The organism is Achromobacter arsenitoxydans SY8 (assembly GCF_000236785.1).
Classification (GTDB): domain Bacteria; phylum Pseudomonadota; class Gammaproteobacteria; order Burkholderiales; family Burkholderiaceae_B; genus Achromobacter; species Achromobacter arsenitoxydans.
On the sequence record NZ_AGUF01000059.1, the window covers coordinates 1 to 57,000 of the forward strand.

The window sequence follows — 57,000 nt, forward strand, 5'->3', positions numbered from 1 at the left end:
AGGTTCGCAGCTGTACGCGACCAACCAGAACGTGGCGGGTCACTCGACTGCCATCAGCAACCTGGATGGCCGGGTGACGAGCAATACCTCGGCGATCACGGCGATCGACGGCCGCGTGACGGAGAACGAAGGCGATATCGTCAATCTGACGAATTCGCTGAATAGCGGCGGCGTGGGGCTGGTGCGTCAGGACGCGGTATCGCGCAACATCACGATTGCCAAGAGCCTGGACGGCACGCTGGTGGATCTGAGCGGTACGGCCGGTGCGCGTACGCTGGACGGGGTGAAGGCCGGCGCGCTCAATGCATCCAGCCTGGAGGCGGTGAGCGGTTCGCAGCTGTACGCCACCAACCAGAACGTGCTGGCGAACACGACGGCGTTGAACACGCTGGACGGGCTGGTGGCGCAGAACACCACGAACCTGAACAACCTGACGGCCAGCATCAACATGGGCGCCTTGGGCCTGGTCAAGCAGGATGATGTGTCACGCGTCCTGTCCGTGGGCAAGGAGCAAGATGGCGGTCTGGTGGACTTCACCGGCACGGCGGGCGCCCGTCAGCTCACTGGCGTTGCTGACGGTGTTGTCGCGGCCGGCAGCCTGCATGCGGTGAACGGCGGCCAGCTTCATGCGGCGAGCCGTTCGGTGGCCGACGCGCTGGGCGGCGGATCCTTCGTCAACTTGGATGGCTCGATCTCGGGGCCGTCCTACAGCGTGGGCGGAACGGCCTACCGGACGGTGGGCGAGGCGGTAAGCCGTCTGGACAGCCGTTTCACCGAGATGCAGGCCACAGTCGAAGACATCAGTACGGTTGTGGGAGGCAACGAGCTGGGTTTGGTCAAGTAGGCCGCGATGACGGGCGCCATCACGGTTGCCGCAAATGTGGGCGGCAATCTGGTGGACATGAACGGCACGGACGGCGCGCGCAAGGTGACGGGCGTGGCCGACGGCGTGATCTCGGCGGACAGCACGGACGCGGTGAACGGCAGCCAGATCTATGCGATGGCGCAGCAAGTGGATAGCGTGAGTGCGGTCGGCGCCTATGTCAAATCCGATGGAGCGGGTGATGGCAGTGATTCGGCCATGGTGGGCGCGGGCACCCGTAGCGTGGCGATCGGGTCGAGAGCGTCGGCGACGGCGGGCAACAGCGTTGCGCTGGGCGCGGACTCGGTTGCGGATCGTGCGAATACGGTGTCGGTGGGCGCCCAGGGCGCTGAACGGCAGGTGACGAATGTGGCGGCGGGCACGCAGCAGACCGATGGCGTCAATGTCGGGCAGCTGGCGCCGGTGGTTGCGGGGCTGGGTGGCGGCGCCAGTATGGACGCGGCCACTGGCGTGGTGACGGGCCCGTCGTATCAGGTTGATGGTCAGACGTATGGCAATGTGGGCGATGCGGTGAGTTCGCTGGATCGCAACATGCAAAGCAATCGCGAGGGCCTGAGCCAGCTGGACAACCGTCTGTCGCAGACGAACCGCGTAGTGAACGATGTGGCGCGCAACGCCTATTCGGGTATTGCGGCCACCACGGCGCTGACCATGATTCCGGATGTGGACCTCGGCAAGAGGTTCGCGCTGGGCGCGGGCGTGGCGACGTATCGCGGGTATCAGGCCGTGGCGGTGGGGGCATCGGCCCGTGTGAACGACCGCATCAAGCTGAAGGCCGGCGTGGGCATGAGCGCGACCGGTGCGACGGCAGGCGTGGGCGCTTCGGTGCAGTGGTGAGGCGTCGGGGCGGGGGCCGGATTCCTGCCGGTGCCCCCGCCCCTTGCGTTGCGCATTTGCGCCGTATGGCGGCCGGCAAGCCGGCCTAGACCGTGACCACGTTGAGGCCGCCGTTGGCCAGACTTTCAAGATTGGCGCCCGACACGAACAGGCGGAAATCGTTGTGTGCGAAGTTGCCGATGATCTTGGCCTGGGTGGTGATGAGCGCGCCGGTATCGCCATTGACCGGCAGCCGGTTGCCGGTCAGGGCCGCGTCCAGCGCCGGAAAGTGGCTATAAGCCTCCAGCGCATTGTCCGCAACGTGCAGGCGGCGCCAGGCCGGGAATTCGCCGCCGGTCTGAATGATGGTCAACATGGCGCGTGCCGCTTCGGCGCCCAGCCGAATGCTTGAAAGCTGATTGCATTGCAGCGTCAGCGTGCCGTCTCCTTCGGGCACCATCTTGCCGGTGCGGATGCCTGCGCCCAGCAACTTGAGCTGATCCAGGGTCAGCTCCGGGAATTCTCCCGACTCGGAAAACAGTGTGATGCCGCCGTGCAGGCGGTTGTCGCGCACCGTGGTGTCGGCGTCGTTGTCCAGCAGCGCAAGCGCGCAGGACAAGGGGTCGGCCAACAGGGCGGCCGCCAGCGCGCTGATGGCGACATGCAGCCGTTTGGCTGTAGGCGACTCCTGGCCCAGATGCGTGACCAGTGCGGTCATCGCTGCCTGGATGCGAGGGTTCATAGATAAGGCGTTGCCTGCCGTTCCTGCGCGCAGCAGCGCGGTGATTTCGGCCGCCATGGCCTTGCGCGCCTCCATGGGCTGGCGCGCGAGCGCCAGGGCGGCCTTGTCGCGATCGTCGTCCAGCAGGGATTGCGGCGATAGCGCGGCCTTCAGCACGGCCATGGTCGGGGCGCGGCTGAACAGAGAATCCAGGCGTTGCGGCGTTCCGCGTCCCGCCGCAACCAGGCGGCAGCCGTCGATGTGCACGCGCCGGCTGCCTTCGATGCGCACCAGGCTGGCGCCCGGACCGGCGGGCCCCGCGCAATCGACGCGGGATAGCCGCAGTTCCACGCAACTCGAAAAGTCGATCGGCTCGGGCTGGCCTTGCCGCGAGATCGTCAGATCGGCCACCGACACGGCGGCAAAGCTGTTCAGGCTGAACTTGCGCTCCCCCAGCATCAGGCGGCTGGCTGGCCCGCAGCCATGCAGCATCAGGCGAACACGCGGTCCCTTGATGACAAGATCGTCTTCCAGCTTATGTTCGCCGGGTGTGAGACACAGGCAGATATCGAGCCGATCCTGGCCGATCAGTGTGCGCAGCGCCCGGTCCAGCGTCGGAAAATCGCCGGCCGGGCCGATCGTGAGGCAGCAGCCGCCGCCATGCGTGCGTTTGCACAAGGCGTCCAGGGCCTGTTGCACGGTGTAGGCCTGTTCGGCCAGCAGGTCCGCGCAGCCGCTCGGATCGTAGGCCACCTCGGACGCCAGGGCGAGTGTCGCCGTGTAGCGCAAGGGCAGGTAGCGGTCCGGCGCAGGCTGGCCGGCGACGAGCAACTGGGCCGTGGCGCGCTGCACGGGGCGGGCGGGGTCGCAGGCGAGCGACCAGGAGATCGCCGCCACGCCGTCGGCGCCCGTCGGCACGTCCTGCGTGGCCGTGCCGTTGGGCAGGCGGCCGGCGTCCACGGTGAAGCGCACAATCGCATTGGCCACAGGATGGCTGCCGTTGGCGACGCCCGCGCGCAGTTCCGACGGCAGCGCCACCACGTCGGGCGTCATGGCGGGATTGGGCTTGACGCCCTGGCCGTCGCCGCCCGCGTAGTAGAGCTGGGTCAGGTCGGTCAGCGCGGGAAAGAGCGGCCGGCAGTCGCTGACGGTGCTCCAGGCGCCGCCCTGCCAGCGCAGCAGCGCCAGCCGGGCAAAGGCGCGGAGCACGCCCGCGGGGGCGCTGAAGGCGGGCTTGCCGTCCGGCGCCTGCGGCCACTCGATCGACGCGGTGGCGGTGCGGGCGGGGATCAGCCAGTAGTCGCCCACACGCAGGCGGCCGGGCGAGAACTTGATTTCGACGCCGTCCTGTTCCAGTTCGACCCAGCCCGCGTTGGGACTGTTGACGGGCGCAGGCGTGATTTCGGCCACGCCGTCCCAGCGGCGCACGCGCGGGTTGGCGGGAAAGCGCGGCGCGTCCAGCGGGTGTCCGGTCAGGGTGGCGGGGTCGATCGTGACCGTGTTGCCGTCGGTGCGCACGACCTGCGCCAGCGGACCGGGCTGGCCCAGCAGCTCGTGCGTGTCGTCCAGGAACTCGACCCAGCAGCCGGCGGTGATGGCCAGCACGTCGTCGCGGCCGATGCTGGCGACCTCGAATTCGTTGGCGACCGGATCGTCCAGCCATCGCACCACCCGCGACAGGATGCTGCCGTTTTCGCGCGACCACTTGTAGCGGGCCTTGCCCGCGCCGGCCCCGTCCTGGTGGATTTCGATGCGGTAGAGATGGTTTTCAAGCAGACGGTAGCCGGCGTCGGGCGGGAGCTGGCAGGGCGTCTTGGGCGGCACGCTGGCTTCGGCGCGCGCGGCCATGCGCGCGTCCGGCGGTGTCGTCAGCGCGTCCCACGGGGGTAGGGCCGACAGGCAGGTGAGGGCGGCGTCGGGCGCGCCCACCTGCATGAGCTTCACCTGCCAGACGGTTTTTTCGCGGGTTGCGGTGTCGGGGCCGCCCAGGGCGACTTCGCGCATGCTCGCGTCGCCCGGCGCCAGGTCCAGCGTGCACAGGTGCCGCTGCCATGCCTCCAGGTAGGCCAGGTACATGCCTTCGGGCGGCGGCGCGGCCTGTCCTGTCGAACCGAAGACGACGACGCCGTCGATGTCGGCGGGCGTCAGCGCTGGCGGCGGCAGTGGCAGGGCAGACGCGCCGGCGGGCAGCACGGGCGAGGCGGTCGGCGGCAGGTCGGGCTGGCGTGCCACCGTGGCGGGTTGCGGGTTTTCGCAGAGCAGGCCGTCCACGTACAGGCGGCCGGCGGATAGCGACAGATCCTTGCCGGCGGGCGCCAGGGCGAATCCTGGCGCCTCCAGCGGCACGCCCACGGGGCCGACGGTGTCCGCCGTTTCGGTTTCGATGCGGCGGTTCAGGATGTCCTGCTGCTCGTTCCAGTCCGCGTCCATCTGCACGCGGCCCTGTTGCATGCGAACGGCCCGGTAGCGCCGGGCGGGGTCGAAGGTGAGGCGGCTGAGATCGGCTTTCATGGTGTTGTTCCCGAAGACAGGGGGCTCAGTTCACGGCGATCATTCCCGCTTCGAGTCCGAAGCGCAGATACTCGTCCAGGGCCAGCGCAAGATTGGCCTCGCGCTGGGTTTGCAGCAGAAAGTTCCAGGCGCCGATCTCGGCGCCGTTGTCCGCGCCTTCGCGGATCTCGGCGGCACAACCGCGTGCCAACTGGCCGTAGGCGGGTGTGCCGAACTGCGTGGACGTAAACGTCGGGGCGACGCGCGCGGCGGCCCGTTTGGCGGCCGCCGCGCCGAGGTCCTGCATGACCAGGTCGGGCTGGCAGCGGTAGCGACGCGGCGTGACGGACAGCTGGGGCACATGGCAGTAGCGCACGCAGCCTTCCTGCCGGCGGTTGATGGCTAGCGGCGCGCCGAACAGCGAGTTGGACGCGTCGAGCCGGCCGGCGGCCACTCGTCCGAAAAGCGTGCTGGCCATGACGCGCAGGGCGCTGTCGTCCACGTCCACCGCAGCCTGGGCCGCGCCTTGGGCGTCGATCAGGCATCCGGCGATGTCCACCGAGGCGAGCGGCGATGCGCTGCGCACCGGGCCGCAGATGCAGCGGTGCAGCGTCAGTTCGAGCTCGGGCGCGGCGCCCGTATGGCGCACGCCGCCACGCGCGGGGACGAGCGTGCAATGGCGCAGAGTCGCGGCGCGCAGCGCGCCCTCCAGCCGCAGACGTCCGTCCAGCAGCAGGCCATCGAGCAGCAGGCGGGTGCTGGCGTTTCCGCGCAGCCGCCAGTCGCCCACGACGACCGGCCGCCGCAGCGGCCCGGCCTCGATGGCCAGCAAGGTGTCGGGCAGGTTCAGATCTGGCGTCACGGCTTCGGAGCCGTCGTGATCGACGATGATGCGGGCGCGCTGCCCCGGTAGCACCGCAGCCAGCGCCGAGGCCAGCGTCGGCGTTGTGCCGGAAGGCACGCGCAGCTCGACGTCGAAGGCGTCGGGCGGCGTTGCGGCCGGATCGTCGTCGGCCGTCGCGCTCCGGTCGTACGGGCCCGCGCCGATATCGCCCGGAAATCCGTAGGCGTAGCGGACCTGGACGGACTGCGCCACCGTTCCCTCTGGCAGCGCGATGCGTCCGCGCCGCGGATCCAGGCCCACCAGCAGGCCGCCCACTGCGGGAAAGCCGCGATCCGGCCGTCCGGGCTTGCGGGCCTTGACCAGCAGCGTCGCGTCGGGACGGCGCCACGCTTCGGGCGATACGCCCGGGATCGGCGCCAGGTCGCAGATGACCAGGTGTTCGGCGGGCACGGGCTGGCCGTCGATCCAGACCTGCAGGACTGGCCCCGCGCCGCCGTCCGCGAACCAGCCCTGGGGCGGCGCATCGCCATCGGTCAGGGCCTGGCGGCGCGCCTCCAGTTCCGCATGCAGGTCGCGCCACGACAGGGGTTCCGGGACGTTGATGGGTTCGGCCAGGCGGTCGATGTCGGTCTCGGTGCGCGGCCGGTTGAACAGGGGCTGGTCCTGGCCCAGCGGATCGACGGTGTAGAAGCCGTCCAGCGTCGTGGCGGGCGCGGCGTCGCCGCGCTGCACGGTGTACGACTGCAGCCGCCACAGGAACAGCGCGACGTTCGGCAGGTTGTAGCGTCCGGCGGGCAGCGCGCGCACGTCCGCCGTGTGCAGTTCGGTTCCGAACGGACCGTCCACGCGCTCCATCGCGCGCGCACGGCGCAGGTCGGGTGTGCGCAGCGCATGCGGGCGCGGATGGTTCACATGCTGCGTGGTGGCGACCCGCTCGAAGCACTCGGACACGCGGCTGGGCCAGCCGGTGGCGTTGGCGGCCAGTTCTTCGAGCACCAGCGCCGTGCCCTTGCGGCGGCGCAGCCGCAGCGTGTTGGCCACCAGGGCGCGGGGAGAAAAACCGCCGCCCACCGGATAAAGCGCGCGCACGCCCAGCAGGTCGCCCAGGTAAGGGACGACCCACTCGTCGCAGGTTTCGATGAACCAGTTGTCGTAGAGCCGGTCCACGTCGGCGTCCACCAGCGCGCCCTGGCGCGCCAGCACGTCGAGCAGCGCGCGCAGCGGACCGCCCGCGGCGGCGTCCCGTTCCCGGTAAAAGGCCGGCAGCAGGGCCAGCAGGGCATCGGCGTCCAGGCGTGTGGTCATGTGCGCTCCGACAGCAGGAGGTTGGCCGGGTCAGGGCGCAGCAGTTCGGCCGGCTGCAGGCTGCCTTGCTGCCAGCGGGCGCTGCGCGCGGGCAGCGTGGCGTCGGGCCCGCTGCTGCGCCGCGCCGCTACGCCGTCCAGCCCGGCATTGAACACAAGCGCGTCCAGGTCCACCCACAGCACGCCCGGCACCTCCTGCAGCACCGCCAGCGCTTCGGCGCCGTGCACGGGCTGCCCGAAGGCGCGCGCGGCAAAGCCGAACGCGTCCAAAAGCCGGGCGTGCGCAGCCTGCAGCACCTTGGGCGCTTCGTACCGGGCGTCGATGCCCAGTCCGGCCCGCAGGCCGAAATCCAGGTAGCGGCAGGGCGCGACCCGCAGCGGCTGATACGGCGGACGCGCCGCGTCGATGGCGGCCAGCAGGTTGCGGTAAAGCGCGCCGGCGGGGTCCAGGGCAGCGCCGTCTTCGCCCGCCACGGTCAGGTGCACCAGCCTTTGCTCGCCGTCCCACAGCCACACGGCCTGCGCCTTGCCGATGCCGGTGAACGCGGCGGCGTAGTCTTCGAAGTCGCGCAGCGAGACGATGCGGTCCAGCGTACGCACGCGCAGCGGCGCGTTGCGGCGGGCCATGTCGCCCGCTTCGGGATCCGTGCCGCCGGTGGCGGCAGCCGGGTTGACCACTGCCTTGACCCCTGGGGCGCGCGTCAGCAGCACGCTCAGCTGGCCGGCGGCGACGTTGCCCTGGCGGCCCAGGCCGACGCGGTAGCGCGCCTCGACGTTGCCCGAGCCGGACGGCAGGCGGGCGCCGTGCGCGCCGTCGCCGAACTGCACCGTGGCGCCGCCGCTGTCGTCCAGGCGCAGCAGGTAGGCGCGTTCGTCGGGGGCCAGCGCCGTGATGCGCGGCGCTTCGTTCCACAGCAGCCCGTCCACCCGCAGCTCCAGCGTGCTGGCCGCGCCACTGGCCGTGGGCGCGGGCACGAAGGTCAGGGGCTTTTGCTGCAGCGTGAATCGCTGGAAGGCGCGGTTGCCGGCGCCGCTGCCCAGCACTTCAGGCTGGATGCGCATCTGCCGGCTGTCGCCGTGGCTGGCGGGCGCGACGTTGGCGTTGATGCGCACCGTGGCGGGCAGGTAGGCGTGCGCCAGGTCGGCGTCCAGCAGCAGGGCGGTGCGCCCGCCGGCGCTGTCGTTGCGCTGGATGCGCACGATGTCGCTGGCTTCGGCCAGACTGACCGTGACTCGCGCGCCGTCCTCGAATTCCAGGTCCGCGCTGGCGCGGTCGCGCGCCACGCGCACGCTGGCCAGCGGATCGCCGCGCAACAGCCGCGCGCCCGGCGCGGCATTGGCGGCGTCGTCCTCGGCCAGGACAAGGCCGGTCACCGCGAGCATGCGGCCTTCGGGCAGGTCGGGTTCGTATGCGTCCAGCACTAGCTCATGGCCCTGGGCGAGTCCCGAGGCGGGACGCGCGCCCCAGTCCAGCGGTTCGGATTCTCCGTAGGCGGCGGTTTCGCGCAGGGCGTGGTTGAACTGCTCGCGCACGCGTTCGCCGCGCAGCGTCAGGCGGGTGGTGGCGCCCGCCAGCGCAAAGCCCTCGCGCGCATCGGGCGTCGCGTCGGCAATGCGGTAGAGCTCTTCGTAGCTCGGCATCGACAGCACGGCCCAGCCGCCCGGCATCCATTTCGGATAGGCGGCGTCCAGGTGCACGCCATGGACATCGGCGGGATAGAGGCTGGCTGCGGGGATGGCCTGGCGCGCCTGGCCCGGAACCGTCCAGGCCAGCGAGATCGTGGCGTCGCCGGTGGCCTCGTAGTAGTCGATGCGGATGTCGTGCTTGCGTCCGGCCGTCAGGCGGACGCTGGCGCTGTACTCGGTGGGCGACTGCTCGCGCCATTGGTCGATGAGCAGGTCCCCGTCGACCCACAGCCGCACGCCGTCGTCGGCGGTGACGTGGAAGACATGGCTGCCGCTGACGGACGCCAGCACCCAGCCCGTCCAGCGCACGCTGAAGTTGTCCGCGGGCATGCCGTCGCCCGGGCCGCTCGCGGCCCAGTGAAAGTCGACCTGCGCGTCGGTGCGCGTCATCACGCGCTGGCCGTAGGCCTTGCCGCGGTAGTACTCCCCATAAAGGCCAGTGCCGGGGGCGGCGGTTCCGGGCGGGTCGGAGACATCGGCCAGGGTGAAGCCGGGCCATTGCGGAAACTGGCTGAATGCAGGCTTGGCGTCGTCGGCCATGCCCAGGTAGGCCGCGCGCAGCGTGGCAGGCATGGCGCGCCAATCGGGCGCGTTGTGGCCGAACAGGCGCGCCTGCGCGCGCAGGGCATGGCAGCGCGGATTGCGCTGCGCCGGCTGCACGTGCGGCGCGGCGCTGCCCAGGCCCCGGTCCAGCGAAATCAGCGTGTAGGCCGGCGCGCCGTCTTCGCCCGGGCCGGGCGTGAATTCGCGAACCTGCGTCAGGCGCCGGAAATCCCAGTTCTCGTTGCCGGGGTCGCGCAGGCGCTCGTCGCCCACGATGAGCACGGCGTCGCCGGGCTTCAGGCGGGTGGCGGCGCCCGCCAGGCACAGCGTGCGCGCGCCGAAGCGCGGCGGCACCGGCTCGCGCCAGGCCAGCTGCAGCGCGTTCCAGGCGGCGCGGGCTTCCAGCGCCTGCAGGGTCTCGAAGGTCTGGGCCTGCTCGTCCTGCGCGGGAACGCTCTGCGCGCGCGTCCAAGGCTCGACGCGCGCGCGCAGCGGCGCGCCGGGCGCGGTCTCCAGCGTGAAAGCCAGCCACGTCGTGGCGGCCACGCCCGGCCGAAGTTCGTAGCCGATGGCGCGCGCCAGCGACTGCACCGACCGCCGTTCCGTCGCCGTGCGCAGATAGCCTTCATTGCCGATGCGTTCCTGATAGAACGCCAGCACGTCCAGCACCGCGGCCCAGGCGTCGAACAGCGCCAGCACGGGGTCGTCGCGGTCGCGCGTGGTCAACGCCGACAGCGCCTGCGAGCGCGCCAGATCGGCGGTCAGGCTGGCCAGGAACCGCCCATGGGTGCCGATGCGCAGGCGCAGGGCGGGCTGCCCCGGCGGATTGGCCAGGTCGGACGGGGTCAGTGCGGGCTGTCCGGCGCAGCAGCCGCAGTCGGCGGGTGTCGTCATGAGCCGCCCTCCACGATGAAGTCGATGCGGCCGTTTTCCGGGAAGTTGGGATCGCCGTCGGCGCGCAGCACTTCCAGGGGCGCGGCAAGGAGCTGGCCGCTGTCCAGTTCGCCGGCGGGCTCCCGGCCCCAGCGCTGGAAGCGCTCCGCGCGCGCCGACGCCACGCCGGGCACGGCCATCGCCGCGCTCATCAGCGCCGACAGCGCCAGCGGCGTGCCGAAGGTGTAGCGGTCGGGGTGAAAGAAGCCGGGCCTGCCGCTGCGGTCCAGGCCCGACGTAAAGACATCGCGCAGCGCCGCCTTGACGTCCGCGGCGAAGTGCCCGGGCGCCGCGCAGACCCGCAGCAGGATGACCAGCGGCACGTGGACGGGATCGGAGAACTCCAGATCCTGGCCGGCCAGCCGGAAGCGTTCCATGAAGGCCCGCATCGCGGTGCGGAATGGCGCGTCGACCTCCAGGCCGCCGCGCCGGTCGACGGTCAGGAACACGGTGTGCCAGCTTCCGGTCCAGCGCAGCCGCGCGGCGGCGCGCTGCACTTGAGGATGCCGTTCGGCCAGACGTGCGTAGTCGTCGGCGGTGACCGCGCGTTCCTGGACGCGGAAAGCTTCCGGGGCGTTGAGCCGGATCGCGTCTGCGGGTTCGGGCGCTGCGCCGCCTTGCGCGGGCATGGGGTTGCGCACGCGGGCAACGCCCAGCATCAGGTCCGGATCGTCGCTGACCAGCGCGCCGATGGCGTTGGCGCCTACGTTGCCGCCGGGTCCGCCGCCCAGGCGGTAGCGGGCCAGCAGGCGCTCGCCCGCCGCGGGCGCGGCGCCGTAGCGGTTGTCGCCGAAGCGCAGCCAGGCGGCGCCGTCCGCTTCCGTTTCGACCACGAATTCGCGCGCATCGCGGGCGCTGCCGAGCAGGCTGCGCTGCGGCGCCCAGGGCGCGCTGGCGGGCGCCGGGACGTCGCCGGGCTGGTCGGGGTCGTCGGCCAGCAAGCTCATGCCGGTGGGCAGGGCGCGGCGCGGATCCTGCGCCAGCGCAGCGCCCGCGGACAGCGCGGCGCTGGCCGCCAGTTCATGCCGGTAAGGTTCGGCGCAGGCCAGCCCCGCGTCCGGCAGGCGGGGGCGGTACGGACGGGCGGCCGGATCGTCCCGCGCCGTCGCCGTGTCCGGCAGCAAGGGCGTCCAGTCGCGGCGCAGGCCGTGGTCGGCCAGCACGACGTTGCCCAGCGCCACGGACACCGCCTGCTTGACCAGCGCGCCGCCTTGCTCGAACTCGCGGCTAACGCACAGCGGGAACGGCAGCGCGTCGTCGGTATGCCAGGCGACCAGCAGCAGGTCGGTGCCGGTCAGATCGTCGCGGCCGATGCGCGTCTCGGTCAGCCGCACCGCGTGGCGGTGGGCGCGGTCGGCATCGGCCTGGCGGCCGGTGAGCGGGCCGATCGTCTCTTCGAACACCAGCACGTCGCCGCGCGAGAGCGTGAGCGGCGGGTCGTTCACCAGCGCCGCCTGTGTCTGGCCGCGCGGCAGGCAGTAGGCGGGATCGGCGAAGTCGTGCAGGGCGATGCGGCTGTGCGCGGTGCGCAGCGTCAGGTCGTGCAGCGTTTCGAACACCTCCACGCCCGGCATGGGCAGTCCGTCCAGCGCGTCGCGGCGGCGCACGGGCGCGGCCAGCGCCGCTTCGGCGGAACTGGTCAGCAGGGCCGCGCCGGCAGGCACGACGCGGCCGTCGCCGTGTGCGTTGGCCTCAAAGGCGACATAGACGCGCGCATTGCAGCCGTCGTTCAGCGGATAGTCCAGCAGGCGCGCATGCCGGCGCAGCGAAGTCCGGCGGCGTGCGGTATCCAGGTAGGCCTCGGTGGCGGCCGCGTCCTGCGCGTAGGAAAGATGGTCGGCCGCGTAGGCCAGCGTTTCCACCAGCGCCACAGTGAAGTCGGCGGGATTGCGCTCGGTGAAGTCCGGCATGCTCTGCGACAGCCGGTCGAGCATCAGGCGGCGGAAAATCTCGTAGTCCTTGGCCAGGTAATCCAGCAGCGGCTCGGGCGGCGCGGGCGCATCGCAGGCGTGCACGTCCGCGCAATCGAACTCCGACGGGCAGCCCGCCTTGAAGTTGATTTCGATGGTGGACAGGCACAGGTCGAAGCCCGGCGCCGGCGCGTCTGGATCGGCCGGGTTAACCAAAGCCAGCGTGTACCACGAGAAGTCGCCGGCCTTGTCCACCGTCAGCCGGATCTCGTTGCCCGACAGCACCGGGTCCGCGGCCAGCGCGATGCCGCGGATGCGCGCGCCGCCTTCGATGCGCACATGGGCGCGGCCAATGCCGGAAACCGGGTGCGCACAAATCACGCGCAGCGTGCGCTGGTCGGCCGCGTCGATTTCGACATAGGCGATGCCGTTGTCGCCCGGGGGCTGTTGGGCGCGCAGCAGTTGAAGCCGGCGCGGATGCGCGCTGCGGAACTGGCGGTTCATGGCAGGTCCCGGGTAAAGCGCGCCAGGCGGCGCTGCTGGCCCTGGCGCAGCACGTACTGCACCTCCACCTGCAAGACTGCGTCGCGGCTGGACACGTTGACGGCTTCCACGGCGATCCGTTCGCCCAGCCACTGCTGCAGCGCGCCCTGCACGCTCATCTGCACCGCGGCCGCCAGCGTGTCGCTGTTGGGCGCGAACACCAGTTGCAGCAGCCCGCAGCCGAAATCCGGCCGGTTGACGCGTTCGCCCGGCACGGTGAACAGCACCTGTTCGATCATGTCGCGCACGTGGGTGGCGTCGTCGGCGCCGCGGCTGCGTCCGCGTTCGTCGGGGCCGAAGGGAAAGCGCAGATAGGGCATGGCGGCGGTCCTTACATGCCCACGACGCGCGGCTGCGCCTGCAGCGCCATCAGGGGCGTGCCCGTGGGCATGCAGACCGAGGCGCCGGCCTGCAGGGCGGCGGGCTGCCCGGCGATCAGCACGCGCGTGGCGCCGCTGAGCCACATGCCGGTGACGCAGGGACCGTTGCCCGAGGGCGGCGGCGGAAAGGAGCAGCCGGCGATGGAGTAGGTCGACAGTATCGTCACGGCGGGCTGGCCCGACAGCATCACGCGCGGGTTGGGGGCCACGGGCACGGCCTGGCCGCCGTGCGAGCACAGCACGGTGGCGCCAAGATGCAGCAGGGGTCCGGGCATGGCGCGGTCTCCTCAGGTCACCGTCAGGGCGCCCTGGTTGATGTTGACGACAGGGCCGGCCAGCATCACGGTGGCGCCCTGGCCATTGGACAGGGTGATGCCGATGTCGCTGATCGAAATCATCGCGCCTGTCTTGGTTTTGAGCAGGATGCCGCCCGTGGGGCCGGGCAGGTCGGAAATCATCAGGGTGTTCTGGCCGCCGGTCTGCAGCACGATGCTGGGCGACACCGGCAGGCCCGCCAGCGCCAGCGCGGGAACCTCGGCCGCCGAGCCCCAGAAGCCGCCGACCCAGATGGGGTAGTCGGGCTTGCCCTGTTCGAACTCGACCCACACGCCCGCGCCAATCTGCGGCAGCACGAAGGCGCCGCTTTGCTGGCCCGCGAAGGGCACGCAGGGCATGGCCCAGCTTGAGACGCCCAGGCCCAGCACGTCGGGCACCTGCACCTGCAGGCGGCCCATCTGCATGGGATCTATGTTGCTGATCACCACGCCGCGGAATTTGCCGTAGTGGCGTTGCGGTTCTGTCATGGGGGCACCAGGGGCAAGGTCGAGATCAGGCCGTTGCGGGCCAGCGAGAATTGCTGCCGGAATTCGCCGGCCTTGAGCGTGCTGTCCACGCGCTTGACGTAATACAGGCCATCGAAAGCCAGGCCCGCGCCGCGCACGCCCACCAGCTGGCGCGACTTGAGCACGTGGCCGTAGCGCAGCACATTGAGCGAGCCGTCGGCGGTGACCGCATCCGCGGTCGTGCCCGCGGCCATCGCGAGGCCGCGGCCCAGGGCGGCGGCCGGCGACAGCTTCGCGGTTTCCTTCAGCAGGGTCAGCCCCTTGCTCATCGGCGGCAAAAGACCCAGCGGCGGGCTGGTCAGGCTGATGTCCGGCACGGGCAGGGGAATCGGGAATTTGGTCAGCGGGTTCTGGATGAAGATGACGGGCAGGGACGCGTCAGACTGGTTGACCGAAAACGACAGGGAATCGACGTTGCTGTGCACGTCCATGCCCAGGTTCAGGGCGGGCTGCACCGGCCCCAGGCGGATCTCGGGGCCCCAGTAGGCCACATTGGCGCCGGGCATCGGGCCGGGCTCGATATAGAACACATGGCCGACCTCGGCCGCCAGCTGGCGCACGTAAGCCAGGTCGGTGCCTTCGTGAACGGGGATGCGTTCGACCGGAATGGGCACATCGGTGAACGGCGACGGCACGATCAGCGGCAGCATCCCGTACAGCGCGTAGCGCCCCACGATGGCGGCCACGCGGGCGGGCGGCGGCATGGCGGGATAGGGCAGGCCGCTCATGTCCTGCTTGTCCATCGCGACCGTCAGATCTTCGCCCGTGACGGTCAGGCGCGATTGGCCGGGCGCGTTGCCGTCGGTCAGTTCCTGGCGTGTGACGAGGCCGTCCATCAGCACTGTGGGCAGCCCGTTCAGCGTCGCGATCAGGATGACGCGCAGCCAGGGCACCTGGCCGCCCGCAATCACCAGCAGCGTGTTCAGCGGCGAGCGGTTGCTGATGGAGAACGTCAGCTGGAAGCCGCCGGGGCCGTCGGCGGACGAGGACACCTCGGCGCTTTCCAGCCCGTCCATCAGCGGCCGCGGCGCAGGCACGGGCAGGCCCGGGCCGACCAGCAGCGTCAGGTGCACGCCATTAAGCATCGCCGGCCCCCATGGCCGCACCCAGCGCGGCGGGCAGCGTTACGCGCAGGCTGCGGCCGGGTTGTTCCAGCGCCGCCGGGCGCGGCGCGTCGTTGCCGTCGGCCAGGCGCCAGAACTGCAGCGGATCGCCCAGCGCCGCGGCGGCCAGCCGGTCCAGGCGGTCGCCCGGCGCCACGCTCAGTTCCCCCACCGGCGTCAGCGCGGCGGGGTCGGGCAGGAAGCGGCGGCGCAGGTAGACCAGCGGCCGGCCGTCGGGGCCAGGCATTTCTGCCGTGGGCACATCGTGATAGCGGCTGTTGGCGGGAAAACGCTGGACGCTCATGGCAGGGACTCCAGACCGACAGCGCCCAGGTCGCCCAGGCCGGCCATGGCGGCCAGCCGCTCCTTGCGCTGTTGATACACCAGGTAGAGATGGCCGCCCTTGTCGCCGAATCCCAGGTCGCCCACGTGCAGCACCCGCAGGCCCAGCGACACCTTGGCGCGGATCGGATTGAGCCGGGCGTCGAAGGCCTCTTCCGTGATCGAGAAATCGGTCACGCGCACGGGCACCACGCGTTCCCGGCTCCAGACGAACAGGCTCAGCGGCGCCACGGTGGGCGCGATTTCCAGGGTGCCCAGGTTGGCGATCTGGTTGTTGCGGATGAGCGCGGCGCTGTCCGGATAGACGATCGTCTCCAGCGCGGCGAGCTGAGCGTGGATGCCCGTGTCGCGCGCCTGCGGATGGTCGTCGGGAAATTCGAGCTGGTCGGTGGCGTCCAGCTCGGCGTCCAGCTTGATCGTCTCGGCCGGCGGCCCCTTCAGGCGCAGCGGTTCGGCCGCAGCGCCGCCGTCGTCGACCGTCTGCGGCTGCAGCGACCGGGTCAGCGTCTCGGGGTTGTACTGCAGCGAGATCACGCGCTGCACGGCCCCGCTGGCCGGATCAATGAGGATGATGCCGCCGCGCAGCAGGCGGGGCGAAAGCGGGCCGCTCATGGGTAGGCCTGCGGTTCGGCGGCGTTGCGCACGGCGGTGATCTTCTGCACGCCCACCAGCGATTCGGGCCAGTGGCGCGCGGCGCTGAACAGCTCGGGGCGGTAGTCGAATTCCAGCACGTAGCGCGATGCCGGCATCCGCGCCACGCATTCCAGCTCCACGGCGCGCAGCTTGCCCGGCGGCTCGTCGACCATGACGACGTCCGCGTACCGCGTCTGGCACAGATCGAGCACTTCTCCCACGGTCTTTCCTACCCAGTCTTCCATGGCGGCACCTCGGGTCTAGATCAGATTCATGCTCTTGGGGACGGCGCTGGCCGCGTCCGGACGGCAGGCGCGGTAATAGCAGATGCCGCAGCCGTCGATGGACGCGCGCACGGCGGTTTCGACCTTTTCCTGGAAGGTGCCCGTCGCGGCCGCGAACGCGTCGTTCCAGCGCGTCTTGATGTCGACGTTGCGTTTGCGGCAGTCGTATACGGCTTCGTAGTCCTGGATGTTCAGGGCGTAATTGCAGCTGCCTGCGCCGACGTACTTCACCCAGCCCTGGTTGCCGGCCACGAAGTTGGCCACGTCGGCGCCGGAAAAGCTCACGCCCAGCCTGGACTTCTCGGATTTGCTGTAGGGATGCGTGTGGAACGTGCCCAGCGTGTAGTCGCCTTTCTTCTCCGCGGGCAGGCTGATGCTGCCGCCGCCGCCAGAACCGGTGCGGATGACGCGCTTGCCGTCCTTGTCGGACACGATGCGTCCGCCATGCTCGGTGACGGTGTCTTCGCCGTGGCCGGACTTGGACCACGCTTCGTTGACGGCGTCGAAGACATCGTTGGGCATGGCGTGCGTGGCGGGGCACTTGCGCGCCTCGGCCTCGGCCACGCGCAGGTCGCCCATGCCCGCGCGCTGCACCGTCTGCGACGCCGTGCCGCGCGTGGCGGCGGGGTGGGCAAGCGCATTCGCGGCGCGGTCGGCTTCGGCCTCTTGCGGCGAATGCTCGGGGCCCAGTTCCAGGGGCAGTCCCGGGCGGTAACGCGCTTCTTGCTGCACCACGTGCGCCAGTTCGTGCGCAAGCAGGGCGCGGCCCTGGCGCGTGCCCGGCGCATAGCGTCCGGCGCCGAACGCCACATGCGGACCCACGGTATAGGCCTGCGCGCTCAGGGCGCGCGCCGACGCCGCCGCCCGCGCGTCCGCGTGGATGCGGACGCGGCCGAAGTCATGGCCGTAGCGGTGTTCGAAATCCGCGCGGTCGGCGGGCGCCAGCGGTTCTCCGGTGCTGCGCAAGACCTCTTCAACCTGATCCGGGACTGCCAGTTTGCCGCGGCGCGCACGCCCGGTCAGCGGCGAGGCGGAACACGACGATTTGCCGCCGCAGCCGCAGGCGCAGCGGCGCTGCAGCAGGCGCGAGCGCGGCGGCGAGGCATCGGGCTGGGGCGCGAAGAGCGGGGCGGGGGGTCTCATGTCGATATCCCTGGATGGCGCGAGGCTCAGGCCTTGTTCCGCGCAGCGCTCGCCACCGCCTGGGCGGCGCGGATACCGGCCGCACGGGCGCTGGCGTCGCCCGGCGCCATGTTGTCGGCGACCACTCTCACCCGGCCGGCGCTTGCGTCGGCGGGGGCGCCGCTGTTTTCGGACGCGCGCCGGATCAGTTCATGCACCATGGCGGCGAAGAAGGCATTGCGCTGGGCCGCGTCATGGCTCGGCAGGCTGAGCGCACGGATATGCAGGTGTATTGCGGGCTTCATGGCCATCCCCTGGTTTCGGCGTCGGCCAACGGCCGTTCGCGCTTGGCGGCTTCGGCGTGTGCGGCTTGCAGCACGTGCGCCATGGTGACTTCGGTGCCGGCGTCGGCGGCCAGGAAGGCCGCGTTCAGCGCGACGTTGCGGATGCTGCCGCCCGTCAGGTTCAGGCGCGCCAGTTGGCGCGGGTCCAGGCCGCGGGTCGGCGTGGCGGCCGGGAACACGCCGCCCCAGATGCGGGCGCGCTGCTCCAGGTCGGGAAAGGGAAACTGCACGACAAAGCGCAGGCGCCGCAGAAAGGCGCCGTCCAGGTTCGACTTCAGGTTCGTGGTCAGCACCGCCAGGCCGCGGTAGGACTCCATGCGCTGCAGCAGGTAGCTGATTTCGATGTTGGCGTAGCGGTCATGGCTGTCCTTGACTTCGGAGCGCTTGCCGAAGAGCGCGTCGGCTTCGTCGAACAGCAGGATCGCGCCGCCGTCCTCGGCGGCCTCGAACAGGCGGCGCAGGTTCTTCTCGGTTTCGCCGATGTACTTGCTGATGACCGCCGACAGGTCGATGCGGTACAGGTCCAGCCCGGTTTCACGCGCCAGCGCTTCCGCGGCCATGGTCTTGCCCGTGCCGCTTTCGCCGGTGAATAGCGTGGCCAGCCCCAGCCCGCGCGATTGCGCCGCTGCGAACCCCCAGTCCTGGTGAACCCGGTAGCGCTGGCGCAGATGGGCGGCGATCTGGCGCAGCACCGACAACTGCGGTTCGGGCAGCACCAGGTCGTCCCAGCGGGCCGCGGGGGCCAGGCGCTGGGCCAGGCCATCCAGCCGGCGGCGGCTGGCCTGCGCGCAGGCTTGCCACAGCAAGGCGGCGGAATCGGCCGCTGAATCCTGCAACTGAGGCGCGAGCGCGGCCGCCGTGAGCTGCAGGCTGCGCGAGTCCAGCCCGAACTGGCTGGCGGCCTGTTCCAGCCCGGCGCCGGCGTGCGCGGCGGCTTCGGGTCCGAGCGCCTGCCGCCAGAGGGCCAGGCGGTCGGCCTCCTGCGGGCGGGAGACGGCGCAATGGCGCGACGGCGCGCGCAGGCTGACCGGTTCGCGCACGGCTAGAAAGCACAGGCCGCCTGCCTGCTCCGCGAATTGGCGCGCCGCGGGCGGCAGTGCGTCGGCGGCCTCGATGTGCAGGGCCGCGCCCAGCAGCACGGCGTCGCGCTGCCACAGCGTCAGCAGCGCATCGCGTTCGGCAGCAGCCGTGGGGATGTCTTCGGCCTGCATCGTCAGGCAGGACAGCCCGGCTGCGCGGGCGGCGCGCGCGGCCACGTCTTCCTGTGCGCCGGGATCGTCGCCTTCCAGCACGTACACGGGCAGGGGCCCGCCGTCTTCGGCGGCGATCCAGTCGGCGATGCGCTGCGCGGCAGCCGTGTGCGCGGGCGCGGCATGCGCCAATTGCTGCGTCGGCCGCAACAGGGGGCGCAAGCGCACATCCAGTTCGTTCAGTCCGGCAAGAAAGTGCAGGACACGTTCCTCGATGCGCAGCCGGGCGGTGCTGAGGTCGGCCGTGTCGTCCACGTCCAGCAGCCGCCAGCGGCGCAGCGGGCGCTGCGGCGACAGCGCGCTCCAGTGCGCGCCGTCCAGCGCGCCCAGCGCCAGCGAGAAGCTGGCGTGGCGCAAGCCGCCGCCGCGCCCCTGCGCCTGCGCGCACAGGTCTGCAAGGCCAGCGTCCATTTCCACGCCCGCGCACAACAGCAGCAGGTCGCGCTCGAAGGCGGACAGGCCGAACGCCGCGCTCAGCTGGTCCGCGGCGCCGTCTCCGTCCAGCGCCGCGCGGGCCTGCGCGAGCTGTTGCGCATCCTGGCGCGGCGGCGGTTCGCCGGGCTTTTCCAGGCGCGCGCGCAGCCGCGCGAACTCCGCGGCCAGCAGTTGCTGGTTGGCGTCGGTCCAGGGCAGGGGCGCGCGCGCGTTCATGGCAGCTCGATCAGACGGTTCAGGTAGCGGACCGGGACCGCCTCGCGGTCGACGAGCGGGCTCTCGATGCCGTCCACGCGCAGCCGCGCAAGAAACGTTGTGCCGGCCGCCGGCGCGTCGCGCCAGATGAAGGCGAGCTGGCTGGCGGGCGCCGTGTAGGGTTCGGCCGGCAGCTCGCGGTCGCCCAGCAGCAGGCTGGCGGATTGCCCCGCCAGCAGCGGCGGGGACACGCCCAGTTCAATGCGCACCGCAGCCGCAGCGCGCGTGGCGGAGGCGGGCGGCAGCACGAGGTCGGGCGCAAGCACCAGGGCCAGTTGGTTGCTGTCGCGCTGGCGCCCGGTATCGGCCGCCTGCACGGCAGCATGCACGCGGTAGACGCCCACGGGCAGATCCGCGGGCATGGTGAAGCGCAGCGACGTATCCGTGCCCGCATCGGCGGGCACGCTGCGCTCCGCCTGCAGCGCCGAGTGGCGCAGCGTCACCTGGCGCGCCAGACCGTCCAGGTGATGGCCCAGCAGGGTGACGGCCCCGCCGGCCACCGCCACCGGCTGCTTGCCCGCCGGCTGCACGGACAGCAGGGTGGGCAGCGGCGGCGTCAGCCCGGGGAACACCAGCACGCCGCGGTCGCGCGGACTGCCGGGTATCGCTTCGCCGCGCGTCAGCACCGGCAGCGCGCCGCGGGCTGGCCGCCGCGATTCGATCAGCACCACCGACACCTGGAACGCCGCGGTCGGACGATAGTTGGCCTTCAGCGCGGACCACAGGCGGGACATCTCTTCGGCGCCCAGTGCCGACGGCGTGACCTTCAGCAGCTCGATCTGGCTGGCCAGGTCCGCGCTGCGCAGGCTCTGGTAGACCGTGGGCAGGATGGCCCCGTCGACTACGTCCGGGTCCAGCGCGCGGCGCACGGCTTCGCGCGGCAGCATGGACGATTCGTGCAGCAGCTGCAGCGCATAGCCCAGCAGCACCTCGGCCTGCAGTTCGGCGCGGCCATAGGCGGTCAGCAGATAGTGCAGGTCCAGCGCCAGAGGCGGGTTGGAGATTCGGTCGCCTTCCGCGCTGCGCGACGGCAGGCCCGCGTTGCGCCAGGCGGCATTGTGCGTGACCTGATGCAGGAAAAGGTTGAGCTGCGGATCTTCCTGGTTGTCGAGCGAGACGGCATCCGGCGCCAGCGCCGACACCTTGACCCCGGCGCCCAGCGCATCCGTCACGGCGTGGTCGATCATGCCCGAATCCAGCAGATCCTTGAGCACGGCAGTGACCGCCGCGATGGCCAGTGCGTTGCTCATGGCAGCCCCGTCCGCCTGGCGGCAAGATAGGCGCGCAGCGATAGCGCCGCGGTGCGCGCGGGGGACGCGGCGCGCGGCGCGGGCGCGGGCGGAGCGACTTCGAGGCGGTCGATGGTGATGTGTATGTCGGGCGTTGCCTGGCGGGCCGGGGCGGGCCGGGAGACGGGCGCGTCCCGTTCGGGCGTGCGCGCGCGGACGGGCATGGACACGACGCTCGCTGCGGGCGCGGCGTCTTCCGCGAGTTCGCTGCGATCCGCCAGGGCGGGCGCAGCGTCCGGTCTGGTGGAAACCGGCTCGCCGACGCCTTGGGCTTGAAGCGCGCGCAGGGCGGCTTGCACGCCGCCCGTGGGCGGACCCGCTTTGCGCGCCTGCGAATCCGGCGCATCGGCGCGCGGCATGAACGTGCGGGGCCGCGGATCAGCGCTTTCGGTGGATGGCTCTGGGAAAACCTGCCGGGACGCGGGGCGGGGCGCCGTCGCTCGGGCCAGAGGCGCATCGGCCGCCATGGGCGCATCGCGTCCCGGGCCGCGCGCGCGCAACGCTGTCGTTTGTGCTTGCGGCGCCAGGCTGGGCTGCAAGCGCGCCCACCGGTCCAGCGTTTCCAGGCCCGCTGGCGGCGCCGGGGCATGCACGCTGGCACGCTGCGCAACAACGGCGGGACTGGCGTCCTGCCCAGTGTCTACCACCGCGAAGCCGTCCCGCGCGCGCACCGGCGACAGCGCGGCGGCGCTGCGCATGCGCGGCGCCAGGCCCAGGCTGCGGTCGGCAAGCTGGCGCAGGAATCCGCTCATGGCGCGGGCTCCCTGTCCGCCAGGTCCAGGTAGGCGGCGCGTCTGCCCGGCCCCAGCGCCAGCACCTGCCCTTCGGTCCAGCCGTAGGCGCGGGCCAGGCGATGCACGTCCAGCAGCAGGGCGCGGGCGCAGGCCGTGATGTCCTCCCACAGGCAGGCGTCCGCGTCCAGGGCCAGCGCCCATTCGTGCGCGCAGTCTACGCAGCTCAGCGACAGCTCGATGTTCGCGGCGGGGTCCAGCGCTTCCATGCGCGCTTCGATATCGTCCAGCGCCGCGCCCTGCGGCAAGGCGGTGTCGTCCGCGCCGCCTTGGCGGCAGGCGCGCAGCAGGATGATCAGGGCTTCGGCGCCATCGGCGGCATGCGCCGCCAGCGCCTGGTCGCGGCTGCTGGGCAGGCGCCAGGACGCGCCATGCGCCTCGAACACGGAATCGTCGGGAGGTTCGGACACCGCGTCCAGCAGCGCCGCAAGGTCGACATCGAATTCCATGGCCGAGCCGCAGGCGGGACAATCCGCGCACGCGGCCAGCCGCTGGCCGAAGGTGTCGCGGCGCAGGCGCAGCAGCGCCAGCGTGCGCCATCCCACGGGCCGCGCCGCGAGTTCCTGCAAGGCCGCGCCAGGCATCGCCATGGCCAGCGCCTGCAGGCCGCGGTCTATCGGATGGCGGTCACGGCCCGCTTCCCACAGCGCGAGAATCTGCGATTCGATCAGGGCGTCCATCGAAGCGCTCCATCAGGCCGGCTCGACGAAGCTGGGCTCGGAAGGCTCGGCGACTTCGTAGTCGCGCTCCCAGCCTTCGTTCTCGAGCTTGATGTTCTGGATCGCGACTGCGTTGGCGTTGGCGTCCAGGTCGGGCACGGCCTGGTACTCCGACACCCAGCAGCGGAACACCTTGTAGGCCAGCACCAGTTGGCCCGCCTCGTTGTAGACCTCGATGATGATGTCTTTGCGGAAGTCCTTCAGCGACACCTCGCTGCCCAGGCCCGACCCGAAATTCCACACCTTGTTGGCCCACTGCTCGAATTCGCGGTCGTGCGTGACGCCGCGCTCCAGCGTGACGGCCTCGTACTTGCTGCGGCCGGGCGATTTGCGGCCGCTGGACGGATCGCCGCCTTCGCGATGCTCGACCACTTCCGTGCTGCGCTTGAGCGCGGACACCTTGCTCACGCCGGCTACGTAGCGGCCATCCCATTTCACGCGGAATTTGAAGTTCTTGTACGGATCGAAGCGTTGCGGGTTGACGGTGAACTGCGCCATGGCGATCTCCTGGTAACCGTGGTCGGCGAGTCCCGGGCCGATGCGGCCCGGAACGGTCGCCGGGCTCAAGCCTGAATCTGGCCGGCCAGTTGCTGGATGCTGATGACGACGAACTCGGCGGGCTTGAGCGGCGCGAAGCCCACCAGGATGTTGACGACGCCGCGATTGATGTCGTCCTGCGTGGTGGTTTCGCGGTCGCACTTGACCAGGTAGGCCTCGCGCGGCGAACTGCCCTGGAACGCGCCCTGCCGGAACAGGGTGTTCATGAACGCGCCGATGTTCAGCCGTATCTGCGCCCAGAGCGGCTCGTCGTTGGGCTCGAACACCACCCACTGCGTGCCGCGGTAGAGCGATTCCTCCAGGTAGAGGGCCAGGCGGCGCACGGGCACGTACTTGTATTCCGACGTGAGCTGGTCGGCGCCTCGCAGCGTCCGCGCGCCCCAGCTTACGGCGCCATAGACCGGGAACGTGCGCAGGCAATTGACGCCTAGCGGATTCAGGCTGCCGTTCTCGCCATCGGTGAGCGTGGCGGCCAGCGAGACGACGCCCGTCAGGTTGGCGTCGGTGCCGGCCGGGGCCTTCCAGACGCCGCGATTGCCGTCGGTGCGCGCATACAGGCCCGCCACGGTGCCGCAGGGCGGCGCCAGGCGCGGTTTGCCGTTCTTGAGCGGGTCGGACACGTAGGTCCAGGGGTAGTACACCGCGGCATGGTCGGACTTGGGCAGCGCGGCGCCGGTGGCCACGGCGACCATCGAGGCGGGGTCGGCCGCTGTGGGCGGCGCGTCGACGATCATGAAGGCGCGCCGTTCCTCGCAGTAGGACACGGCGTCGGCCAGCACGCCGCTGTGGGTGATGGCGGGCAGGCACAGCAGGTTGAAGATGTCGGCGTCTTCCAGCGCGTACAGGCCCTGGCGCAGCGCGCGGCTGCCGATAAACGCCGCGTAGATGTCGTCCGGGCCGTAGGCCGTTTCCGTGCCGCCTTCCAGCAGGGCATCGACCGGCGGGGGCGAGGCCACGGCGCCGGCCAGCAGGTGCAGCGAACCGGCCAGGTCATTGGCCGGGGCCGCCGCCACCGCAATGGTGGAACCCAGCCCGCGCGAACCGCTGGCCAGCACCAGCGTGCTGCCTTGCGCACGGGCGGTGAAGTCGCGAAACGCCGGCGTGCCGGGGCGCAGCGCGCGCACGGCCGCTTGCAGGCGCGCGGCCACGTCCTCCAGCTTGGCGGCGGGCGAGCCGCCCGCGGCGGCCGCATCGCCCACACTGACCAGGTCCGGGCCCTGGCCGTCGAGCGTGATGCGCAGGCTGGTGTGCGTCGCATCGGGCAGCGCGTCCAGGTCGGTTGCGCCGAAGGCGTCGCTGGTCAGCGTGGCGGCGTCGGGCGTGGGCGCGGGGCGGATGATGGCCGCGCCGTCGGTTTCCACGCCGCCCGCCAGCGAACCCAGCATCAGCACGCCCGCCGCATTGTTGCGCGCGCCAGGCAGCACGCGCACGCTGGCGTTCTCGCCGCCGGCGCCGGAGGTCAGCACGATGGTGCTGCCGCTGCGCGCCGCCGTGAAATTGGCCAGCGCCGGCCGGCCCAGCGCCTGCGCCCGCACCTTGGCCTGGATTGCCGCGCACAGCGATGTCAGGCGCTGCGTCGGCGTGCCGCCCGAGATGTCGCCGGGCAGCGCGATGCTGACGCCCACAGGTTCCAGCCCGCTTACCGCTACGCGGAAATCGGTGTGGGTCGCGTCCAGCAGGGTCTGCACGTCGCCCAGCACGCCGCTGACGCTGGTGCCGGCGGGCAGCGCGTCCAGCGCGCCCTGGGACAGCGGCCGTTCCAGCTTGACCAGCTGGGAGGCGCCGCGCACCAGGTCCAGCAGGTAGCGAGCGTCCCGCGAATTCATCGACACGTTGGCGTAGCTTTCCGCCCGCCCGTCGCTGCCGCGAATGAACTGGATGTTGAAGGTGCTGGACGGCACGGCGGTCGCGTAGTCGACGCGGACCTGGATGCTGTTCCCGGACAGGCCCGGGTCCAGCGCCGTGATCGCCAGCACGTCCACCGCCGTCGCGCTGCGCAGCGTGCGCTGCGCGGGCGAGGCTTCCTTGACCACCCGCACGACCCAGGCGTCCGTGCCGCCGTTCATGAAGAACTGGCGCACTGCGTAGCCGAGTTCGGAGTCGTCGGCGAGCCCGCCGAACGCGCGCTCGTAGTCTGAAAAGCTGAAGATCCGGACCGCCTTGTTGACGGGGCCGCGAGGGGCCGCTCCCAGGAACGCCGCCACCGACGTCGAGACGCCGGCGATGGTGCGCACGCCGCTGGGAATTTCCTGGATGTACACCCCGGGATGGGTCAGGGTAAGGGCCATGAGCTACTCCTTCACACGACTTCTTGGATGAAGTGTTCTTGCCGTAGGAGATGCTTGGAAGACGCCGGCGCGCCGCCGGAAACAGGCAGGCGGGGCTGGCGATTCGCGCGAGGCTGCGCGTCGTGTGGCGGGCGTTGCGCCGCTCTAGTTGGATTGCAGCGAAAAGGCAATCGGGCAAAAGCAGCAAGCCCTGGTGAGAACGAGTTATAGAAGTTCTGCCGAATGCGAGCAATAGCTTTTTGACGGTGTTAACGTTCTGTTGCTTATTCAGGCCGTGTTCAGAATGCTGGACGTCCCGCCGATTGAAGGCGGTGTCCCGCTGGCGTATAACCCGTAGCGGCGGCGCCCCGAAATGATCCGGATGGCGGAGCCTGCGGCCGGCCTCCCAGACGGCCCGAAGTCTCCAAGGAGCGTGACATGACTGGCTTGTCCCGATTGCTACGTTTGCATGACCTGTCTTCGTGCTTTTGCACGCCTGCGGGGACGTTCCGCTGGACCTCGCGGCTGGCGGGCATGGCCGCGGGAACCTGCCTGGCGGTCGGCGCCGTCGCACAAGTCCAGGCTCAGAGCCAGCCTCCGAATCCGGCCGCGGCGGCCGCGCCCGCCCAGCCCGACGCCACCCCGTCCGATGGCGCCCCATCCGATGGCGCCGTAAGCGCGCTGCAGTGGCCGCGCAGCTTCACCGCCCCGGACGGGACGCGCGTCGAGCTCTACCAGCCGCAGATCGACTCCTGGTCCGCCGATCGCATCACCGGCCGCATGGCGGTGGCGGTCGGCGCAGCCAAGGGCAATCCGACCTACGGCGTGGCGGATTTCTCCGCGCGGGCCGAGGTCAACAAGCCGGCGGGGCTGGTGCACCTGTCGGACATCCGGGTCGAGCGCGTGCAGGTGCCCACCGCGCCGCAGCAGGCCGACAAGCTGCGCAGCCAGCTTGAAGCGCGCCTGCCCGCGAAGGGCGTGGTCACGCCGCTGGACGCGCTGCAGCTCAGCTACACGCTGTCGCAGGACAACCCCGCCACCAAGCCCGTGCCCGTCGATAACGCGCCGCCGCGCATCATCTACCGGACCGTGCCGGCCGTCCTGGTGCTGGTGGACGGCGCGCCCGCATGGGCCGCGCTGCCGCAGCAGCAGGGCTGGCGCCGCGTGGTCAATACGCGCGCGCTGATGCTGGGCGACAGCGCGGGCCGCCTTTACCTGCAGGCGGCGGGACATTGGTACGAGGCTGGCGGCATCGACGGACCGTGGAAGGTCATGGCCCAGCCGACGGCTGCGCTGCTGGCCGCCGCCGACGCGGCGCGGCGGCAGGCCGCGCCCGATCCGCTGATGCCCCATGGCGCCAAGGCGCCGCAGCGGGCGCCCGACATCGAAGTGTCCACGGTCCCGGCCGAGCTGCTCATCACCATCGGACAGGCCGAGCTGCGGCCGGTCCCGGGAACGTCTCTGCTGTCGGTGACCAACGCCGATCACGCGGTGTTCATGAACCCGGGCGACAACCGCTACTACCTGCTCGTGTCCGGGCGCTGGTTCCGCGGGGCCAGGCTGGAGGGGCCGTGGACCTACGTGCCGGGCAAGCAGCTGCCGCGCGACTTCGCAAAAATTTCGCCGCGGGATCCGCAGGGCGGGGTGCTGGTGTCGGTGCCCGGCACGCCCCAGGCCAAGGAGGCCGTCATCGCGTCCACCATCCCGCAGACCGCGACCGTGTCGCGCCAGGGCGCGACGCTGCGCGTCGTGTACGCCGGGGGCGCGCCGATGATGCGGCCCATCGAGGGCACGTCGTTGCGCTACGCCGCCAATTCCCAGGTGCCGGTCATCCAGGCCGACGGCCGCTACTACGCGCTGTCGAACGCCGTGTGGTTCGTGTCGGACTCGCCTACCGGCCCGTGGCGCGTCGCCGACCACGTGCCGGCCGCCATTTACGCGATTCCCGCCAATTCGCCGCTGCACTACGTGACCTATGTACACGTTTACGGCTCGACCCCGCAGAGCGTGGTGTTCGGCTACACGCCCGGCTACATGGGCGTGGTGGTCGCGCCCGACGGCACCGTTGTCTACGGCACAGGCTACGCGTATCCGCCGGTGATCGTGCAGGAGACCTGGGTGGGCTATCCGCCCAGCTATGGCTACAACGCGGCCTTTGACTCCGCGGCGGGCTTTGCATTCGGGTTCGCCGCCGCCGAGACCTGGGGCGGCGCGGCGCCGTACTGGGGACCCTATTGGGGCGCGCCTTACTGGGGCGGCGTCAACGTGAACCAGGTGGACGTCTATGGCGCCTGGGGCGGGTCCGGCGTGGTCACGCACGCAGCCGGCTGGAACGGCTGGACGGGCACGGAATGGCAGGGTACCCATGCCGAAGGCTACAACCCGCAGACCGGCGCCGCATTCGAAGGCACGCGGGGCGCGGCCTACAACGAATACACCGGCAATGCGGCGGCGGGACGGCGCGGCGCCTACACCGATCCGGTGACGGGCGCGTCGGGCGCCGGCCGCGCGGGCGTGGTCGAAAACGACGACGGCCAGTGGGCCGCGGGCCGGCAGGACGTGCGCACCAATCCGAACACGGGCCGCACCACGGCGTCGTCCGCGACGGCCACCGGCACGGCGGGGCAGGGACCGGACAGCGTGGACCGGCGCGGCGCCAGCTACAACCGCAACACGGACAGCGGCGTGGCGTGGAACAACGGCAACGTGTATGCCGACCATAACGGCAACGTCTACGAGCACAACGACAACGGCTGGCAGCAGCATACGTCGTCGGGCTGGCAGCCGGTGCAGCCCAACGCCCAGGCCAACGGAAACTACCTGAACGGCCAGCGCCAGGCGCGCGATTTTTCCGGGCAGGGCACGGGTGCGCAAGGCGGCTGGCAGGGCCGGAACATGGGCGAGGCCGGCGGCTGGCAGGGTCGCGGCGCGGGGGCGATGGAAGGCCGCAGCATGGGCGGCCATGGCTTCGGCGGCGGGGGCTTCGGCGGGTTCAGGGGAGGCGGATTCCGGCGCTGAGCGCCGGTCCCGGCGCGGGCGTCCAGTTATAAAATAATGCCGAGGCCTGCTTCGGGGCCTGCCGCTGGGAATTTCCATGTCCAAAGTCAATCACACGGATACCGTTCGCGAAGTCCTGATCGCCAAGCTCACCTATGGCGAATACATGCCTGGCCACACCTTCAAGCTGCGCGAGCTCATGGAGGACGAGGCTTTCCAGGGCATGAGCCAGACGCCGATCCGCGAAGCGCTGCTGCAGTTGGTGGCCAAAGACATCCTGATCGGCCAGCGCGGCTTCAGCGTACGGGTGCCCATTCCCTCCGTCGAGCACCTGACGGAAGTGCGCGCCATCCGCACCAAGCTAGAGGTCATGGCGGCGTTGAAAACGGTCGACGACTGGACGCCGAAGCAGATCGCCCAGCTTGAAAAACTGCACCAGGCCTTCGTCAAGGCCAAGTCGCGTGGCGACGTGCGCAACCAGCTCAAGCAGAACGCCCTGTTTCACATGGCCCTGTGCCGCATGGAAGAGAAGTCCTACCTGAAGACGATGATCCAGACGCTGTGGGCCATCACGGGTCCCAGCATCGGTTTCCTGTATGAAAAGGGATCGCCTTCCGTCTTCAGTGGCACGCATCCGCACGAAGACATCCTCGAGGCCTTGCGCACCGGAGACGCCCTGTTGCTCGAGACCGCGCTTATCCGGGACCTCTCCAGCTCGGGCACGAAGATCATGGAAGTGCTGCGCCAGAAGCTCAGCCCGGAAGCGCTGACGGTGCAGCCTTTCAAGAAGATGGAACGGGTGCGCGAGCGCCAGCGCGCGGGCCGCCAGCTGCAGCAGGTTGAGTAGCAGCGCGGCCAGCGGCGCGCGAAACCGCCGGCCGCTCGCGCGCTACTGATTGGTGGGGATGTTGGCCGCCTTGATGGCCTGGCCCATGAACTCGCGGCCTTCAATCAGCATCTTGCGATACTCGGCGCCATTGACCGCTACGGGTTCCATGCCGCCCAGCACGAAGACCTTGGACGTCTCGGGCGACTTGAGCGCCTGCATGGCCACAAGCTCAAGCTTGTCGCGCACGCCCTTGTCCACGCCCTTGGGAAAGGCCAGTCCCAGCCACGAGTCCACTTCCACGTCGTAGCCCTGTTCCTTCATGGTCGGGATGTCGGGCATTTCGGTCCAGCGCATGGGGCTGGCGCTGGCCAGCATGCGCATCTTGCCGGCGTTGACGTGCGGGATGATGTCCGACGGGTTCTGCACGATGACATCGACCTGCCCGCCCAGCAGGGCCGACACGGTTTCGGCGCCCGATTTGTAGCTGACCTGCTCGAACTTGCCGCCGGTCTTGCGGCCCAGCTCATACATGGCGATATTGTTGGGCGCCGACGGCGCGCCGAAGAACACGCCCTTGCCTTGCTTGGCGGCTTTCACCAGGTCGTCCAGCGTCTTGTATGGCGAGTCCGCGCGCACGGCCACGCCGTATTTGAAGCGCCCTACGCCGGCAACGAAATCGAAGCTGTCGGCCGTGTAGTCCACCTTCATCAGATGCGGCGTGATGGAAATGGTGGAGTACGTCACGATGCCGAACGTGTAGCCGTCCGCCTTCTGCTTGGCCAATTGCGATACGCCCAGTGTGCCCTGCGCGCCGGCGCGGTTCTGGACGACCACGGGCTTGTTCAGGATGGATTCCATGCCCCTGGCCAAGCCGCGCGCGGCGACATCCGTGTTGCCGCCGGCGCCGTAATTCACGTACATGTTCAGTTCGCGCTCGGGATAGTCAGCTGCCTGCTGCGCGTGGGCGGCCAGCGGCGCAAGGGCGGCGGATGCGGCCAGCGCAAGAATGATGCGTTTCGTAGTCATGATTGTCTCCTATTTTATCGGGGCGCCAGTTCATGCTGACGCCGCCGTCGATTTCCAGGCGCGCGCCCGCTCAGTTCAGCATCGGGATGTTCATTTCCTTGATGAACGCGCCCATGCTCACGTAGCCATCGCGCAGTTTCTGGTGGAAGGCAGGGCCATCGACCAGGTTCACGTACATGTGCTGGGTCTTCATGAATTCCACGTACTGGGGGTTTTGCAGCACTTTCAGGGTTGCGTCCTGCAGCTTCCTGCGCACATCCTCGGGGATGCCCTTGGGCGCAGCCAGCCCCAGGCTGCTGTAGACCTGCACGTCATAACCCTGCTCGCGCGCGGTAGGGACGCTTTCCTGGCCCATGATGCGCTGGCCCGTCATGGATGCGATCAGGCGCACCTGGCCTGACTGCACCAGCGGCAGGATGTCCTGCGGATTCTGCAGCGCCGATTCCACGTGATTGCCCGCCGCCGCGGTGGCGGCCTCCAGGCCGGACTTGTAGTTAACCTCTTCGAACTTGCCGCCGGTGGTCTTTTTCAGCGTGGCGTAGGGGATGTTGTTGGGCGCGCCCGTCACGCCGTAAGTAATGCCCTGGGGCTGCTTGCTGGCGGCGATGTAGTCGTCCATGTTCTTGATGCCGGACTGGCTGGGCACCACCAGGCCGTACGAGAATGTTCCGATCTCGCCGAAATAGGTGAAGTCATCCACCGTGAACGGCGGCTTGGACATGCGCTGCGCGGTGTAAGTCAGGGCGTTGTAGCCGGCGACGCCCAGCGAATAGCCGTCGGGCCTGGCTTTGGCCAATTGGCCCATCTGCAACGTGCCCTGCGCGCCGGGACGGTTCTGCACCACGATGGTCTGGCCCAGCTCCTTTTCCAGGAAGGTCGCGAACTTGCGCGCCATGACGTCCGTCGCGCCGCCCGCGCCATACGGCACGCTCAGTTCGATGGCACGGCTGGGGTAGTTGTCCTGGGCGTACGCCTGCATGGCGGCGCCGGTAAGCATGGCCAGCGCGATGGCTGGGCCCAAGGCTTTGAGTTTCATGCTTGTCTCCTCTTTTTTGTAGTCATGCCGGGTGGCCCCCGACTGCGTCACTGCATGAACAGACCTCCGTTGACGTCCAGCACCGCGCCGGACACGAAATCGCCCGAGGGGGCGCAGAAGAACGCGATGGCGCGGGCGACTTCCTGTGCGGTGCCCATGCGGCGCAGCGGCGTGTTGCCGTTGAGCCGCTCGGTGACGTCCGCTCCCGCCGATGCGGTCATGGGCGACGCGATACGTCCCGGCGTCACCGCGTTGCAGGTGATGCCATAGGGGCCGAGTTCATCGGCCGCGTACCGGGTCAGGCCCAGCACGGCGGTCTTGGTGCAGACATAGGCGACGCCGGGCACGGTGGAGCGGGTGCGGGCGGCCTGCGAGGAAAGATTGACGATCCTGCCCCATTCCTGCGCCATCATGTCCGGCGCGGTTTTCTGGATCAGCGTCAGCAGCGAGGTCAGGTTGATGTCCAGGACCTTGCGCCATTCGTCCGCGGACACCGCCAGGATCCCGCGGCCTTTGCCGTCCGGCGTCTTGGGGGATATCCCGGCGTTGTTGATGAGGACGGATACGCCTCCCCATTTCTCGCGCACGGCCGAGAGCGCGAGGTCGACCTGGGCGGTATCGGCAACGTCCACGGTCTGCGTCAGCACGCGGTCCGTGTCGCCCGCCAGCTCCGCCGGAAAGTTTCCGGCCACGTCCCAAAGCACCAGCCGGAAGCCGGCGGCGTGCAGCTCGCGGGCGGTCGCGGCGCCGATTCCTCCGGCGGCGCCCGTCACCAGCGCAACGTTCAATTTGTCTTGACCCATCATTTCTCCTGGAACCGGCCCGCCAGCGCGCGGGCGGCGGACGTTGGAACGGCGGCTTGCGCACCGGGGCGCCAGACGGCGCCCCGATGGTTCAGCTCATGAAGAAGCCGCCGTTGATGTCGATGACGGCGCCGTTGGTGAAACCGGCGTGCTCGCCGCACAGGTAGGCAATCCCGCTGGCCACTTCGATAGGGTCGCCGATGCGGCGCACGGGAATCTGCGCGGCATAGCCGTCATTGACTCCCGGCGCGGCGTTCTCGGTCATCGCGGAGAGGATGCGGCCGGGCGCCACCGCATTGCAGGTGATGCCGTGCGGGCCCATTTCGGCCGCCGTGGCGCGCGTCAGGCCCAGCACCGACGCCTTGCTCATCATGTAGAGGGGGCCCGACACGATGGACTTGCTGCGGCCGGCCAGCGATGCCACGTTCACGATCCGGCCCCAGCGCTTCTGCATCATCCCTGGCAGCACCAGTTGCGTCATCTGCATCAGCGCAAGAGAGTTGATGCGCATGATCTCGAAGAATTGCTCTTCCGTGGCATCCAGGAAGCCCTGCGGCTTGCCGTCGGCGCCCTTGATCGTGATGCCCGCGTTGTTGACCAGGATGTCGATGCTGCCGTGCCGGGCAAGGATGTCCTTTGTCGCCGCGCGCATATCCGCCAGGTGCTTCAGGTCAAGGATCACGGCATGGGCGCGCTCGCGCAGCGGGGCGGCTATCCGCGCCAGATCCGTGGGATTGCGGTCGGTGAAATAGACGGTGTGTCCGGCTTTGAGCAGCTCGACGCCGGTGGCGAAGCCGATGCCGCTGGCGGCGCCGGTGACCAATGCGACTCTATTCATGCTTGTCCTCACACATTGGAAACGGGCCGTCAGACGGCGGCGTCGGGGCTGTAAAAGGTGATGGGCGGATAGGCCTGGTCCGTGCACATCACCTCGATCAGGCTGCCCTTGTCGCTTTGGGCGGCTTGTTGCAGGGCCTCACGGATCATCGCGGGATCGGTTACGCGCACGCCGTTCAATCCCGCAGCGCGGGCCACGGCGGCGTGATCCACCGGAGCGAAATGCACGGCGCTCGTGTGTGAGCCGTATTTCAGGCATTCGGCGTGCTTCTGGTAGCCCAGGATGCCGTTGTTGATCAGGATGGTGACCACCTTGATGCCCATGCGCGCGGCGGTCTCCATCTCGGACCACACGTGGCCGAATCCCCCATCGCCGACCAGGCAGTACGTGGTGCCGCCGTCATTGGCGACGCGCGCGCCCATGGCCATGGGCATGCCCCAGCCCAGGCCGGCCAGGCCGCGCGGCGTCAGGAAGCGCTGGCCGCTCTTGCGCACCTTGAGATAGTTGGTCACCCACAGCGTGGAGTAGCTGGCGTCCGCCACCACGGTGTCGTCCTCGCCCAGCAAGGCGTCCAGTTCGGCCATGATGCGTTCGGGCCGGATCGGCGCCTCATTGCTCTGCAACAGGGGAGCAACTTCGCTCTGGTGCCTGTCGCGGCCGCGCGAAATGGCGGCGACCACATCCTTGCGCGCCGCCTTGCGGGCGCTGGTGTCGGCGGTCTTGGCCAGTTGCAGCATGGCTTGCAGCGTCGCCTTGGCGTCGCCCACCAGCCGCACCTGGGCTTCGTAGTTGCGGCCGATCTCTTGCGGGTCTATATCCAGGTGGATGTAGACGGCGTCTTTGGGGTAGAGGGCCCAGCTGTCGGTGCCGTTCTGATTGGTGCGATTGCCCACCAGCAGCACGACGTCCGCCTCGCTGATGAAAGGCTTGAGATAGCGGCCCGAGCCATTGGGCCCGAGGCAGTTGGCGATGACGCCCAGCGCCAGTTCGTGGTTGTCGGCGATGGCGCCCTTGCCCATATTGGTGGTGGCAAGCGGAATGCTCATGGCGTCGACGAAGTCTGTCAGTTCCTGCGCAGCCTGCGACACATGCACGCCGCCGCCGCTCACGATCACCGGTCGTCTGGCCGATGCGAGCAGCGCCACGGCCTGCTCCATGGCTTGCGGGTTGGCCGCGGGGCGGTCCAGCGGGAAGCGGCCCAGGGCGACCGTGCGCTTGAAGGGGGCCGGTACGGCCGCCTCCTGCAGCAGGTCGGCCGGCAGCAGCAACGCCACGGGACCTGGGCGGCCCGATGTGGCCGCGACGAACGCCTGATCAATGTAGTCCTCGACGCGCGAGGCCAGGTCGATGCGGCGCACCCACTTGCATACCGATTCCAGCATGGCAATGTGGTTCAGGTCCTGGAACGCATTCTTGTCGTGCTGGTCCCGGTTGACGTCCTGGATCAGCGCGATCACGGGAATCGAAACCTTCTGCGCCTCGGCCAGGGGAGCGACCAGCAGGGCTGCGGCAGGGCCGTTCTGCGCCGTCACGATGGCCGGTTTGTTGCTCATGCGGGCGTAGGCGTCGGCCATGTAGCCGCCCGCGTTTTCCGTACGGTAGGACACCTGTTTGATGCCGGCCTGCTCGGCGGCAAGCACGAACATGCTGGGCAGGCTCTGGCCGAAGAAATGGGTGATGCCGTGTTTTTTCAGCGCATTGGCAAGCACGTGCGCCACCGTGCCCTGCTTAGTGAAACCCGTGTCAGTCAGGGGACTGGTCATGAAAATGCCTCCGGTGTTGTTCTAGGTACCGGAGGCAGTTTAAGTGAATTATTTTATAAATTAATACTGGTTGACCCTAGTTCAGCCCCCTCAGTCCGTAACCAGATACGCCTGTCCCCCCGGTTTCAGATAGGCCTTCAGGTCCTGGAACGGCACCTGCGCCTGCGTGCCCAGGCACACGCCAGACGCATGGCCTACGCCGGACACCGACAGGCTCAATGCGCCTGGCGTGGCGGCGCCCAGCGCCAGGTATCCGGGCCAGAGTTCCCAGCATCCTTCCTGGGAGCGGTCCTCGGTCATTCCCGCTTCGTCGCGCGCGGCCAGCGATTTCTGGACCTGGCTCACCAGGTCGCGCAGCGCCGCGCTGGGGGGGCGGGACGCAGCATCGCCGGGCGCGTAGGCGTCGAAGATCCGGTTCCAGTCGAGGTATTCACCGCGCAGCAGGTCCAGGGTGTAGGGGTCGAAATGGTTGTTGGGATGGGCCCCGCCGCAATCCAGGCTGCCGGCTTCGGTCACCGTCATCAGCGCGCTGGACAGCCAGGGGACGGCAATGGTTTCTTCGTCGTAGTTGCCCAGCGTGCCCGCCGAGGGCGAGCCGCTGGTGTAGGCCGACGCCAGGCATGCCAGCGCCGCGTGGCTCATCCGCCAATGGCGCTGCTCCAGCAGGTGGTTCACGCGCGCAAGCACCTGCGCGTCGGGGTGGCGGCTAAGGCGCGGATAGCTGAATTTGGTGCGGGGGTCCTGCCACATGCGGTAGGCCACCTTGGCGCTGCCGACGTCGGGGCCGACGGGAACCGCGTGGCCGGCCAGCTTCAAGGCCTCGTAGGGCGCGCGCGTCGCATTGATATCCGCGTCGTCGTCGATGCCGCCATCGTTCGCCTGCGCGCCGGTCTCGTACTGCGCAACCCGCTTCAGGGTGAAGTTGCGCTGCTTGCCGGTGCGGGCGTCGGTCCACACGCCGCGGTAGCCTTGCTCGTCGCGCGTGCCTTGCCAGGTCGCGGCGGCGTCGGCCTGCGCGCCCGCCGCATTTCCGGCCTTGGCGGCCTCCCAATAAGGCTTGGGTTCCAGCAGCGCCTGGTCGGTGCCTTTCAAGGGGATGTCCACGCCGCGCTTCGGATAGAAGTAGCGCCCGCTCAGCTGGCCGTTCGGGGCCGTGGCGCTATCCAGTTCCATCACCACTTCGCCCGCGCCCTGCAGTTCGCCGGCATACACCGTGCGCTGGGCGGCGCTGACTGCGCCGGTGATCTGCGAAAGGCCGGCCAGCGCCAGCGCGCCCAGCCAGGAATGAGGAATGCGCGCGGGAGTCTTGAACATGGGCATCGAGCGTCCGTGGGCTTTGGGGGAACCCAATATACCCGAGGGGTGTGCACGTTGCGGCCGGCGCGCGGACGGTTCGCCGCCGTTGGTTGGGCGGATCAGTCCACCGGTTTCCAGCGCCCGGAATCCGGGCTGACCGCCGCGGGCGCGCCATCCGCCCAGACCTGTTCGTCATCGAGCCGCAGCGCCGTTGCAGGGTCGACATCGAATGCGATTCCAAGCGCTTGTGCGACCCGGGGGTCTTCGATGGGAAGCTCCCAGGTCAGGAACAGTTGCGCGAGGTCCGGGCCCGATGCGAAATCGGCTTCATCGAAGCCGCTGGCGCGGCGCGGAATGACGGCGTGGGGCTGGCAGGTGTCGAAGACCATGGCGACGCCCGGCTTGAGCGCGATGCGGTGCCCGGTGCCGGGAAAGTGCACGTCCAGTCCCTTGTCCTCGCTGAGGAACAGGTTGCAGAACGCGGAGCCGCCGTATTGGCCGCCGTCGTGGTGATAGCGCGCGCCGCGGCAGGCCATGAGCGCCATGTCGCTGGCGTCCAGGACGTCGCCCAGGCCCAGCGCGCGTGTCCAGTCGCGCATGGCCTGCAGGCACAGGCCGAATTCGGGCCAGCGTGCGCGGGTCCGGGCCAGCGGCATCTGTTCCACGTCGCCGGGTTCAAGGAACAGCCGTGTGCGGATTTCGCGGTCCCAATCGGCGAGCACGCGCGCGGGCGGCGCGGGCACGTCGACCTGGCCGGCGAGCAGGCGTGCGCTGACGCTGCGGCTGCGCAGGGTGTCCGCGCTCCAGAAGAAGGACCGCAGGCGGTCGTGGGGTGTGTGATCCATGGGCTGCTGCATAGCGGAAGACCTAGCCTCCGCGTCCTTCGTAGGCGCCTTCGCTGCCTTGTTCGTCTTCCATCGAGGCCTGGGCCCGTTCCAGCAAATAGCGCTTGAGGCCGGCCAGGGCGTCCGGCGACCAGTCGTTGACGCCGGTCACGGCGACCCACGCGTCCACATAGTGCTGCGGCGCAAAGACGTGGCCGTAGCCCATCGGCGTGTTGGTGCCCACGGCCATGTCCAGCGCAAGCTGCAGCATGGTGACCACGGGATACCAGCGCAGTTCGGGCGACACGTCCGGCCCCATCGGCTCGTTCATCCAGGCCGGGCGGCGGTACAGGTCGCGGTAGTCGAAGAACGTGACCGGGTCGCTGGCGTACTGCAGGTAGACGACACGCATCGGACCCCAGGGCGCGTCGTCGGGCACCGGCGACCCATACTGGTTCATGAAGCGCACGAAGGCGCCGTCGCGCAGTTCGGGCAGCCAGGCGGGCGATCCCGGGTTGCGGGCGTCGGTGATCGTGCGCCAGACGCGGCTTTCGAAAGGCGGGCCGCTCCACAGGGCGCCCTGGATGGGGTCGCCGATCATCTCGAAGAGTTCGGCCGATCCCGCGGAGTTCTTCGCGCCCAGGCTCAGGCCATGCAGGTACAGCCGGGGCCGCCGGTCCTTGGGCAGGCTGGTCCAGTGTTCGTACACAGCCAGGAACAGGGCGCGGGCGGCCTCAGCGCCGTACTCGGGCTGGGCCAGCAGCGACAGCGGACTGGAAAGATAGGAATACTGCATCGCTACGCTGGCGACGTCGCCGTGCAGCAGATATTCCAGCGAATCCGCGGCTGCGGGGTCGATCCAGCCTGTGCCGGTGGGGGTAATCACCACCAGCACGGAACGTTCGAAGGCGCCCACGCGCTTCATCTCGTCCAGCGCGAGCCGCGCCCGCGCCTGGGGCGTGGATGCGCCGCGCAGCCCGACATAGACCCGGATGGGCTCCTTGGCGTCGCGCCCCGATTGCCGCTGGATTTCGCTGGCGGTCGGCCCCGAGGCGATGTATTCGCGGCCAGCCCGTCCCAGTTCGTTCCAGCGGACCAGGGATTGCGGCCCGCCCGTCTTCAGGTCGGCGGTGGGCTGTGGGCGCTCGGGTTCGAGCAGCGCGTCGAATTCGCGGAACGAGGAGTCCAGCACGTGCAGCGCCCCGCGGAAAAACACGTCGGTGGCCAGCAGCCAGAAGATCAGGATCGCGATCGCCGCGCCCGTCACATTGGCCACGCGCCGCGGCACCACGCGTCGAACCTGCCTGGCCACAAAGCGCGCGAACCGCTTGAACAGCCGCGCCAGCGCCAGCAGCACGGCGAAGGTCAGCAGGGCGATGATGCTGACCTTCACGGGATGGGCGCTGGTCACCGGCTCCATCTGCATGAGGGCGCGGATCGTGTTCTGCCATTCCGCCGCGCGGCCCAGGAATACGATGGCAACCCCCAGGCACAGCAGGCCGATGCCGGCGTTGATGAGACGCGCCGCGCGGCCCTTAGGCTCGGGAAGCTCCATGTAGGCCCACAGCCAATGCCACAACACGCCCAGCCCGTAGCCCGCGGCGAAGCAGGCGCCGGCAAGCACGCCCTGCGTGACGTGGGTGCGGGGGATGAGGGTGGGCGTCAGCGCCGCGGCGAAGAACAGCGTGCCGAGCATGAGGCCGATGCCGGACAGGGATTCCAGGTGCGACCGAAAGAATGAAGGCAGGTGACGATGCAAGGTTTGCTGCACGGTGGGTGTCCTCATCCGGAAGGGAGTGGCATGGATTCTCGCACGTTGCCGTGCAACGTACGCCGGTGTTCAGTCCCTGTCGGGCGCGCCCAGGGGAAACAGCGGCCGGTAGGGCCGGGCGTCTTCCACGGCGCGGGCAAACGACGGGCGCGCCAGGAGGCGCGCGCGGTAGGCCTGCAGATGGGGGTAGGCGCCAGAGATCCGGCTGGTCCAGTCGGCATAGAACAGCGAGGGGGCGGCGGCGCAGTCGGCCAGCGTGAATTCCGCGCCCGCCGCCCAGGTCCTGGACGCCATCAGCGGGTCCAGCCACGCGTAGGCGAGCTCCAGTTTTTCCGTGGCCAGCGCCAGCCCCTCTTTGCGCCTGGCGGGGTCGCCGGACAGCGCGCCGTTCACGGCGTGCTGCACCCAGTTCATGACGTGCAGGTCGAAGAACCGGTCCAGGAAGCGCACGTCCAGCGCGGCCATCGGGTCGGCGGGCAGCAGGCGCACGGGGCCGGGGTGCGCAAGCTGCAGGTATTCGATGATGATGCTGGTTTCGGCGATGTCGCGTTCGCCGTCCACCAGCAGCGGGAACTTGCGCAGCGGCCAGCGCCGCAGCCACTCCTGCGCATGGGCCGGCGAGTCCGGCCCGATCGGGCGAAAGTCGAAGGGGGTACTGTTTTCGTACAGCGCGATGAGCACCTTCTGCGTGTACGAAGAAAAGGGATGACCGTAAAGCGCGAGCTGCATTGCGGATTCTCCTGGGGCTGGCGCACAGGTTAAAGGGTATGGGGCTGTTTCACCAGACGGACGGTGGCCGATTCCCGGCGAGCGATGCCGGCTCGAAAGGAATAAAGTGCGTGGTGGAACCCGCTGCGCGGACGCCGCGGGGCAAAGCAGAAAATACGGAGACGTGATGGATACGGCAAGCAAGCAGGGCGCCAGCGTGCGCGAACAGGTCAGCCCGACGGAATGGCAGGTGCGCAAGGACCTGGCCGCGCTGTACCGGCTGGTGGCGCTGTTCGGCTGGGACGATCTGATCTTTACGCACATCACGGCCAAGGTGCCGGGCACCGAGCACTTCCTGATCAATCCCTACGGCATGATGTTCGACGAAATCACCGCGTCCAGCCTGGTCAAGATCGACCTGGACGGCAACAAGGTCATGGAGTCCGAATACGACATCAATCCGGCGGGCTTCACCATCCACAGCTGTATCCACGCCGCCCGCAAGGATGCGATGTGCGTGCTGCACACCCATTCCATCAACGGGGTGGCGGTGTCGGCGCAGAAGGCGGGGCTGCTGCCCCTGTCGCAATTCGCCTTCATCGTGCTGCGCTCGCTCAGCTACCACGACTACGAGGGCCTGGCGCTCAATCCCGACGAACAGCCGCGCCTGGTGCGCGACCTGGGCGCCAACAATTATCTGATCCTGCGCAATCACGGCCTGCTGACCGTGGGCCAGAGCATGGCCGAGGCGTTCCAGGCCATGCATCGGCTCGAAGCCGCCTGCATGGTGCAGGTGCGGGCGCAGGCGGGCGGTGAACTGACCCACATTCCGCCGGAAGTCCTGGCGCGCGCCGCGGTGGAATCGCCCGCCGACCGGGCGCGCAAGGCCGAACTGGCCTGGCCCGGCCTGCTGCGCCGGCTGGACCGCCGCAACCCCGGTTACGCGGACTAGGCGGACCACGGCCCGCGGGTGCTAGCGTCGCATCCGCGCAAGAAAACTCCTATCGCCCGCGCCGGGCATGGAACCCAAACGACCTCGCCGGTTACCTACAGGGTGGATTGTTTCCCTTTCACGCCCTGAAGGAGTATGCATATGCCCGCATCCGAGAGGTTTGCCGAGTTGCTCAGCGAGCTCGCGGCGGTGATCGGACAGGCGGAAATGCCTACCGATGAGCGGGGACTTTGCAGCTTCCTGGTCGATGAGACCGTGCCCGTAAACATAGCCCAGAACCCGGAGGGCGATGGGGTTGTCATCTTCGCGCCCCTGGGCGCGCTGCCCGGGGGCCACCGGGACGCCTGGCAAGTCCGCATGCTAAGGGCCAACGGGGCGGGAGGCGGCGCTTATGTGTTCGGCATGGCTCCCGCCTCGGATACGGCAATCATGTCGTCGCGCCGGCCGCTCGGTTCGCTGAACGGCGCCGCGCTCGCGGGCTGGGTCGGCGAATTCGTCAGCGTGGCCAGGGGCTGGATCGACGCATTCGCCAATGAAGACGAGCCTGCCGCGACGGACGTTCCGTCCGCGAGCGCCTGGCTGCAGGTCTAGGGGCCGGCGATGACGATCGGACTGGGATCCTTCGCCAACTTTGCCCGTGCCAACCCCGACGCCGACCGCGTCGTGATCGCCGACGGCCAACTGAAGAACGACAGCCAGAATACCCTGGCCGGTTGGATAACGTGGATGTTCAGCGGGACGTTAACGCAATCTTGGGCCGCGCAGGTGGCGCAAGACAATCAAGCCGCCGTGAGCGCATTCCAGCATGCGCTGGCCTCGCACTACGGTGATGCCGACGACGGCGCGGCAGCCCGCCTGGATTCGGCGCAACCGCTCACGGCTAACCGGATCACGGCCCTTGTCAGCGATGCGGGCCGCGAAGCCCGGACGGCGGCGCGCGACATGGCGCTAAATCCCCCGGCGCCGCCCGTGTCCGACGCCGCGATGAACGCGGTGATGGACGCCGTGGCGTTGCCCGATGGACCGCTCCAAACGTTCCTGGCGGCCGATGTGCGGGAATCGCTGCAAAGCCTGCATAACCAGGTGGCGAAATTTGACGCCACGCCGCACGCCGCCTTGTTGCCGGACCTTGGACGCCAGCTTGCCGCGCGGCTGGAAGAGTGCGTGACGCGCGCGGTTATCAGCTACAAGCTGCGTTCCATTGAGCAAGACTGGCGCGATCCCTTGGCGGGCGTTTCGGTGCAGAAGGATCTGAATGGATTTGCCCAGGGCTTGACGGGACTCTGCAAAGCCGTGCCGGGATTGCGCGCGCAGCTTGACGCCGAAAAGACGGCTTTTCATCGCAACGTGACGACCTTGCTTTCCCGGTTGGAGAAGGATCTTGGAGCGGTGTCCGCCAGATTTTTCGGCGACGGGAACGTGCTAACTGGCCTGCAAGGCTTGACCATCACCGGCAGCGATCCTCACAAGGGCGGGAACCGGGTCGTCATCATGGATTTCGGCGATGACCGAAGGGTGGTGTACAAGCCGCGCGACGTCAGGATCGACGAAGCACTGTCGGGTGCAAGCCTGGCCAATGACCGCCACAGCATGATGGATATCGCCGGGGCCCCGGAGCTGACCTACAAGTTTCTTCCCCGGCAGGATGGCGAGCATGCGACGCTGCCCGGCCATAAGGACTGGCCAGCCGACGTCAGCGAAAGCGGCCATTACGGTTATGTGGAGTTCCTGCCCAACGGCGGTCCTGCCGATTTCGTGGCGGATGACGCCCAGGCCAAGGATTACTACGGATTGCTGGGGCGCGGCGTCGCAGCGATGATGCTGGCCGGCGCGGCGGACCTGCACCACGAGAACATCATGGTGAGCAGCCGCAAGCCCTATTTCAGCGACCTGGAATTCGCTCTGACGCCGTCGATCCACCTCGATCTGGCCAATTTGATGGGGCAAACCGACAGCGCGAAGCGGGCAGCCGAGTTCGGCGCGTTGATGGACACCATGGGCATGACCATGGGCGTGACGAAGGCCGTGGATTCAAATGGGCTCAAGCCGGAGTACAAGCTGGACGCCGCGGGCGTCTTTCAACGGCAGTCACGGCAGGACGACGTGACCGAGAGCTTGCTTGTGGTCCGGGGCAATGACGGTCGATTGCTGGATTCCCACGGTGCGCTGATCCCGCCTGAGCGGGTGCGCGAGACGCCTGACGGAAAGCAGCAGAAGTACAGGGAAACGCTCAATGTCCGCTATTGCGCACAGTTCGCCGAGGGACTGAAGGAGGGCTTGATTTCCGCAGGCAATCGCCTGGACGACTACAACGCGTTTCTCGATGAAGCCGCTAAGCTTCATGTGCGGGTGCACCCGATCAACACGACCGATCAACGTTCCTTGCTGTCGGGCTTCTTCGACAAATCCTACGGTGCGCAAACGCCCGAGGACGCGGCGGCGGCCGCGTTGGGCACGCATCTGCGAGGCGGCATCACCAACTTTTTGCAGTCGGCGACCACTGCGCATGTATCCGACCAGAACGAGACAGACCGGGCGCAGCGCGACGACGTCATGGCCGACGTCATGCTCGCCGCGTACCGCGACCACGATGTGCCGTATTTCAGCAGGCGCATGGACGATACCCGCCTGTTCTTCAATGGCGACTGCCCGGTCGCCTGGGGACAAGGCGAAAAGCAGGATGCCTACTTCAAGCTGTCCGACGCCGAACGACAGGCGGTGAAGGACAGGCTTGAGGATCTGGACCCCGCGGGCATGTCGCTTCTGGCCAAGCGCCTGGGCGATGCCGCGCAGGCCTGGCTTGCCGCGCAGACGCCCCTGGATGGCGGCGCGCTGGCGCTGCTGGTGGCCGAACCCAAGACCGTGCAAATGCTAACCGCGTTGGGCGCTAAGGCGTCCGATTTTGTTCAGATGGACGAGCCGTTCTGACACGGCCGCGCAGCGGTTGCCGGCGGCCGCCGTCTTTACGGCTTTCTTTGCGGCGAGGGCTGCAGGAATTCGGCGCAATCCGGCAGGGGCGATGCGGGCTCATAGACCGAGGCGCCTTCCTGCCACGTGTAGGTGACGGTGTAGCTGCACTGCTTGTCGGCCTGAGGCGCCAACTGATCCTTGGTCAGCGGGGGCCGCGTGCTCGAGTCGGCATAGCGGCTGGCGCCGGCGGGCGAGCGCGTCGCCTGCGTGGTGACCTGCAGGTCCGGATAGTCCTTGCCCGGCAGGGCTTTCAGGGCGGCCTTGAAGCTGTAGACATCGCTGCACAGGCCCGCGCGCTTCTGCTGGTCGGCGTCGTTGAAGCAGGCGCGGATAGAGGCGTCCGCCGTATACGGCATGACGAACACCAGGTTGGCGCTGGTCTGCTCGCCCAGACTGACGTCGTACAGATACAGGTCGCGGCGGGAGAATCCGCCGCCCGAGAACGGCGTTTCGGGCTTGAAGTCCGGCTGCTGCGGGCCGATCACGCCGACCAGCGCGCGCTCTTCACTCAGGCGTATTATCTCCGGCCATACCGTAAAGTGCTTGAAATTCGGGATTTCGGGCGAATCCCAGATGTTTCGTTCGGCGCGCAGGGTCCGGCTGGTGGCGAAGGGGCCGTTTTCCCCGAACTTGCCGTCCGTCTTGATGCCCACGCACCAGTCGGTCTGTGCGTTGCAGTACAGCTTGTTGTCCGGATTGAGCTTCAGGGGCTCGACGTCGGGTTGCGCCAGGACAGTGGCGGGCAGCAGGGCGGAGACCAGCAAGGCGAACACTTTTGACACGATTCTTCCTCTTTTTGTGTGAAGCGCGCGCCAGGATATTACGGCGAGCGTTACGCGCGCCACATTTTGGGGGCAGCAGCGGCAATCGTCGTATCAAATGTTCAGTAAAAGTATCGGTCAAGCTCAATTTGGCGCTCGGCGCCCGCCTGAATGACAACCAGGCAGGCGCTGCAGGCGCTATTCCTTGCGGCGGCGGCCCTCAATACGCGCCCGAAAGAGGCGCGAAGCTGAGGATCCGCGCCGCCGCGGATCAATTGGCGGGAATATCGGTCTCGACCAGCCTTGCCAGCTGCAGCAGGGATTCCTGCCAGCCCAGGTAGCACATCTCGGTCGGGATGACCTCGGGGATGCCTTCCTGCACGATGGTCAGCTCGGTGCCGCAGGAGACTTCCCGCAGGGACACGGTAGTCGTCATTTGGCCGGGCAGGTTGGGGTCGTCGAAACGGTCCGAATAGCGCAGCTTTTCGAATTCGACCAGTTCCAGGTATTCGCCGCCGAAGAATTCATTGTGGCCGGTGACGAAATTGCGGAAAGACATTCTGTGGCGGCCGCCCGGCTTGGCGTCCAGTTCATGGACTGTGCAGGTGTAGCCATAGGGGGGAAGCCACTTGGAGACCGCATCGGGCTCCAGGAAGGCGCGGTAGACGCGTTCGGGGGTGGTGCGCAGGACGCGGATGTGTCGTACGGTTCCGGTGGTCATGGTGTGTTCGCCTCTGTTCAGGGTGGATGCATGACTACGACGAACAGCCTGCACCGGAATCGACAGGATTTTCCTAGGGATTACCCTTGCTCAGGCTGCGCGGGCCGGATTCGAACGCAATAGCGCGATGTAGGCCGACAGGGATTCGGCGTGCCGCCGGTCCGCCCGCAGGCCGACGTGGCCGTCGGCGCGGATCACCAGCAACACCATGTCGCGCACGCCCAGCAGGTCGGCCGTGGCGGGCTCAAGATAGCCGTCCGCGTCCGGCACGCCGCTGTTCGCCGTGACGGCGACGACGAATTCAAGGATGGCCCCATCCAGAAGCGGTTCGATGTCGCGGCGCAGGTCGGCCAGCGATTGCTGGGGCGTGCCGGGGCCGCCGATCAGCATCGCCGTGTGGCCGCGCCGCCGGGCGTAGTCGTGCAGCTTGCCCGTGCCGCCTGCGGCGAACCGGACGTCGATGTGGTCCGGCAGCCGCTGGCCGGGCCAGAGGGCGTCGTGCCGGTCGCCCATGACAATGGGCGAGTCCGCGTAGTCGATATCAAGCTCGGCTTCGGACACGGCTTCACGGTGCCGGGAATCCGGGTTGCCGAAGGCGGCCCGGATCGCCAGATCGCGTTCACGCCGCTCGATCTGCCCCTGCACCATCTGCGCGCTTTCGGCGGCCTCGCCCGAGGCCATCACCATGTCCGCGACGGGCCGGCGTTCGGCGTGGTAGCTGTCCAGCAGCGCCTCCGAGCAATGCCCGTGGCAGACCAGCGCAAGTTTCCAGCCCAGGTTGAAGGCGTCCTGCAGGCCGGTGTTCATGCCGTGGCCCTGCGCGGGGCTGCAGGTGTGGGCGGCATCGCCGGCCAGCAGCACGCGGCCCGAGCGGAACCGCCGCGCGACCTTGGTGTGGCATTCGAAGCGGGCGGGATGGGAGACGTTGTCGAACCCCGCCTCGGGCAGGTAGCGCCGCAGCGTGGCGGTCGCGTCTTCGACGAGATCGGACTCCGCGGAGCTGGGGCGCAGGTAGACGCGCCAGCGCTCGTCGGGCAGCGCCGTCAGGATGACGGGAATCTCGTCCAGGTAGGCGTAGTTGGCTTCGAAGGAGTCCGGCCAGTTCTGGATGCCCGCATCGAATACGGCCCAGGGCTGGTTGATGTCGTGGCCGTCCTGTTCGATGCCGGTGAGCATGCGGACCGTGCTGTGGTGGCCGTCGCAGCCGACGACCCACTGGGCCAGCACCTGCGTGGTGACGCCGGCGCGTTCAATCGTCGCCAGGATGCCGTCTTCCTGTTCCTGCAGGCCGACGAGCCGCGCAGAGCGGGTGACCTTGCCGCCCAGCCGTTCCAGGTGGTCGGCCAGAACGGTCTCTGTGACTTCTTCCGATATGCCGATGTTGTAGGGATAGCGGCTGCCGCACAATTCCAGGTCGATGACGCCCAGGACGGCGCCCGCGGCGTGGATGCGGGCCCGCCGCTGTTTGACGCCAGCGGCCAGCAGGGGCTCCAGGATGCCCAGCGTATCCAGGATTTCGAGCGAACGCGGATGCACGACCGTTGCGCGGTCCCAGTCCAGCGGACCGTCATGCGCATCAATGAGCAAACAATCGACGCCGCGGCGCTGCAGTTCCGCGGCGGTCAAGAGGCCGGCGGGGCCCGCGCCCACCACCAGAACGGTTGTCGAGATCGCCATGTCTTGCCCTCAGCATTGGAGTCGTCAGGTCCTGCCGCGTGGGAATGCTGCCTGCCCGGCAGTAAGAAGCAGCGCGTTACCGCCGTTCTGGCCGGTGCACGACAAAGGCGGCGCCATGCGCCGCCTTTGCCGATCTGCGTGTCTGGAAATTAATGCAGCGCCGTGCCCGTCGTCAACGGTATTGCACCGTCGGCGGCGCCTGGTATGCGCACATCAGTGCGTCCGGCATCGTCCGGCCGGATGGGGCTGCCGCGGGGCGCCGAGCCGCGCGGCTTGCTCCTTCAGTAGGCGCCCATGTAGTCGCGCTTGCCGACTTCGATGCCGTTGTGGCGCAGGATGGCGTACGACGTGGTCACGTGGAAGAAGAACTGCGGCAGGCCATAGTGCAGCAGGTAGGCGCTGCCCGACAGCTTCTTTTCCTTCGGCGTGCCGGGACGCAGCACGATTTCGCGCGCCTCGCTTTGGTCGAACTGCGCTGGCTTGAAGGAATCCAGGTGCGCGAGCGTCTTGGCGATCAGCGCCTGCAGGTCGGCGAACGTCGTTTCGGTGTTTTCCCACGACGGGACTTCGGCGCCCGCCAGGCGCGATGCGATGCCCTTGGCGAAATCGGCGGCGATCTGCACCTGGCGCGTCAGCGGGAACATGTCGGGATAGAGGCGGGCGCCCAGATAGGCCTGCGCGTCGATGTTCTTGGCGGCGGCGTGGTCTTCGGCCTTCTTGAGCACGTCGGACAAGGCGGACAGCATTTGCTTGAGGACGGGCACCGAAGCGGTGTACATGGGGCTGGTCATGAGAGTTCTCGCTGGAAAGAAGACGGGCGCGGCAAAGGCCGCGCGGGATCGAAAGACTAACAGTAAATCGTGTCAGTCCGAACCGGCCTCGGCCAGGCGCCGCGGCGCCCGCTGCGCGCGCCAGGCGGCGTCGTCGCGCTGGGGCGCCTGCGGCTCCATGCGGGCGACCAGCAGCGTGCGGCCGGGGGCGGACGTTACGTCCAGCGTGCCGCCCGCCCGGGCAATGCGAGAGTGCATGCTGCGCATGCCGACGCTGATGCCGGCCTGCTGCACCGCCTCGACGTCGAAGCCGATCCCGTCGTCCTCGATCCGCAGTTCCAACGCGCCCGTCTCGAATTGCAGGACTCGCACCTGGATGCGCCGCGCGCGGCTGTGCTTGATCGCGTTGGTCAGTGATTCTTCGACCAGCCGCGTCAGCGCCAGGCACTGCAGCGCGCTGGGGGCGGGCTGCCAGTGCGGCGGAAAGCGCCAATCGGCGTCGATGTCCAGCTCATCGAACAGCTGCATGAACCGGTGGCGCAGCGGGGCGATCCATTCCTGCGGCGTGGCCGGCACCTTGACGCCCGCGCTGGAGCCGCTGTCGATGGTCTGGCGCAGATCGTCGCGCAGCAGCTTGAGCATGGACAGGAACTGCCGGCTCTGCATCGGTTCGCCGGACTGCTCGACCATCGCCATCATCCGCACCAGCGATCCGCCCAGGCCGTCGTGCAGGTCGTGCGCGATCTGCAGCCGGTCGTGCAGCCGGGTATTGGCCAGCGCCAGCGCGTGTTCCCGCTCCAGCGTCGTGGCCAGTTCGGCGCGGGCCTGCGCGACGGCGTCGGCCAGCTCGTGGTTGAAGCGTTCGATGCGCCGCACATTGCGGGCATGGCGCAGGCCCAGGATGGCGGACAGGCACAGGGTCACGACCAGGCTGCTGAACGGGGTGTAGCCCGGTCCGGGCCCGATCAGCTTGAGTATCAGCAGCAGGTCGTGGACGCTGACGAACAGGAAGACCAGCAAGCAGGCGGCCAGCATGCCGTGCTCCGCCTTGCGGGTGCGCAGCGCATGCAGCGGAAACTGCAGGCAATTGGCGAAGAACATGGCGGCGGCCGTCAGGACGACGGCAAGGTTCGTCCAGGGCAGCACCGTGGCCGGCGCCAGCGCGGCCACGGCCAGCAGCACGGCCGTCAGCGCCCACAGCGCCTTTTCCAGGCGCGGAAACGATTGGCTGCCAAAGCGCCAGGTGAAGATGCAGAAGCAGGCCACGTACAGCACCAGGACCATGACGTTGGCGCGGGCCGCGGTCAGCGAGTCGGGGAAGGGCCAGGGGCTCGTGACCAGCACATTGGCGATGAACAGTACCCAGAACAGGGCCATCAAGGCGTACCAGCCATACGTGCGCTGTTCGCGGCGCACGACCCAGATGCAGAAGAACAGGCCGCCCAGCACGGCGGAGACGATCAGGTTCACCTGGAAGAGGGTGCGGTTGTTCCACACCAGGTCTTCGTACCAGAGCCGCACGGCTTGCGGCTCGCCCAGGCGCAGCGGACCCAGGCCCGGCGTCTGCCCGGCGACGCCGACCACCCGGATCCACAGCGTGTTCACGCCGTCGCGCATCAGCGCCTGGGGAATGAGCCAGTAGCGCGGCATGTTCCAGCTGCGGGACAGCGGCTCGGTCAGTTGCGGGTCGCGCCAGATCAGCGCATCGCCGGCGTAGAGTTCGCCCGCCATGACCACGGATTGCAGCGACAGGGCGACGGGCCCGGCTTGCGCGGCCGGGCATTGCGGCTGCCATTCGATCCGGTACCAGGCCGTGCCGCCGTAGCCGGGCCAGCGTCGGCTCCAGTCGTCGGGCAGCGTGACGGGGGTCCAGGTGTCGGGTTCGGGGCGGACGCCGTCGTCGCCGCCCTTGGCGACGCCGATGGACAGGATCTGCGCCGAGCAGGCCGACGATTCAGCGGCGGGCGCCTGGGCCCAGGCCGGCAGGAACAGCAGCGCCAGCCACAGGCCCAGCAGCCATTTCAGTCCAGCAATCCCCGCGATCGCGCCGCGTGGATCGCTCGCGTGCGCGAGGATACGGCCAGTTTGCGGTAGATATGCTTGATGTGGCATTCGACGGTATAGCGCGACAGGAAGAGTTGTTCGGCGATCTCGCGGTTGCCCAGTCCTTCTGCCACCAGGCGCAGGATCTGGCTTTCGCGGGGGCTAAGTATCTCACCTGTTTCCGGGGTGGCCTGTTCGGCGGGCCGGGGGCGCAGCTCTTCGATGATGCGGCGGGCGACGAAGGGGTCGATCGGCGCGCCGCCGCGCAGCACGCTGCGAATGGACAGGGCGACCTCCATGTCGTCGCGTTCCTTCAGGACATAGCCGGTGGCGCCGGCACGCAGCGCCGAAAGTATCGCGTCCTCGGTGCTCCAGGCGGAAATGACCAGGATGGCCAGCGCCGGGTCGGCCGCGTGCATCTCGGCGATCAGGTCGATGCCGTTGCCGTCCGGCAGGCCCAGATCCACCAGCGCCAGGGCGACCGGCTGCCCCGCCAGGCAGGCGCGGGCCTCGGCAAGCGACGCCGCGTGGACCAGCGCGTCTGTCTGGTAGCCTAACTGAAGCAGCAGGCTTTCGATGCGCCGGCGAACCAGCGGTTCGTCCTCCACCAGGAGCACCGGGGCGGGGAGGGCAAGCTCGGAAGTCAGCATGGATGGCGGGGACATGGGTTGGGGCTTTGGGGGCGGGCGCGCCGCAGGCGCAATTGTGACGGGGCCGTGCGCAGCCGGACATCCCTGGAACTTGGTATTTTGCATGGGACCACCCGCTATCTCAATCCGGCGCCCGCGGGGAAGTCAGCCGCGGCAAGGCCGGCGTCACCGCGCCGTTCCTGGGCCGCCTGTTTGAATGAGGAAGCATGGATATTGTTTACAGGGCCGCGCGCGCGCAAGACGTGGCGGCATGCATCGACATACGCGGCAAGACCCGGGAAAACGCATTCTCGGAGCAGGATCTTGCAGCCGTCGGCGTCACGCTTGAAAGCTGGGGCGCGGCTGTGCGCGACGGCGCTTTGCCCGGCTACGTGGCGACGGTCCAGGGCCGAATCTGCGGCTATTGCTTCGGCGACCGGGAAACCGGTGAAATCGTCGTCCTGGCGTTGCTGCCGGAATATGAAGGCCGGGGCGCCGGCAAGACCTTGCTGGGCCTGGTGATCCGGGACCTGAAGGAACTCGGATTCACGCGCCTGTTCCTGGGATGCGCCACGGACCCTGCGGTGCGCTCGCATGGCTTTTACCGGCGTCTGGGCTGGCGGTCCACGGGCACGTTCGACGATGCGAACGACGAGGTTCTGGAATACTTCCCGTGAGCCAGCCGCCTCGCTACGGCTTCATTTCCTGCGCCAGCGTAGCCCGCATGCGCTCCATGCTCTCCTGACCGACCATGATCAGCCCGCTGCCGGGCTGGTCGATGTCCAGGATGAAGGTCAGCACCAGCGCGATCAGCGCGGCGAACATGCCGGTCGATATGGGGCGCCGGCGACCATACAGGCCGGTGCCGTAGGCGATGTACGCCATCGACCCCGCCGCCACGATGAACAGCAGGTAGTACACCGGTTCGGGAACGTGGTTCTCCAGCGCCACGCGGCGCTTCTCGTTGATCTGCGCCATCTCGTTGATGGCCTGGATGAACATGATGGTGGAGATCGACGGCGGGTTTTCGGCGCGGGCCGCCATCGCCGACCGGATCTCGCGCTCAATGCGCCGGGCGGTGGCGTTCGCGGCATTGAAGCGGGGCGAGTCCTGGTCGGCCAGGTGATAGTCCAGCGACGCCGACGTGTATTCGTGCAGCATGCCGGCGACCACGGGACGGTGTTCGGCGGGAATCAGCTGCGAACGCCAGTAGGCGTTGCCGATGGCGTTGGCCTCTTCCAGCACCAGGTTCTTGCGCGTCTCGAAGCGGGTCACCGACATGGCGAAGGTGAAACCCAGCAGCAGGGCCAGGAGGCCGAGCAGGGCGGTCTGCAGCGCGGTGATGTGCGTTTTGGCGGCGTCGTCGGCCGGTTTGCGCAGGCGGCGCCCGAGGCGGTAGCTGAGCTCGATGACGGCCAGGAAAATGATGAGCACGACGAAAAAGAGGTAGACCTCGTCGATTTCCCTGAGCATGTTTTTTCCTGGCGCGGATAGGCGGTCCAGAGTATGCCGTTTGCCGCGCGTCGACAAGAGTTCAACGGACAGGGCGGTGCAAGCGCTTGCGGGGCGCACGTATCAGGTTTGAATAAATGATAATGATTTGCAATAATCGCCGTTTGCCTCCGATACCGCGCCCGACATGTCTCAGCCTCATTCCCAGCTTGCCGGCTGGCTCGCGTTGTACAGCGAGTTCATGCAGGCGTTCGCGCATCGCTTCGGCAATCGCAGCGATGCCGAGGACGCCGCGCACGACGCGATCGAACAGCTGTTGTCGCGCGGCGATGTGACCACGGTCGAGCATGCCCGGCGCTTTCTGTTCCGCGCGGCGGGGCATCGCCGCATCGACGTCTGGCGGCGCGACACGCGCAATCCCCACATTGCCTGGCAAGACCTGCCCGAGCAGGATCAGCCCTGCGTACCCAGTCCCGAGGCCGTGGTGCGGGCCAGGCAGTTGATGGCGGCGGTGGAGTCCGCACTGGCGCAACTGCCGCTCAATTGCCGGCGCGCCTATGTGTTGAACCGGATCGAAGGCTGGACCCACCGCGAAATCGCCGTGACGCTGGCTCTGTCGGTCAACAGCATCGAACGGTACGTGATGCAGGCGTGCCAGCATGTCCGGGCCACCTTGAATCCTCATGATTGGCGATAGCCCTGTCGCCGCCGAGGCGATCCGTTGGTCCGCGCGCTTGCATGCGGGCGACATGAGTGCGGCCGAGCATGCCGAACTTCTGGCGTGGCGGCGCGCGCATCCCGAGCACGAGATCGAGTTCCAGGCGCAGCAGATGCTGAGCCGCGCCGTCCAGGCCATGCCGGACGACGCGATCCGCCGGCTGTACGGGGGCGAACTGCCCGAACGTCCCAGGCTGGGACGCCGCAGGGCGTTGCGTGCCGGCGCCCTGTTGCTCTGCGCGGGGGCGGCCGGCGCGGCCGCCTGGGGCGTGGGCCGCGGTCCGGGGCGGCCGGCTTATGCCGCCCAGTGGTCCACGCGCAAGGGCGAGCGGCGCAGCGTGTCGCTGTCTGAAGGCAGCGTGCTGGAGCTCAATACGGATACGCAGGCCGACGTGGCCTTTTTTGATGACAGGCGGGTGGTGACGCTCACGCGCGGCGAAGTCCTGTTCGACATAAGGCCGGATGCCGCGCGGCCGTTCTTCGTGGAAGCGGGCCCGGCCACGGTCCAGGTGACGGGCGCGCGCTTCAATGTGCGGCGTACGGCGCAGGACGTGCATGTGGCGGTCGAGCAGGGTGTCGTGGAAGTTCGCGGCGGACCATGGTGGCATCGCAGCCGCAACGTGCTGAACGCGGGGCAGGGGACGCTTGTCGATGCCGACGGCCGGCAGCCCGGACCGCAAGCCGTGAACCTGTCGGCCGAACTGGCGTGGGTCAACGGGCGCCTGGTGTTTCGCAATGCGTCGCTGGCAACGGTAGTGGACGAACTGAACCGCTATCTGGCGCAGCCCTTGCGGCTGGCCAATGATCGCGTGGGAAGGTTGCGCCTTACCGCGTCCTTCAAACTGGACGATCCGGCGGGGATCGTCGAGGCGCTGCCGGGCGTGCTGCCCGTGGTGCTGCGCCGGCTGCAAGACGGCGGGGCGGTGCTGGACCTGAAGCCTGGATCCGCCTGACCGGCATCAAGGTTTCAAATAGAAACAATTTCCTTTCCCGATTTCTTCAGGACTTTCGCGCGCTGATTCGTAGTACATGGCAGGCCCGCCGAATTGCATCCGGTTGGCCCGTCACGATCCTTGGCCAAGGGATCGGGCGCGATGCGCCCGCCGCAATCATCGAACGAGTCCTGTCTTGAATCCACATTCCCGTATCACGATCCCCGCGCCGCGCAGGCGTCCCCTGCCGACCAGACTGGCCGTGGGCAGCCTGGCCCTGTCGGTGGCGCTTGCCCTGGCAGGCGGCATGGCCGCTACCGAAGCCCAGGCCCAGTCCGCCACGGTGCAGGTCGATATCGCCCCGCAGCCCCTTTCCGAAGCGTTGCTCCAGTTGGCCGAGCAGACGCGGCTGCAGATCCTGTTTGCGCCAGATATCGTGGCAGGCAAGGCGGCGCCCGCGCTGCGCGGCAGCTACACCGCGGACCAGGCGCTGGCCGCGTTGCTCAAGGGCAGCGGCCTGCAGTACCGCCGCGACGGAGACCGCTACCTGTTAACCGCGGGAGGCGCCGATGTGCTGGAGGCGGTTACGGTCATCGGCATGGCGGAACGCCGCAGCATGACGGAGAACACGGGTTCGTACACGACGCGCATCACCAGCATCGCGTCCAAGACCGAGCAGAGCTTTCGCGAAATCCCCCAATCCGTCTCGGTCGTGACCCGGCAGCAGATGGAAGACCAGAACATCACCGATGTGCGCCAGGCCATGCTGGCCGTTCCCGGCATCACCTACAACGGGGTGGATTTCTATTCGCGCGGGTTCGCGATCACCAGCATGCAGCTCGATGGGGGCGCGCCGCTGGCCCTGGGTTCCTACAACTACGATCCGCAGCAGCAGATGGCGTTCTACGACCGGATCGAGGTCATGCGCGGCGCCTCGGGCCTGCTGGGCGGGGTGGGGGACCCGGGCGGCATCATCAACCTGGTGCGCAAGAAGCCGCTTTCGCAGAATCAATTGAAGGTGTCGCTGGGCGCGGGCAGCTGGGACGATTTCCGCAGCGAGATCGACGCCAGCGGCAAGCTATCCGAAAACGGCAAGCTGCGCGCTCGCGGCGTGTTCAGCTACCAGAACAGCGGCTCCTACATTGATCACCGCAGCACCGAGCGTCCGGCGCTTTACGGGGTGCTGGAAGCCGACCTCGGGCCGGACACGCTGGTGACGCTGGGCGGCAGCTACAGCCAGATCAATAACGACGGCGCGCCGCCCACCTTGCCCCGCTTCAGCAACGGCGCGGATCTGGGCCTGTCGCGCAGCGCGAACCTCTCGCAGCCGTGGGCCTATGACGATACCGACCGTTGGGAGGTGTTCGGCCAGTTGGAGCACCGGTTCCGCAACGGCTGGATCGCAAAGCTCAACGCGACCCATACCGACCAGAAGACCGACCGCATCTGGAACTACACGTCCGGCTCGGTGGACCCCGTCACGTACAAGGGACTGACGTGGGGAGCCGGCCGCGCCAATTCCGAGAACAAGCAGGACATGGTGGACGCGAATCTCAGCGGCGCCTTCGACCTGCTGGGTCGCACGCACGAATTCGTGGTGGGCGCGGACTGGCAGCGCGTGCGCAGCGATTGGGCCAACTCCAACCTTGCGATCAACTACAAGGAACCCGTCGATGCGTTCAATCCGGGGGCGTGGAACCCGAGCATGACGGACGCCGACTTCAACTACAGCGCGCACTACGGGCCATGGGGCCAGGAGCAGGTCGGCGGCTATGCCATGCTGCGCCTGCATCCCACCGACCGCCTCAGCGTCGTGGCCGGCGCGCGCGTGAGCCGGTACGAGTTCTCGCAGCTCATCCGGACCAAGCGCGGCGCGGCGGCCTGGCAGCTGTTCCAGGACGCCCAGTTCAAGGAGTCCACGGAAATAACGCCCTACGGCGGCCTGATCTACGACCTGAACGACAAGTGGTCCGTCTATGGCAGCTACTCGGCCATCTACAAGCCGCAACCGCTGGTCATGCAAGGGCCGCTGCCGGGCAGTTCCCTGCCTCCCATCAAGGGCAAGAGCTTCGAAGCCGGCATCAAGGGCGAATTGTTCGACGGCGCCGCCAACGCGACGCTCAGCCTGTTCAACGTGGAGCGGACGGGCACGGCGGTGCTGGATCCCACCTACGAAAGCAGCAGCAACGCCTACGACGGCAACTGCTGCTACACGGCGCAGGGCAAGGTGATCAGCCGGGGCGTCGACGTCGAGTTTGGCGGCGAGATCGCCACGGGCTGGCAGATGTCGGCCGGCTACACCTTCAACACCACCAAGGACAAGAGCACCAGCAGCGTCTATAGCAGCGTGACGCCCAAGCACCTTTTCAAGCTGGCCACGGCGTACCGCCTGCCGGGCGATTGGATGAAATGGACGGTGGGCGGCAGCATGCTCATCCAGAGCGCGACGTACGTGTCCGGGACGGCGAAGGATGCGAGCGGCGCCTTTGCCCCGTTCGATTTCAGCCAGGGCGGCTATGCCATCCTGAACGCCATGGTCCGCTACCAGATCACTCCCCACTGGAACATGACGCTGAACGTCAACAACCTGACCGACCGCGTCTATTACCAGCAGGTGGGCACGCTGAACGGCAACAACGTCTATGGCGCGCCGCGCAACGCCATGCTGACGTTGCGGGGGACCTTCTAGGCGAAGGCGCTGACAGGTTCGGGCCGGATCCCGGCGCCGATCCTGTCAGCGAAACGCCAACATCTTGGAGTAAGGTGTGGCTTCCCTACCCAGAGATCCCGCACGGAGCACAACTTGAAATACCGCAAACTCGGCCGCACCGACCTGGACGTCAGCCTGATCGGGCTGGGCACCATGACCTGGGGCGAGCAGAACACCGAAGCCGACGCGCATCAGCAGCTGGACTACGCGCTGGAGCGCGGCGTCAACCTGGTCGACGTGGCCGAAATGTATCCGGTGCCGCCCAAGCCCGAAACGCAGGGGCTGACCGAAACCTACATCGGCACCTGGCTGGCCAAGACCGGACGCCGCCAGGACATCGTGCTGGCCAGCAAGGTGGCCGGCCCCGTGCGCGACCCCAAGCGTCCCGGCCACATTCGCGACGGCAAGACCTTCCTGGACCGCAAGAACCTGACCGCGGCGCTGGACGCCAGCCTGAAGCGCCTGCAGACGGACTACCTGGACCTGTACCAGCTGCATTGGCCCGACCGCAGCACTGCGACGTTCGGCCAGCTGAACTATCCCTGGGTCGAAGACGACCATACCGTGCCGATCGAGGAAACCCTGTCCGTGCTGCAGGACTTCGTGCGCGCCGGCAAGGTCCGCCACGTGGGCGTGTCGAACGAAACGCCGTGGGGCGTCAGCCAGTTCCTGCGCCATGCTGAAAACAAGGATTTGCCGCGGATCGTCTCTATCCAGAACGCCTACAGCCTGCTGAACCGCGTGTACGAGATCGGTCTGTCGGAATTCACGCACCACGAAGGCGTGGGCCTGCTGGCCTACTCGCCATTGGCGATGGGCATGCTTTGCGGCAAGTACCTGAACGGCGCCAAGCCGGCGGGCGCGCGCCTGACCGTGTATTCGCGCTTCACCCGCTACAGCAACGAACAGGCCGAAGCCGCCACGCGCGAGTACGTGGAACTGGCCCGCGCGCACGGCATTTCGCCCACGCACCTGGCCCTGGCCTGGGTGAACCAGCGCCCGTTCGTCACCAGCAACCTGATCGGCGCGACCTCGCTGGAGCAGCTCAAGGAGAACATCGACAGCGTCGACGTGACCTTGCCGGCAGACGTGCTGGACGCCATCAACCAGATCCACGTGCGCCACCCGAATGCGGCGCCCTGAGGCCTGGATCGCGCAAGCGGCAGCGCGTGACGGTGATCGACTACTGGAGGATGTCCCGATGATCAAAGCGATTGCGTTCGACGTGTTCGGCACCTTGGTCGAAATCGGGGCGCCCCGGCGCCCGTTCCGCGAGCTGGTCCGTCTGCTGGCGGCAGCCGGCCGCGTGCCGCAGCGGGGCGACGGCGCGCTCATCATGAGCCGCGACGTCGACCTGGCGCAGGCCGCGCGGCTTCTGGGGGGCATCATCAGCGATCAAGACCTGGCGCGGCTGGAATCCGCGCTGCAGGAGGAATTGGCCAGCATCCGCCTGTTTCCCGACGCGGTGGACACGCTAAACGCGTTGCG

At 68.6% G+C, this 57,000-nt stretch carries 47 protein-coding genes and 1 pseudogene (1 of these 48 only partly in view); 13 read left to right on the top strand and 35 right to left on the bottom strand.

All coding sequences use genetic code 11. The features are described 5' to 3' along the window. Nucleotides 1-844 (top strand): annotated as a pseudogene (locus KYC_RS29700) (ESPR-type extended signal peptide-containing protein); the annotation flags it as partial. A 6-nt stretch (nucleotides 845-850) separates the two neighbouring features. Continuing rightward, entirely contained in the window at nucleotides 851-1,720 is an 870-nt protein-coding gene (locus KYC_RS19100) for a YadA family autotransporter adhesin (protein WP_008165392.1), read from the top strand. An 85-nt stretch (nucleotides 1,721-1,805) separates the two neighbouring features. Here the strand turns inward: KYC_RS19100 and KYC_RS19105 are convergent, their stop codons facing one another. Genes KYC_RS19105 through KYC_RS29935 form a run of 19 tightly spaced genes read right to left on the bottom strand, consistent with a single transcriptional unit; the run spans nucleotide 1,806 to nucleotide 25,308 of the window. Continuing rightward, nucleotides 1,806-4,931 carry a DUF6519 domain-containing protein gene (locus KYC_RS19105; RefSeq protein ID WP_008165393.1) on the bottom strand — a complete coding sequence of 1,042 codons (3,126 nt, stop codon included), beginning with the start codon at nucleotides 4,929-4,931 and terminating at the stop codon, nucleotides 1,806-1,808. A 25-nt stretch (nucleotides 4,932-4,956) separates the two neighbouring features. Beyond that, a complete protein-coding gene (locus KYC_RS19110; RefSeq protein WP_008165394.1) occupies nucleotides 4,957-7,059 on the bottom strand; it encodes a phage tail protein in 2,103 nt (700 codons plus the stop codon). Then, nucleotides 7,056-10,181 (bottom strand): putative baseplate assembly protein, encoded by a 3,126-nt coding sequence (locus tag KYC_RS19115; protein ID WP_008165395.1) that lies wholly within the window; start codon nucleotides 10,179-10,181, stop codon nucleotides 7,056-7,058. Before KYC_RS19115 ends, KYC_RS19110 begins: the two co-directional genes overlap by 4 nt. Further along, on the bottom strand, nucleotides 10,178-12,634 hold the full coding sequence (locus KYC_RS19120; RefSeq protein ID WP_008165396.1) for a putative baseplate assembly protein: 2,457 nt from the start codon (nucleotides 12,632-12,634) through the stop codon (nucleotides 10,178-10,180). The genes KYC_RS19115 and KYC_RS19120 overlap by 4 nt, the downstream gene beginning before the upstream one ends. Continuing rightward, entirely contained in the window at nucleotides 12,631-12,993 is a 363-nt protein-coding gene (locus tag KYC_RS19125) for a GPW/gp25 family protein (RefSeq protein WP_008165397.1), read from the bottom strand. Before KYC_RS19125 ends, KYC_RS19120 begins: the two co-directional genes overlap by 4 nt. Nucleotides 12,994-13,004: 11 nt before the next feature. Further along, on the bottom strand, nucleotides 13,005-13,328 hold the full coding sequence (locus KYC_RS19130; protein WP_008165398.1) for a hypothetical protein: 324 nt from the start codon (nucleotides 13,326-13,328) through the stop codon (nucleotides 13,005-13,007). 12 nt (nucleotides 13,329-13,340) lie between these two features. Next, entirely contained in the window at nucleotides 13,341-13,856 is a 516-nt protein-coding gene (locus KYC_RS19135; RefSeq protein WP_008165400.1) for a phage baseplate assembly protein V, read from the bottom strand. Further along, nucleotides 13,853-14,980 (bottom strand): hypothetical protein, encoded by a 1,128-nt coding sequence (locus KYC_RS19140; protein ID WP_043518920.1) that lies wholly within the window; start codon nucleotides 14,978-14,980, stop codon nucleotides 13,853-13,855. Before KYC_RS19140 ends, KYC_RS19135 begins: the two co-directional genes overlap by 4 nt. Further along, on the bottom strand, nucleotides 14,973-15,302 hold the full coding sequence (locus KYC_RS19145) for a hypothetical protein (protein ID WP_008165404.1): 330 nt from the start codon (nucleotides 15,300-15,302) through the stop codon (nucleotides 14,973-14,975). Before KYC_RS19145 ends, KYC_RS19140 begins: the two co-directional genes overlap by 8 nt. Further along, the gene (locus KYC_RS19150; RefSeq protein WP_008165406.1) at nucleotides 15,299-15,952 is read right to left on the bottom strand and encodes a hypothetical protein; all 654 of its coding nucleotides are present in this window, start codon (nucleotides 15,950-15,952) and stop codon (nucleotides 15,299-15,301) included. Before KYC_RS19150 ends, KYC_RS19145 begins: the two co-directional genes overlap by 4 nt. Then, nucleotides 15,949-16,218, bottom strand: a complete 270-nt coding sequence (locus KYC_RS19155) for a hypothetical protein (RefSeq protein ID WP_043518922.1) — start codon at nucleotides 16,216-16,218, stop codon at nucleotides 15,949-15,951. Before KYC_RS19155 ends, KYC_RS19150 begins: the two co-directional genes overlap by 4 nt. A gap of 15 nt (nucleotides 16,219-16,233) precedes the next feature. Beyond that, on the bottom strand, nucleotides 16,234-17,400 hold the full coding sequence (locus KYC_RS19160; RefSeq protein ID WP_008165410.1) for an eCIS core domain-containing protein: 1,167 nt from the start codon (nucleotides 17,398-17,400) through the stop codon (nucleotides 16,234-16,236). A 26-nt stretch (nucleotides 17,401-17,426) separates the two neighbouring features. Beyond that, the gene (locus KYC_RS19165; RefSeq protein WP_139026531.1) at nucleotides 17,427-17,684 is read right to left on the bottom strand and encodes a hypothetical protein; all 258 of its coding nucleotides are present in this window, start codon (nucleotides 17,682-17,684) and stop codon (nucleotides 17,427-17,429) included. Beyond that, the gene (locus KYC_RS19170; RefSeq protein WP_008165414.1) at nucleotides 17,681-19,624 is read right to left on the bottom strand and encodes an ATP-binding protein; all 1,944 of its coding nucleotides are present in this window, start codon (nucleotides 19,622-19,624) and stop codon (nucleotides 17,681-17,683) included. Before KYC_RS19170 ends, KYC_RS19165 begins: the two co-directional genes overlap by 4 nt. After that, on the bottom strand, nucleotides 19,621-20,913 hold the full coding sequence (locus tag KYC_RS19175; RefSeq protein ID WP_008165417.1) for a Pvc16 family protein: 1,293 nt from the start codon (nucleotides 20,911-20,913) through the stop codon (nucleotides 19,621-19,623). Before KYC_RS19175 ends, KYC_RS19170 begins: the two co-directional genes overlap by 4 nt. Next, complete coding sequence (locus KYC_RS19180) at nucleotides 20,910-21,704, bottom strand: hypothetical protein (protein ID WP_008165419.1); 795 nt, start codon at nucleotides 21,702-21,704, stop codon at nucleotides 20,910-20,912. The genes KYC_RS19175 and KYC_RS19180 overlap by 4 nt, the downstream gene beginning before the upstream one ends. Beyond that, nucleotides 21,701-22,423: a hypothetical protein gene (locus tag KYC_RS19185; RefSeq protein WP_008165421.1), complete on the bottom strand. Its 723-nt coding sequence runs from the start codon at nucleotides 22,421-22,423 to the stop codon at nucleotides 21,701-21,703. Before KYC_RS19185 ends, KYC_RS19180 begins: the two co-directional genes overlap by 4 nt. Before the next feature lie 12 nt (nucleotides 22,424-22,435). Beyond that, nucleotides 22,436-23,029, bottom strand: coding sequence for a phage tail protein (locus KYC_RS19190; protein ID WP_238531960.1), 594 nt, complete (start codon nucleotides 23,027-23,029; stop codon nucleotides 22,436-22,438). After that, nucleotides 23,026-25,308 (bottom strand): phage tail sheath subtilisin-like domain-containing protein, encoded by a 2,283-nt coding sequence (locus tag KYC_RS29935; RefSeq protein WP_008165425.1) that lies wholly within the window; start codon nucleotides 25,306-25,308, stop codon nucleotides 23,026-23,028. The genes KYC_RS19190 and KYC_RS29935 overlap by 4 nt, the downstream gene beginning before the upstream one ends. A gap of 417 nt (nucleotides 25,309-25,725) precedes the next feature. Here KYC_RS29935 and KYC_RS19200 point away from each other — a divergent pair, with 417 nt between their 5' ends. Then, nucleotides 25,726-28,305 (top strand): hypothetical protein, encoded by a 2,580-nt coding sequence (locus KYC_RS19200; protein WP_043518925.1) that lies wholly within the window; start codon nucleotides 25,726-25,728, stop codon nucleotides 28,303-28,305. A 76-nt stretch (nucleotides 28,306-28,381) separates the two neighbouring features. Beyond that, nucleotides 28,382-29,131: a GntR family transcriptional regulator gene (locus tag KYC_RS19205; protein ID WP_008165429.1), complete on the top strand. Its 750-nt coding sequence runs from the start codon at nucleotides 28,382-28,384 to the stop codon at nucleotides 29,129-29,131. Between the two features lie 42 nt (nucleotides 29,132-29,173). On the opposite strand, the gene KYC_RS19210 is transcribed toward KYC_RS19205, so the two are convergent. From KYC_RS19210 to KYC_RS19250, 9 genes are all read right to left on the bottom strand, one after another. Continuing rightward, on the bottom strand, nucleotides 29,174-30,139 hold the full coding sequence (locus KYC_RS19210) for a tripartite tricarboxylate transporter substrate binding protein (protein ID WP_008165430.1): 966 nt from the start codon (nucleotides 30,137-30,139) through the stop codon (nucleotides 29,174-29,176). A 70-nt stretch (nucleotides 30,140-30,209) separates the two neighbouring features. Beyond that, entirely contained in the window at nucleotides 30,210-31,175 is a 966-nt protein-coding gene (locus KYC_RS19215; RefSeq protein WP_008165432.1) for a tripartite tricarboxylate transporter substrate binding protein, read from the bottom strand. Between the two features lie 47 nt (nucleotides 31,176-31,222). Next, nucleotides 31,223-31,981, bottom strand: a complete 759-nt coding sequence (locus KYC_RS19220) for an SDR family oxidoreductase (RefSeq protein WP_008165434.1) — start codon at nucleotides 31,979-31,981, stop codon at nucleotides 31,223-31,225. Between the two features lie 88 nt (nucleotides 31,982-32,069). Continuing rightward, entirely contained in the window at nucleotides 32,070-32,816 is a 747-nt protein-coding gene (locus KYC_RS19225; RefSeq protein WP_043518927.1) for an SDR family oxidoreductase, read from the bottom strand. A 29-nt stretch (nucleotides 32,817-32,845) separates the two neighbouring features. Beyond that, nucleotides 32,846-34,579 (bottom strand): acetolactate synthase catalytic subunit, encoded by a 1,734-nt coding sequence (locus KYC_RS19230; protein ID WP_008165437.1) that lies wholly within the window; start codon nucleotides 34,577-34,579, stop codon nucleotides 32,846-32,848. Nucleotides 34,580-34,669: 90 nt separating this feature from the next. Further along, complete coding sequence (locus KYC_RS19235) at nucleotides 34,670-35,899, bottom strand: hypothetical protein (protein ID WP_008165438.1); 1,230 nt, start codon at nucleotides 35,897-35,899, stop codon at nucleotides 34,670-34,672. Nucleotides 35,900-35,994: 95 nt separating this feature from the next. Further along, nucleotides 35,995-36,720: a hypothetical protein gene (locus tag KYC_RS19240; protein WP_043518940.1), complete on the bottom strand. Its 726-nt coding sequence runs from the start codon at nucleotides 36,718-36,720 to the stop codon at nucleotides 35,995-35,997. A 22-nt stretch (nucleotides 36,721-36,742) separates the two neighbouring features. Then, the gene (locus KYC_RS19245; protein WP_008165440.1) at nucleotides 36,743-38,470 is read right to left on the bottom strand and encodes an alpha/beta hydrolase; all 1,728 of its coding nucleotides are present in this window, start codon (nucleotides 38,468-38,470) and stop codon (nucleotides 36,743-36,745) included. A gap of 69 nt (nucleotides 38,471-38,539) precedes the next feature. Continuing rightward, nucleotides 38,540-39,199 (bottom strand): glutathione S-transferase family protein, encoded by a 660-nt coding sequence (locus KYC_RS19250; RefSeq protein ID WP_008165441.1) that lies wholly within the window; start codon nucleotides 39,197-39,199, stop codon nucleotides 38,540-38,542. A 166-nt stretch (nucleotides 39,200-39,365) separates the two neighbouring features. Here KYC_RS19250 and KYC_RS19255 point away from each other — a divergent pair, with 166 nt between their 5' ends. From KYC_RS19255 to KYC_RS19265, 3 genes are all read left to right on the top strand, one after another. Beyond that, entirely contained in the window at nucleotides 39,366-40,130 is a 765-nt protein-coding gene (locus tag KYC_RS19255; RefSeq protein ID WP_008165442.1) for a class II aldolase/adducin family protein, read from the top strand. A 141-nt stretch (nucleotides 40,131-40,271) separates the two neighbouring features. Further along, nucleotides 40,272-40,721 (top strand): type III secretion system chaperone, encoded by a 450-nt coding sequence (locus tag KYC_RS19260; protein ID WP_008165443.1) that lies wholly within the window; start codon nucleotides 40,272-40,274, stop codon nucleotides 40,719-40,721. 9 nt (nucleotides 40,722-40,730) lie between these two features. Continuing rightward, the gene (locus tag KYC_RS19265; protein ID WP_008165444.1) at nucleotides 40,731-43,058 is read left to right on the top strand and encodes a DUF4135 domain-containing protein; all 2,328 of its coding nucleotides are present in this window, start codon (nucleotides 40,731-40,733) and stop codon (nucleotides 43,056-43,058) included. A gap of 35 nt (nucleotides 43,059-43,093) precedes the next feature. Here the strand turns inward: KYC_RS19265 and KYC_RS19270 are convergent, their stop codons facing one another. The 6 genes from KYC_RS19270 to KYC_RS19295 all read right to left on the bottom strand — a co-directional run bounded on the left by KYC_RS19270 (nucleotide 43,094) and on the right by KYC_RS19295 (nucleotide 49,737). Beyond that, the gene (locus KYC_RS19270) at nucleotides 43,094-43,882 is read right to left on the bottom strand and encodes a hypothetical protein (RefSeq protein ID WP_043518929.1); all 789 of its coding nucleotides are present in this window, start codon (nucleotides 43,880-43,882) and stop codon (nucleotides 43,094-43,096) included. Nucleotides 43,883-44,132: 250 nt separating this feature from the next. Continuing rightward, nucleotides 44,133-44,582, bottom strand: coding sequence for an SRPBCC family protein (locus KYC_RS19275; RefSeq protein WP_008165448.1), 450 nt, complete (start codon nucleotides 44,580-44,582; stop codon nucleotides 44,133-44,135). A 90-nt stretch (nucleotides 44,583-44,672) separates the two neighbouring features. Continuing rightward, entirely contained in the window at nucleotides 44,673-46,259 is a 1,587-nt protein-coding gene (locus tag KYC_RS19280) for an FAD-dependent monooxygenase (protein ID WP_008165450.1), read from the bottom strand. A gap of 281 nt (nucleotides 46,260-46,540) precedes the next feature. Then, a complete protein-coding gene (locus KYC_RS19285) occupies nucleotides 46,541-47,050 on the bottom strand; it encodes a DUF1993 domain-containing protein (RefSeq protein WP_008165452.1) in 510 nt (169 codons plus the stop codon). Between the two features lie 72 nt (nucleotides 47,051-47,122). Next, nucleotides 47,123-49,141, bottom strand: coding sequence for a sensor histidine kinase (locus KYC_RS19290; RefSeq protein ID WP_008165454.1), 2,019 nt, complete (start codon nucleotides 49,139-49,141; stop codon nucleotides 47,123-47,125). After that, nucleotides 49,051-49,737 (bottom strand): LuxR C-terminal-related transcriptional regulator, encoded by a 687-nt coding sequence (locus tag KYC_RS19295; RefSeq protein ID WP_202946593.1) that lies wholly within the window; start codon nucleotides 49,735-49,737, stop codon nucleotides 49,051-49,053. Before KYC_RS19295 ends, KYC_RS19290 begins: the two co-directional genes overlap by 91 nt. A 191-nt stretch (nucleotides 49,738-49,928) precedes the next feature. Here KYC_RS19295 and KYC_RS19300 point away from each other — a divergent pair, with 191 nt between their 5' ends. Continuing rightward, nucleotides 49,929-50,378 (top strand): GNAT family N-acetyltransferase, encoded by a 450-nt coding sequence (locus KYC_RS19300; protein WP_008165458.1) that lies wholly within the window; start codon nucleotides 49,929-49,931, stop codon nucleotides 50,376-50,378. A gap of 13 nt (nucleotides 50,379-50,391) precedes the next feature. On the opposite strand, the gene KYC_RS19305 is transcribed toward KYC_RS19300, so the two are convergent. After that, entirely contained in the window at nucleotides 50,392-51,174 is a 783-nt protein-coding gene (locus KYC_RS19305) for a bestrophin-like domain (protein ID WP_008165460.1), read from the bottom strand. A 166-nt stretch (nucleotides 51,175-51,340) separates the two neighbouring features. On the opposite strand from KYC_RS19305, the gene KYC_RS19310 reads away from it, so the two are divergent. From KYC_RS19310 to KYC_RS19330, 5 genes are all read left to right on the top strand, one after another. Continuing rightward, nucleotides 51,341-51,850, top strand: a complete 510-nt coding sequence (locus KYC_RS19310) for an RNA polymerase sigma factor (protein WP_043518931.1) — start codon at nucleotides 51,341-51,343, stop codon at nucleotides 51,848-51,850. Continuing rightward, entirely contained in the window at nucleotides 51,837-52,823 is a 987-nt protein-coding gene (locus KYC_RS19315; RefSeq protein ID WP_008165463.1) for a FecR family protein, read from the top strand. Before KYC_RS19310 ends, KYC_RS19315 begins: the two co-directional genes overlap by 14 nt. Before the next feature lie 175 nt (nucleotides 52,824-52,998). Further along, entirely contained in the window at nucleotides 52,999-55,491 is a 2,493-nt protein-coding gene (locus KYC_RS19320) for a TonB-dependent siderophore receptor (protein WP_238531961.1), read from the top strand. Between the two features lie 114 nt (nucleotides 55,492-55,605). Beyond that, nucleotides 55,606-56,655: an NADP(H)-dependent aldo-keto reductase gene (locus KYC_RS19325; RefSeq protein ID WP_008165468.1), complete on the top strand. Its 1,050-nt coding sequence runs from the start codon at nucleotides 55,606-55,608 to the stop codon at nucleotides 56,653-56,655. A 58-nt stretch (nucleotides 56,656-56,713) separates the two neighbouring features. Next, on the top strand, nucleotides 56,714-57,000 hold the beginning of the coding sequence (locus tag KYC_RS19330; protein ID WP_008165471.1) for an HAD family hydrolase. 379 nt of this gene lie beyond the right edge of the window; only the first 287 of its 666 coding nucleotides appear in the window; it begins with the start codon at nucleotides 56,714-56,716; the stop codon falls past the right edge of the window.

Excerpts from the sequence above, each read along its gene's own strand:
- KYC_RS19170 (WP_008165414.1), bottom strand. The coding sequence starts at position 19,624 with ATGAACGCGCGCGCGCCCCTGCCCTGGACCGACGCCAACCAGCAACTG.
- KYC_RS19150 (WP_008165406.1), bottom strand. The coding sequence starts at position 15,952 with ATGAGCGGCCCGCTTTCGCCCCGCCTGCTGCGCGGCGGCATCATCCTC.
- KYC_RS19300 (WP_008165458.1), top strand. The coding sequence starts at position 49,929 with ATGGATATTGTTTACAGGGCCGCGCGCGCGCAAGACGTGGCGGCATGC.
- KYC_RS19265 (WP_008165444.1), top strand. The coding sequence starts at position 40,731 with ATGACGATCGGACTGGGATCCTTCGCCAACTTTGCCCGTGCCAACCCC.
- KYC_RS19315 (WP_008165463.1), top strand. The coding sequence starts at position 51,837 with ATGATTGGCGATAGCCCTGTCGCCGCCGAGGCGATCCGTTGGTCCGCG.
- KYC_RS19120 (WP_008165396.1), bottom strand. The coding sequence starts at position 12,634 with ATGAACCGCCAGTTCCGCAGCGCGCATCCGCGCCGGCTTCAACTGCTG.
- KYC_RS19185 (WP_008165421.1), bottom strand. The coding sequence starts at position 22,423 with ATGGACGCCCTGATCGAATCGCAGATTCTCGCGCTGTGGGAAGCGGGC.
- KYC_RS19160 (WP_008165410.1), bottom strand. The coding sequence starts at position 17,400 with ATGAGACCCCCCGCCCCGCTCTTCGCGCCCCAGCCCGATGCCTCGCCG.
- KYC_RS19205 (WP_008165429.1), top strand. The coding sequence starts at position 28,382 with ATGTCCAAAGTCAATCACACGGATACCGTTCGCGAAGTCCTGATCGCC.
- KYC_RS19290 (WP_008165454.1), bottom strand. The coding sequence starts at position 49,141 with ATGCCACATCAAGCATATCTACCGCAAACTGGCCGTATCCTCGCGCAC.
- KYC_RS19310 (WP_043518931.1), top strand. The coding sequence starts at position 51,341 with ATGTCTCAGCCTCATTCCCAGCTTGCCGGCTGGCTCGCGTTGTACAGC.
- KYC_RS19255 (WP_008165442.1), top strand. The coding sequence starts at position 39,366 with ATGGATACGGCAAGCAAGCAGGGCGCCAGCGTGCGCGAACAGGTCAGC.
- KYC_RS19105 (WP_008165393.1), bottom strand. The coding sequence starts at position 4,931 with ATGAAAGCCGATCTCAGCCGCCTCACCTTCGACCCCGCCCGGCGCTAC.
- KYC_RS19225 (WP_043518927.1), bottom strand. The coding sequence starts at position 32,816 with ATGAATAGAGTCGCATTGGTCACCGGCGCCGCCAGCGGCATCGGCTTC.
- KYC_RS19125 (WP_008165397.1), bottom strand. The coding sequence starts at position 12,993 with ATGCCCTATCTGCGCTTTCCCTTCGGCCCCGACGAACGCGGACGCAGC.
- KYC_RS19220 (WP_008165434.1), bottom strand. The coding sequence starts at position 31,981 with ATGATGGGTCAAGACAAATTGAACGTTGCGCTGGTGACGGGCGCCGCC.
- KYC_RS19230 (WP_008165437.1), bottom strand. The coding sequence starts at position 34,579 with ATGACCAGTCCCCTGACTGACACGGGTTTCACTAAGCAGGGCACGGTG.
- KYC_RS19210 (WP_008165430.1), bottom strand. The coding sequence starts at position 30,139 with ATGACTACGAAACGCATCATTCTTGCGCTGGCCGCATCCGCCGCCCTT.
- KYC_RS19305 (WP_008165460.1), bottom strand. The coding sequence starts at position 51,174 with ATGCTCAGGGAAATCGACGAGGTCTACCTCTTTTTCGTCGTGCTCATC.
- KYC_RS19250 (WP_008165441.1), bottom strand. The coding sequence starts at position 39,199 with ATGCAGCTCGCGCTTTACGGTCATCCCTTTTCTTCGTACACGCAGAAG.
- KYC_RS19260 (WP_008165443.1), top strand. The coding sequence starts at position 40,272 with ATGCCCGCATCCGAGAGGTTTGCCGAGTTGCTCAGCGAGCTCGCGGCG.
- KYC_RS19100 (WP_008165392.1), top strand. The coding sequence starts at position 851 with ATGACGGGCGCCATCACGGTTGCCGCAAATGTGGGCGGCAATCTGGTG.
- KYC_RS19280 (WP_008165450.1), bottom strand. The coding sequence starts at position 46,259 with ATGGCGATCTCGACAACCGTTCTGGTGGTGGGCGCGGGCCCCGCCGGC.
- KYC_RS19240 (WP_043518940.1), bottom strand. The coding sequence starts at position 36,720 with ATGGATCACACACCCCACGACCGCCTGCGGTCCTTCTTCTGGAGCGCG.
- KYC_RS19215 (WP_008165432.1), bottom strand. The coding sequence starts at position 31,175 with ATGAAACTCAAAGCCTTGGGCCCAGCCATCGCGCTGGCCATGCTTACC.
- KYC_RS19165 (WP_139026531.1), bottom strand. The coding sequence starts at position 17,684 with ATGAAGCCCGCAATACACCTGCATATCCGTGCGCTCAGCCTGCCGAGC.
- KYC_RS19285 (WP_008165452.1), bottom strand. The coding sequence starts at position 47,050 with ATGACCAGCCCCATGTACACCGCTTCGGTGCCCGTCCTCAAGCAAATG.
- KYC_RS19130 (WP_008165398.1), bottom strand. The coding sequence starts at position 13,328 with ATGCCCGGACCCCTGCTGCATCTTGGCGCCACCGTGCTGTGCTCGCAC.
- KYC_RS29935 (WP_008165425.1), bottom strand. The coding sequence starts at position 25,308 with ATGGCCCTTACCCTGACCCATCCCGGGGTGTACATCCAGGAAATTCCC.
- KYC_RS19135 (WP_008165400.1), bottom strand. The coding sequence starts at position 13,856 with ATGACAGAACCGCAACGCCACTACGGCAAATTCCGCGGCGTGGTGATC.
- KYC_RS19155 (WP_043518922.1), bottom strand. The coding sequence starts at position 16,218 with ATGGAAGACTGGGTAGGAAAGACCGTGGGAGAAGTGCTCGATCTGTGC.
- KYC_RS19115 (WP_008165395.1), bottom strand. The coding sequence starts at position 10,181 with ATGACGACACCCGCCGACTGCGGCTGCTGCGCCGGACAGCCCGCACTG.
- KYC_RS19235 (WP_008165438.1), bottom strand. The coding sequence starts at position 35,899 with ATGCCCATGTTCAAGACTCCCGCGCGCATTCCTCATTCCTGGCTGGGC.
- KYC_RS19180 (WP_008165419.1), bottom strand. The coding sequence starts at position 21,704 with ATGAGCGGATTCCTGCGCCAGCTTGCCGACCGCAGCCTGGGCCTGGCG.
- KYC_RS19175 (WP_008165417.1), bottom strand. The coding sequence starts at position 20,913 with ATGAGCAACGCACTGGCCATCGCGGCGGTCACTGCCGTGCTCAAGGAT.
- KYC_RS19295 (WP_202946593.1), bottom strand. The coding sequence starts at position 49,737 with ATGTCCCCGCCATCCATGCTGACTTCCGAGCTTGCCCTCCCCGCCCCG.
- KYC_RS19275 (WP_008165448.1), bottom strand. The coding sequence starts at position 44,582 with ATGACCACCGGAACCGTACGACACATCCGCGTCCTGCGCACCACCCCC.
- KYC_RS19140 (WP_043518920.1), bottom strand. The coding sequence starts at position 14,980 with ATGCTTAATGGCGTGCACCTGACGCTGCTGGTCGGCCCGGGCCTGCCC.
- KYC_RS19200 (WP_043518925.1), top strand. The coding sequence starts at position 25,726 with ATGACTGGCTTGTCCCGATTGCTACGTTTGCATGACCTGTCTTCGTGC.
- KYC_RS19145 (WP_008165404.1), bottom strand. The coding sequence starts at position 15,302 with ATGAGCGTCCAGCGTTTTCCCGCCAACAGCCGCTATCACGATGTGCCC.
- KYC_RS19110 (WP_008165394.1), bottom strand. The coding sequence starts at position 7,059 with ATGACCACACGCCTGGACGCCGATGCCCTGCTGGCCCTGCTGCCGGCC.